This window comes from Anaerobacillus sp. ABR4_321 (genome assembly GCF_056158505.1).
Genome location: NZ_JBSWTK010000001.1, coordinates 1,379,256 through 1,436,926, shown reverse-complemented (window position 1 = coordinate 1,436,926; position 57,671 = coordinate 1,379,256). Strand labels below are relative to the sequence as shown.

Annotated in this window: 57 protein-coding genes and 3 riboswitches (1 of these 60 only partly in view); of the genes, 16 read left to right on the top strand and 41 right to left on the bottom strand. The window is 41.2% G+C overall.

Going from position 1 to position 57,671, the window contains the following annotated elements; genetic code table 11:
- Nucleotides 1–185 precede the first annotated feature (185 nt).
- The 8 genes from leuD to ilvE form a co-directional block, all read right to left on the bottom strand.
- On the bottom strand, nt 186–767 hold the full coding sequence (gene leuD / locus ACXADT_RS07465) for a 3-isopropylmalate dehydratase small subunit (protein WP_474834001.1): 582 nt from the start codon (nt 765–767) through the stop codon (nt 186–188).
- A gap of 12 nt (nt 768–779) precedes the next feature.
- Nucleotides 780–2,192: a 3-isopropylmalate dehydratase large subunit gene (leuC, locus tag ACXADT_RS07460; RefSeq protein ID WP_474833999.1), complete on the bottom strand. Its 1,413-nt coding sequence runs from the start codon at nt 2,190–2,192 to the stop codon at nt 780–782.
- A gap of 17 nt (nt 2,193–2,209) precedes the next feature.
- The gene (leuB, locus tag ACXADT_RS07455; RefSeq protein ID WP_474833997.1) at nt 2,210–3,316 is read right to left on the bottom strand and encodes a 3-isopropylmalate dehydrogenase; all 1,107 of its coding nucleotides are present in this window, start codon (nt 3,314–3,316) and stop codon (nt 2,210–2,212) included.
- A 17-nt stretch (nt 3,317–3,333) separates the two neighbouring features.
- Nucleotides 3,334–4,875, bottom strand: coding sequence for a 2-isopropylmalate synthase (locus ACXADT_RS07450; protein ID WP_270179922.1), 1,542 nt, complete (start codon nt 4,873–4,875; stop codon nt 3,334–3,336).
- Nucleotides 4,862–5,887 carry a ketol-acid reductoisomerase gene (gene ilvC, locus ACXADT_RS07445; protein WP_270179923.1) on the bottom strand — a complete coding sequence of 342 codons (1,026 nt, stop codon included), beginning with the start codon at nt 5,885–5,887 and terminating at the stop codon, nt 4,862–4,864. The genes ACXADT_RS07450 and ilvC overlap by 14 nt, the downstream gene beginning before the upstream one ends.
- A gap of 29 nt (nt 5,888–5,916) precedes the next feature.
- Complete coding sequence (gene ilvN / locus ACXADT_RS07440) at nt 5,917–6,438, bottom strand: acetolactate synthase small subunit (protein WP_270179924.1); 522 nt, start codon at nt 6,436–6,438, stop codon at nt 5,917–5,919.
- Nucleotides 6,435–8,150: an acetolactate synthase large subunit gene (ilvB, locus tag ACXADT_RS07435; RefSeq protein ID WP_474833995.1), complete on the bottom strand. Its 1,716-nt coding sequence runs from the start codon at nt 8,148–8,150 to the stop codon at nt 6,435–6,437. Before ilvB ends, ilvN begins: the two co-directional genes overlap by 4 nt.
- A 365-nt stretch (nt 8,151–8,515) precedes the next feature.
- The gene (gene ilvE / locus ACXADT_RS07430; protein ID WP_270179926.1) at nt 8,516–9,421 is read right to left on the bottom strand and encodes a branched-chain-amino-acid transaminase; all 906 of its coding nucleotides are present in this window, start codon (nt 9,419–9,421) and stop codon (nt 8,516–8,518) included.
- 563 nt (nt 9,422–9,984) lie between these two features.
- Here ilvE and ACXADT_RS07425 point away from each other — a divergent pair.
- A complete protein-coding gene (locus tag ACXADT_RS07425; protein WP_474833993.1) occupies nt 9,985–11,262 on the top strand; it encodes an IS110 family RNA-guided transposase in 1,278 nt (425 codons plus the stop codon).
- 610 nt (nt 11,263–11,872) lie between these two features.
- On the opposite strand, the gene ACXADT_RS07420 is transcribed toward ACXADT_RS07425, so the two are convergent.
- The 8 genes from ACXADT_RS07420 to metX form a co-directional block, all read right to left on the bottom strand.
- A complete protein-coding gene (locus ACXADT_RS07420; protein ID WP_474833991.1) occupies nt 11,873–13,075 on the bottom strand; it encodes a homoserine dehydrogenase in 1,203 nt (400 codons plus the stop codon).
- A 14-nt stretch (nt 13,076–13,089) separates the two neighbouring features.
- Nucleotides 13,090–14,739 (bottom strand): acetate--CoA ligase, encoded by a 1,650-nt coding sequence (acsA, locus tag ACXADT_RS07415; protein ID WP_474833989.1) that lies wholly within the window; start codon nt 14,737–14,739, stop codon nt 13,090–13,092.
- Nucleotides 14,736–15,491: an ABC transporter ATP-binding protein gene (locus ACXADT_RS07410; protein ID WP_474833987.1), complete on the bottom strand. Its 756-nt coding sequence runs from the start codon at nt 15,489–15,491 to the stop codon at nt 14,736–14,738. Before ACXADT_RS07410 ends, acsA begins: the two co-directional genes overlap by 4 nt.
- A 12-nt stretch (nt 15,492–15,503) precedes the next feature.
- A complete protein-coding gene (locus ACXADT_RS07405; RefSeq protein ID WP_474833985.1) occupies nt 15,504–16,334 on the bottom strand; it encodes an ABC transporter permease in 831 nt (276 codons plus the stop codon).
- A gap of 18 nt (nt 16,335–16,352) precedes the next feature.
- Nucleotides 16,353–17,357, bottom strand: coding sequence for an aliphatic sulfonate ABC transporter substrate-binding protein (locus ACXADT_RS07400; protein ID WP_474833983.1), 1,005 nt, complete (start codon nt 17,355–17,357; stop codon nt 16,353–16,355).
- A 21-nt stretch (nt 17,358–17,378) separates the two neighbouring features.
- Nucleotides 17,379–19,157 (bottom strand): PLP-dependent aspartate aminotransferase family protein, encoded by a 1,779-nt coding sequence (locus tag ACXADT_RS07395; protein ID WP_270179931.1) that lies wholly within the window; start codon nt 19,155–19,157, stop codon nt 17,379–17,381.
- A gap of 74 nt (nt 19,158–19,231) precedes the next feature.
- Nucleotides 19,232–19,344: riboswitch (SAM riboswitch) on the bottom strand.
- A gap of 17 nt (nt 19,345–19,361) precedes the next feature.
- Nucleotides 19,362–20,660, bottom strand: a complete 1,299-nt coding sequence (locus ACXADT_RS07390) for an O-acetylhomoserine aminocarboxypropyltransferase/cysteine synthase family protein (RefSeq protein WP_474833981.1) — start codon at nt 20,658–20,660, stop codon at nt 19,362–19,364.
- Nucleotides 20,661–20,663: 3 nt separating this feature from the next.
- Complete coding sequence (gene metX, locus ACXADT_RS07385) at nt 20,664–21,737, bottom strand: homoserine O-acetyltransferase MetX (protein ID WP_474833979.1); 1,074 nt, start codon at nt 21,735–21,737, stop codon at nt 20,664–20,666.
- A gap of 81 nt (nt 21,738–21,818) precedes the next feature.
- A riboswitch (SAM riboswitch) is annotated at nt 21,819–21,928 on the bottom strand.
- A 165-nt stretch (nt 21,929–22,093) separates the two neighbouring features.
- Between metX and ACXADT_RS07380 the strand changes: the two genes are divergently transcribed.
- Nucleotides 22,094–22,513, top strand: coding sequence for a TlpA family protein disulfide reductase (locus tag ACXADT_RS07380; RefSeq protein ID WP_270179934.1), 420 nt, complete (start codon nt 22,094–22,096; stop codon nt 22,511–22,513).
- A gap of 119 nt (nt 22,514–22,632) precedes the next feature.
- On the opposite strand, the gene ACXADT_RS07375 is transcribed toward ACXADT_RS07380, so the two are convergent.
- From ACXADT_RS07375 to ACXADT_RS07355, 5 genes are all read right to left on the bottom strand, one after another.
- Entirely contained in the window at nt 22,633–23,817 is a 1,185-nt protein-coding gene (locus tag ACXADT_RS07375) for an anti-sigma factor domain-containing protein (RefSeq protein ID WP_474833977.1), read from the bottom strand.
- Nucleotides 23,818–23,837: 20 nt separating this feature from the next.
- Nucleotides 23,838–24,593, bottom strand: a complete 756-nt coding sequence (gene sigI / locus ACXADT_RS07370; RefSeq protein ID WP_270179936.1) for an RNA polymerase sigma-I factor — start codon at nt 24,591–24,593, stop codon at nt 23,838–23,840.
- Between the two features lie 340 nt (nt 24,594–24,933).
- A complete protein-coding gene (locus ACXADT_RS07365) occupies nt 24,934–25,251 on the bottom strand; it encodes a thioredoxin family protein (protein ID WP_474833975.1) in 318 nt (105 codons plus the stop codon).
- Nucleotides 25,252–25,321: 70 nt separating this feature from the next.
- Nucleotides 25,322–25,651 carry a toprim domain-containing protein gene (locus ACXADT_RS07360; RefSeq protein ID WP_270179938.1) on the bottom strand — a complete coding sequence of 110 codons (330 nt, stop codon included), beginning with the start codon at nt 25,649–25,651 and terminating at the stop codon, nt 25,322–25,324.
- 101 nt (nt 25,652–25,752) lie between these two features.
- On the bottom strand, nt 25,753–26,271 hold the full coding sequence (locus ACXADT_RS07355; RefSeq protein ID WP_270179939.1) for a TraR/DksA C4-type zinc finger protein: 519 nt from the start codon (nt 26,269–26,271) through the stop codon (nt 25,753–25,755).
- Between the two features lie 141 nt (nt 26,272–26,412).
- On the opposite strand from ACXADT_RS07355, the gene ACXADT_RS07350 reads away from it, so the two are divergent.
- On the top strand, nt 26,413–26,919 hold the full coding sequence (locus tag ACXADT_RS07350; RefSeq protein ID WP_270179940.1) for a peroxiredoxin family protein: 507 nt from the start codon (nt 26,413–26,415) through the stop codon (nt 26,917–26,919).
- Between the two features lie 27 nt (nt 26,920–26,946).
- On the opposite strand, the gene ACXADT_RS07345 is transcribed toward ACXADT_RS07350, so the two are convergent.
- From ACXADT_RS07345 to ACXADT_RS07305, 9 genes are all read right to left on the bottom strand, one after another.
- Nucleotides 26,947–27,195: a YusG family protein gene (locus ACXADT_RS07345; RefSeq protein WP_270179941.1), complete on the bottom strand. Its 249-nt coding sequence runs from the start codon at nt 27,193–27,195 to the stop codon at nt 26,947–26,949.
- A 151-nt stretch (nt 27,196–27,346) separates the two neighbouring features.
- Nucleotides 27,347–27,733, bottom strand: a complete 387-nt coding sequence (gcvH, locus tag ACXADT_RS07340; protein ID WP_270179942.1) for a glycine cleavage system protein GcvH — start codon at nt 27,731–27,733, stop codon at nt 27,347–27,349.
- Nucleotides 27,734–27,829: 96 nt separating this feature from the next.
- The gene (locus ACXADT_RS07335) at nt 27,830–28,189 is read right to left on the bottom strand and encodes an arsenate reductase family protein (RefSeq protein ID WP_270179943.1); all 360 of its coding nucleotides are present in this window, start codon (nt 28,187–28,189) and stop codon (nt 27,830–27,832) included.
- Between the two features lie 210 nt (nt 28,190–28,399).
- Complete coding sequence (locus ACXADT_RS07330) at nt 28,400–30,184, bottom strand: acyl-CoA dehydrogenase family protein (RefSeq protein ID WP_474833972.1); 1,785 nt, start codon at nt 30,182–30,184, stop codon at nt 28,400–28,402.
- A gap of 30 nt (nt 30,185–30,214) precedes the next feature.
- A complete protein-coding gene (locus ACXADT_RS07325) occupies nt 30,215–31,390 on the bottom strand; it encodes an acetyl-CoA C-acetyltransferase (protein WP_474833970.1) in 1,176 nt (391 codons plus the stop codon).
- 21 nt (nt 31,391–31,411) lie between these two features.
- Nucleotides 31,412–33,802 carry a 3-hydroxyacyl-CoA dehydrogenase/enoyl-CoA hydratase family protein gene (locus tag ACXADT_RS07320; protein WP_474833968.1) on the bottom strand — a complete coding sequence of 797 codons (2,391 nt, stop codon included), beginning with the start codon at nt 33,800–33,802 and terminating at the stop codon, nt 31,412–31,414.
- Between the two features lie 189 nt (nt 33,803–33,991).
- Complete coding sequence (locus tag ACXADT_RS07315) at nt 33,992–34,906, bottom strand: proline dehydrogenase (RefSeq protein ID WP_270180621.1); 915 nt, start codon at nt 34,904–34,906, stop codon at nt 33,992–33,994.
- Nucleotides 34,907–35,469: 563 nt separating this feature from the next.
- A complete protein-coding gene (locus ACXADT_RS07310) occupies nt 35,470–35,733 on the bottom strand; it encodes a YusU family protein (RefSeq protein WP_270179947.1) in 264 nt (87 codons plus the stop codon).
- A gap of 57 nt (nt 35,734–35,790) precedes the next feature.
- Entirely contained in the window at nt 35,791–36,123 is a 333-nt protein-coding gene (locus ACXADT_RS07305; protein ID WP_270179948.1) for a hypothetical protein, read from the bottom strand.
- 334 nt (nt 36,124–36,457) lie between these two features.
- Here ACXADT_RS07305 and ACXADT_RS07300 point away from each other — a divergent pair, with 334 nt between their 5' ends.
- The 7 genes from ACXADT_RS07300 (at nt 36,458) to ACXADT_RS07270 (ending at nt 42,795) form a co-directional block, all read left to right on the top strand.
- Complete coding sequence (locus ACXADT_RS07300; protein WP_270179949.1) at nt 36,458–36,637, top strand: hypothetical protein; 180 nt, start codon at nt 36,458–36,460, stop codon at nt 36,635–36,637.
- A gap of 75 nt (nt 36,638–36,712) precedes the next feature.
- A complete protein-coding gene (trhA, locus tag ACXADT_RS07295) occupies nt 36,713–37,354 on the top strand; it encodes a PAQR family membrane homeostasis protein TrhA (protein WP_270179950.1) in 642 nt (213 codons plus the stop codon).
- 112 nt (nt 37,355–37,466) lie between these two features.
- Nucleotides 37,467–38,330 (top strand): ATP-binding cassette domain-containing protein, encoded by an 864-nt coding sequence (locus tag ACXADT_RS07290; RefSeq protein WP_474833966.1) that lies wholly within the window; start codon nt 37,467–37,469, stop codon nt 38,328–38,330.
- On the top strand, nt 38,327–40,573 hold the full coding sequence (locus tag ACXADT_RS07285; protein ID WP_270179952.1) for an ABC transporter permease: 2,247 nt from the start codon (nt 38,327–38,329) through the stop codon (nt 40,571–40,573). Before ACXADT_RS07290 ends, ACXADT_RS07285 begins: the two co-directional genes overlap by 4 nt.
- Nucleotides 40,574–40,586: 13 nt before the next feature.
- Nucleotides 40,587–41,153: an RNA polymerase sigma factor gene (locus ACXADT_RS07280; RefSeq protein ID WP_270179953.1), complete on the top strand. Its 567-nt coding sequence runs from the start codon at nt 40,587–40,589 to the stop codon at nt 41,151–41,153.
- Entirely contained in the window at nt 41,134–41,922 is a 789-nt protein-coding gene (locus tag ACXADT_RS07275) for a hypothetical protein (protein WP_270179954.1), read from the top strand. Before ACXADT_RS07280 ends, ACXADT_RS07275 begins: the two co-directional genes overlap by 20 nt.
- A 9-nt stretch (nt 41,923–41,931) precedes the next feature.
- Nucleotides 41,932–42,795, top strand: coding sequence for an ATP-binding cassette domain-containing protein (locus ACXADT_RS07270; RefSeq protein ID WP_270179955.1), 864 nt, complete (start codon nt 41,932–41,934; stop codon nt 42,793–42,795).
- Between the two features lie 52 nt (nt 42,796–42,847).
- Here ACXADT_RS07270 and ACXADT_RS07265 read toward each other — a convergent pair whose 3' ends face one another.
- Both ACXADT_RS07265 and ACXADT_RS07260 read right to left on the bottom strand, forming a co-directional pair.
- Nucleotides 42,848–43,831 carry a S8 family peptidase gene (locus ACXADT_RS07265; protein WP_270179956.1) on the bottom strand — a complete coding sequence of 328 codons (984 nt, stop codon included), beginning with the start codon at nt 43,829–43,831 and terminating at the stop codon, nt 42,848–42,850.
- 113 nt (nt 43,832–43,944) lie between these two features.
- Nucleotides 43,945–45,300 carry a PhoH family protein gene (locus ACXADT_RS07260; protein WP_474833964.1) on the bottom strand — a complete coding sequence of 452 codons (1,356 nt, stop codon included), beginning with the start codon at nt 45,298–45,300 and terminating at the stop codon, nt 43,945–43,947.
- A 398-nt stretch (nt 45,301–45,698) separates the two neighbouring features.
- On the opposite strand from ACXADT_RS07260, the gene ACXADT_RS07255 reads away from it, so the two are divergent.
- On the top strand, nt 45,699–46,385 hold the full coding sequence (locus ACXADT_RS07255) for a TerC family protein (protein ID WP_474810628.1): 687 nt from the start codon (nt 45,699–45,701) through the stop codon (nt 46,383–46,385).
- A 32-nt stretch (nt 46,386–46,417) separates the two neighbouring features.
- On the opposite strand, the gene ACXADT_RS07250 is transcribed toward ACXADT_RS07255, so the two are convergent.
- Together ACXADT_RS07250 and ACXADT_RS07245 are read right to left on the bottom strand one after the other, a co-directional pair.
- The gene (locus ACXADT_RS07250; RefSeq protein WP_474833962.1) at nt 46,418–47,173 is read right to left on the bottom strand and encodes a GNAT family N-acetyltransferase; all 756 of its coding nucleotides are present in this window, start codon (nt 47,171–47,173) and stop codon (nt 46,418–46,420) included.
- Between the two features lie 9 nt (nt 47,174–47,182).
- Nucleotides 47,183–47,383 carry a hypothetical protein gene (locus tag ACXADT_RS07245; protein WP_474833960.1) on the bottom strand — a complete coding sequence of 67 codons (201 nt, stop codon included), beginning with the start codon at nt 47,381–47,383 and terminating at the stop codon, nt 47,183–47,185.
- Between the two features lie 144 nt (nt 47,384–47,527).
- On the opposite strand from ACXADT_RS07245, the gene ACXADT_RS07240 reads away from it, so the two are divergent.
- Complete coding sequence (locus ACXADT_RS07240) at nt 47,528–47,683, top strand: Fur-regulated basic protein FbpA (protein ID WP_270179960.1); 156 nt, start codon at nt 47,528–47,530, stop codon at nt 47,681–47,683.
- Nucleotides 47,684–47,822: 139 nt separating this feature from the next.
- Nucleotides 47,823–48,095, top strand: coding sequence for an HU family DNA-binding protein (locus ACXADT_RS07235; RefSeq protein ID WP_270179961.1), 273 nt, complete (start codon nt 47,823–47,825; stop codon nt 48,093–48,095).
- Between the two features lie 144 nt (nt 48,096–48,239).
- Here the strand turns inward: ACXADT_RS07235 and ACXADT_RS07230 are convergent, their stop codons facing one another.
- On the bottom strand, nt 48,240–48,881 hold the full coding sequence (locus ACXADT_RS07230; protein WP_474833958.1) for an MOSC domain-containing protein: 642 nt from the start codon (nt 48,879–48,881) through the stop codon (nt 48,240–48,242).
- Between the two features lie 94 nt (nt 48,882–48,975).
- Nucleotides 48,976–49,095 (bottom strand): FbpB family small basic protein, encoded by a 120-nt coding sequence (locus tag ACXADT_RS07225; protein WP_318246487.1) that lies wholly within the window; start codon nt 49,093–49,095, stop codon nt 48,976–48,978.
- Nucleotides 49,096–49,287: 192 nt separating this feature from the next.
- Between ACXADT_RS07225 and ACXADT_RS07220 the strand changes: the two genes are divergently transcribed.
- Nucleotides 49,288–49,746: an NUDIX hydrolase gene (locus ACXADT_RS07220; RefSeq protein WP_474833956.1), complete on the top strand. Its 459-nt coding sequence runs from the start codon at nt 49,288–49,290 to the stop codon at nt 49,744–49,746.
- A gap of 39 nt (nt 49,747–49,785) precedes the next feature.
- Here ACXADT_RS07220 and ACXADT_RS07215 read toward each other — a convergent pair whose 3' ends face one another.
- Nucleotides 49,786–50,505 carry a YebC/PmpR family DNA-binding transcriptional regulator gene (locus ACXADT_RS07215; RefSeq protein WP_270179963.1) on the bottom strand — a complete coding sequence of 240 codons (720 nt, stop codon included), beginning with the start codon at nt 50,503–50,505 and terminating at the stop codon, nt 49,786–49,788.
- Nucleotides 50,506–50,707: 202 nt separating this feature from the next.
- On the opposite strand from ACXADT_RS07215, the gene ACXADT_RS07210 reads away from it, so the two are divergent.
- Nucleotides 50,708–51,766: a DmpA family aminopeptidase gene (locus ACXADT_RS07210; RefSeq protein ID WP_474833954.1), complete on the top strand. Its 1,059-nt coding sequence runs from the start codon at nt 50,708–50,710 to the stop codon at nt 51,764–51,766.
- Between the two features lie 258 nt (nt 51,767–52,024).
- Here the strand turns inward: ACXADT_RS07210 and ACXADT_RS07205 are convergent, their stop codons facing one another.
- A complete protein-coding gene (locus ACXADT_RS07205; RefSeq protein WP_474833952.1) occupies nt 52,025–53,062 on the bottom strand; it encodes a ribonucleotide-diphosphate reductase subunit beta in 1,038 nt (345 codons plus the stop codon).
- Nucleotides 53,063–53,073: 11 nt separating this feature from the next.
- On the bottom strand, nt 53,074–55,305 hold the full coding sequence (locus ACXADT_RS07200; protein ID WP_474833951.1) for a ribonucleoside-diphosphate reductase subunit alpha: 2,232 nt from the start codon (nt 55,303–55,305) through the stop codon (nt 53,074–53,076).
- 137 nt (nt 55,306–55,442) lie between these two features.
- Nucleotides 55,443–55,619: riboswitch (cobalamin riboswitch) on the bottom strand.
- Nucleotides 55,620–55,840: 221 nt separating this feature from the next.
- Here ACXADT_RS07200 and ACXADT_RS07195 point away from each other — a divergent pair.
- The gene (locus tag ACXADT_RS07195) at nt 55,841–55,966 is read left to right on the top strand and encodes a hypothetical protein (RefSeq protein ID WP_270179983.1); all 126 of its coding nucleotides are present in this window, start codon (nt 55,841–55,843) and stop codon (nt 55,964–55,966) included.
- A 37-nt stretch (nt 55,967–56,003) separates the two neighbouring features.
- Here the strand turns inward: ACXADT_RS07195 and ACXADT_RS07190 are convergent, their stop codons facing one another.
- Both ACXADT_RS07190 and ACXADT_RS07185 read right to left on the bottom strand, forming a co-directional pair.
- Nucleotides 56,004–56,537 (bottom strand): hypothetical protein, encoded by a 534-nt coding sequence (locus tag ACXADT_RS07190; protein WP_474833949.1) that lies wholly within the window; start codon nt 56,535–56,537, stop codon nt 56,004–56,006.
- 98 nt (nt 56,538–56,635) lie between these two features.
- A protein-coding gene (locus tag ACXADT_RS07185) for a mechanosensitive ion channel family protein (protein WP_474835827.1) crosses the window boundary here: on the bottom strand, nt 56,636–57,671 show its 3' portion. Its footprint extends 65 nt past the window's final position; only the last 1,036 of its 1,101 coding nucleotides appear in the window; its start codon lies off the right edge, out of view — the gene reads right to left on this strand; the stop codon is at nt 56,636–56,638.

Below are 57,671 nucleotides of genomic sequence, written 5' to 3'. Positions count from 1 at the left end.
GGACTTTTAGTGTGTCAATCGATGAGTAAAAAGTCCGAATTTTTAAATAAAACCAGCTGCCAGAGTTTCAACTACTCCTCTAAAGTCAGCCCTCTTTTCTGACAGCGTAAAAGCGCTGCAATCCATACAGCGCTCGCGCCAATGATTCAGTTGTATCTCTATACGGATCAAACATGCTCTCTTATTTACGCTCTTTGATTTTCATACTGCTCGATTTTATCCTCAAGAGAGAGGGTTCTAGATACTTCGTCCCACCCGTTCAACAACATTTCCTTCCAATAGGGATCGATTTCAAACGATACGTGCAGCCCATCATTATCACTAATAGATTGGTTTTCGAGTTGAACAGTGAGTGAATAACCTTCGCTTGCCTTTGTAAATAATTCTGCAACGGTTTCTTGAGGAAGAGCGATTGGAAGGATACCGTTTTTCACACAGTTGTTGAAAAAGATATCTGCGAAGCTTGGTGCGATGATCACTCTAAATCCGTAGTCTAATAGGGCCCATGGAGCATGTTCTCTCGATGAACCGCAGCCGAAGTTTTTACCCGCTACTAGGATTGAAGCCGACCTGTATTGCTCTTCATTTAAAGAGAAATCAGACCGTGCGATTCCATCGTCATCGAAACGCCAATGATAGAACAAGAACTGTCCAAATCCCTGTCGCTCGATCCGTTTCAGAAATTGCTTTGGTATTATTTGATCAGTGTCCACATTCACCTTTTCAAGAGGATAAACGACACCTGTATATTCATTGATAGGTTCCATGATTTCACTCCTTTACACGACAGGCTGCTTCATTTTTCTTGCATCTGTAAATTTGCCTTCCAAAGCAGCGGCGGCTGCCATGGCAGGACTGACTAGATGCGTTCTAGAACCATTTCCTTGCCGTCCCTCAAAGTTCCGGTTTGATGTAGAAGCGCATCGCTCTCCTGGTGGAACGATATCGTCATTCATCGCAAGACACATACTGCATCCTGCTTCTCTCCACTCAAAGCCAGCATCAATAAACACTTGATCTAGTCCTTCTGCTTCCGCTGTTTCTTTGACAGATTTAGAACCTGGCACGACTAGCGCTCGAACATTGCGGTGTACTTTCCTTCCACGAACAATATTTGCTGCGGCTCTAAGATCACTAATCCTTGAATTTGTACAAGATCCGATAAAGACATGTTGGATGTCGATATCCTGAATTGCCATCCCAGCTGTTAACCCCATATACGTTAAGGCCTGTGCGATTGCTTTTTGATCAGCCGGATCTTCATAGTCCTCTGGAAAAGGCACTCTACCGTAGACGGATGATCCCATAGATGGATTCGTACCCCACGTAACCTGAGGTTCTATCTCATCAGCATGGATCTCTAAAACGTCGTCATACGTTGCTCCTTCATCAGTAGCAAGGTTTCTCCATTCTGATATCGCTGCTTGGAATTCCTCGCCTCGTGGAACATGCCTTTTTCCCTTTAGGTAGTCAAACGTTACCTCATCAGGACTGATTAATCCTGCTTTAGCACCGGCTTCTATCGACATGTTACAGATTGTCATTCGCTCTTCCATCGACATCTTTCTAATCGCTTCACCTGTATATTCTAGAATAGCCCCTGTTCCTGCATTCACTCCAAACTTCGCTATGATTGCAAGAATGATATCCTTCGCCGTTACACCTGCGCCCGGCTGACCATTCACTCGAACTTCAATTGTTTTTGGAGAGGATTGCCAAAGAGTTTGAGTTGAAAGAACATGTTCGACTTCACTCGTTCCGATCCCGAATGCAAGTGCTCCAAAAGCACCGTGTGTCGAGGTATGACTATCACCGCAAACGATTGTTTTGCCTGGTTGAGTCAACCCTAGTTCTGGGCCAATCACATGGACGATACCTTGGTCTGGATGGTTAATATCGGCAATTTCGACCCCAAATTCCTTACAATTTTCTTCTAGCTTCTCCATCTGTACCTTTGAAACAGGATCATTAATGATATGCCGCGCAATCGTTGGAACATTATGATCCATAGTAGCGAAGGTCAGATCAGGACGTCTGACCTTCCGCTGATTCATACGCAAGCCTTCAAAAGCCTGCGGAGATGTTACTTCGTGCACAAGGTGTAAATCGATATAAAGTAAATCTGGACTGCCTTCTTCTCTATGCACAACGTGCTTTTCCCAGATCTTTTCTATAATTGTTTTTGGCTCCACACCCATCCTCCTCACTGTCACGCATAAGCTTCCATGATACCAGCCGTAGCATTATCTTCTGCTATTTGAAAGATAACTTGATCGACCATCTTATCAGTACTTAGACTTCGCTTTCCAACACCCGCAAGATCAGTTGTGAAATACCCTGCTTCAAGAACTTCCATCACAGCTTTATCGATCGCATCAGATTCTTCCTTCATATTGAACGAATGGTTTAACATCATCGATGCAGATAAGATCATCGCTAGTGGATTGGCAAGGTTTTTACCAGCGATATCGGGCGCTGAACCGTGTACTGGTTCATACATGCCAAACCCATCTTTTCTTAAGCTTGCAGATGGAAGCATCCCTAAAGACCCAGTGATCATCGAAGCTTCGTCACTCAAGATATCTCCAAAAAGATTCTCTGTTACGATTACGTCAAAGTGTGCAGGATTCTGAACAATTTTCATCGCTGCAGCATCCACAAGCATATGCTCAACTTCCACGTCCTGGTATGAGGCTGCTTTTTCATTTACGATTTCACGCCACATCCTGCTCGATTCTAGAACATTCGCTTTGTCGACACTCGTCAGCTTCTTCTTTCGTTTCCTAGCTGCTTTAAATCCTTGTTCTACGATGCGCTCGATTTCTTCACGCGTATAAGAAAGCGTATCGACTACGCGCTCTCCACCTTCTCTCCGTTCACTCGGTGTACCAAAGTACAAGCCACCCGTTAATTCTCTTAAAATCAGCATATCGACGCCTTTGATGCGGTCTTCCTTTAACGGTGATGCGTCTAAAAGACTGTCATACGCTTTGACCGGACGTAGATTTGCGAACAATTCAAGCTCTTTTCTAATTGTTAGAAGGCCTTTTTCAGGACGAAGTCTTCCAGGCAGATCATCCCACTTCGGTCCGCCTACAGCGCCTAAAAGTACAGCGTCAGATCGCTTACACATATCTAGTGTTTCTTTAGGCAACGGTTCGCCTGTTTCATCGATCGCTACGCCCCCGATGACGCCTTTTTGAAATTCGAACACATGGCCGAATCGATCTGCTACGGCATTGAGAACCTTGATCGTTCCCTCCATCACCTCTGTGCCAATTCCGTCTCCTGGTAATACCGCAACTGTTTTCTTCATCCTATATAACCTCCTTTTTAAACGTGAGCTTGCTTTTTCACTAAATAATTTTCACGAGCGAGCGTACGGTTCACTCCATTTAGATATGCGTTGGCCGAAGCCTCTAATACATCCTGGGCAGTACCTCTACCACTCGATTCGATTCCGTTATACAATACCCGTACATGGACTTCAGCTAGAGCATCACGCCCGCCACCGACTGAGCTTAAACGATAGTCTTGTAGTTGTAACGTACCCGGAATCATCAGCTCGATCGTGTTATAGATTGCTTCTACACTACCTGAACCCGTTCCAGCTTGTTGCAGCATCGATCCATCAGGTGAGACCATCGAAATGGTTGCCGTCGGAATGTTAGCAGTACCATACTGTACTTGAATACTATGAATCTCATATTTCTCAACTGTTTCATCGGTTTGAATATCTGTAAGAAGGGTGATCAGATCTTCCTCGGTAATGTGTTTTTTCTTATCGGCAAGGTCTTTGAAGTCTGAAAAAGCCTCAAGAATCTTCGCGTCATCCAGAACAAAACCAAGCTCTTTCACTTTATCTTTGAAAGCATGCTTACCAGAATGCTTACCTAGAACAAGACTATTCGATTGAACACCTATCAATTGAGGACTAATAATTTCATAGGTGGATTTCTCTTTAAGAACGCCATCTTGGTGGATTCCTGATTCATGGGCAAACGCATTTGCTCCAACAACCGCCTTATTTCCTGGCACCGCCATTCCAGTCAGCTTACTGACTAGCGTACTCGTTCGTTTAATTTCATCTAATTTCAAGTTCGTTTCAGCATTGTAGAAATCATTTCTTATTCGAAGTGCAACCGCTACTTCTTCGATCGCAGCATTCCCTGCACGCTCACCGATCCCATTGATCGTTCCTTCAATCTGAGTAGCACCGCATTCGATCGCAGCTAGAGAGTTTGCTACAGCCATTCCTAAATCATCATGACAATGAGCAGAAAGTGCCACTCGATCGATATTAGGAACGTTGTTTTTCAAATAAGTGAATAGTTCACCATATTCTTGCGGGCTACGATACCCTACAGTGTCAGGTATATTGATGACAGTAGCACCAGCTTCGATCACTTCAGTAATGATCTTTGCAAGGAACGCTCGGTCTGAACGACACGCATCTTCTGCAGACCATTGAACCTTCGGAAACATCGTCTTGGCATACCTCACAGCTTCAACTGCTGTTTCTACCACTTGGTCAGGCGTCTTCTTCAACTTGTGTGTCATGTGTATCGGAGATGTCGCAAGAAATACGTGAAGCCTTGGATCCGCACCGCCTTTCAAGGCTTCCCATGCTGTATCGATGTCTGTTTTATTCGCTCTAGCAAGACCAGTTACAGAAACATTTCGTACAGTATCTGCAATGTTCTTCACACCCTCGAAGTCGCCTTTGGAAGCGGCTGGGAAACCCGCTTCCATAATATCGACTCCTAGTCTCTCAAGCTGTTTCGCGATTTCGAGCTTTTCTAATGCATTCAGATTGACACCCGCTGACTGTTCTCCATCTCTAAGCGTCGTATCGAATACATTAATCTTTTGCACTTGAAACCACTTCCTTCTTGGATTTTGGCTTAACGAACGGCATCATTGCTCTTAGTTCTTTTCCAACTTGTTCGATAGGGTGCTGCTTTTCTTTCTCATTGATCGCATGGTACTCAGGTCTGTTCAGCTTGTTCTCTAGAATCCATCCTTTCGCAAACTTTCCTGTTTGGATTTCTTCTAGGATATCCTTCATACGCTGCTTTGTATCTGCATCCACAACGCGTGGTCCTGATACAAAGTCACCCCACTGAGCTGTATCTGAGATCGAGTAACGCATACCGGCAATTCCATCTTCATACATCAAATCCACGATAAGCTTCAACTCGTGTAGACATTCAAAGTAAGCGACTTCTGGCTGGTATCCTGCTTCAGTTAACGTTTCGAATCCAGCTTTAACAAGTGACGTTAGACCGCCGCAAAGGACAGCTTGCTCTCCAAATAGATCTGTTTCTGTCTCTTCTTTAAATGATGTTTCAAGTACTCCTGCACGCGCTCCGCCGATTCCTTTTGCATAAGCAAGAGCAAGTTCTTTCGCCTCTCCTGTCACGTCTTGGTAAACACCGAACAATGCAGGAACACCAGCACCATCAGCGAATGTTCTTCTTACAAGGTGCCCTGGACCTTTAGGTGCAACTAGGAAGACATCCACATTTGACGGAGGAACAACTTGATTAAAATGAACGTTGAAGCCGTGAGCAAAGACAAGTGCATTGCCTGCTTTAAGACCTGGCTCAATTTCTTGTTTATAGACATCCGGCTGATGTTCGTCCGGGAGAAGAACCATTACGACATCTGCTTCTTCACTTGCTTCTTTAACAGTTTTTACATCGAAACCGTCTTCAGCTGCTTGATCCCATGAACGTCCTTTTCGTAGGCCGATCGTTACGTCAAATCCGCTTTCTCTTAGGTTTTGTGCATGTGCATGCCCTTGTGAACCGTACCCAACTACCGCGATTTTCTTATCCTTAAGTACACCTTCGTTAATATCTCCGTTATAGTAAACTTTTGCCATGATTCTCCATCCCTTCTAATTTTGGTTGATTAATTAAGAATTGAATATTGTTTTAGATCAGTTACAGATCTTTGACTACCTCTTGGGAAAGCTGTGATTCCCGTACGAACCATCTCTTTTATTCCGTATGGTCGCAAAAGATCGATGATCGCTTCGATCTTATCTGAATCCCCCGTTACTTGAACTGTTAAGTTTTCACGGCTTACATCGATGATAGAAGCTCTAAATGGTTCGATTATTCCCGATAGTTCGCTTCTGACCTGTGCATTGCTAACGACTTTGATCAGCGCGAGTTCTCTTACAACGATGGCTTGATCTGTGATGTCAGACACTTTCAATACATCTACTTGCTTGTTTAACTGTTTGATCAGCTGTTCAATCTTTCCATCGCCTTCAACATTCACCACAAACGTCATTTTTGAAATACCTTCCGTTTCCGTATGACCAACTGTGATACTCTCGATGTTGAACTGTCTTTTCGTCATCAACCCAGTGATTCGGTTTAATACCCCGCTTTGGTTGATGACTGTAGCTGTCACAATTCGCTTCATGGTTTCACCCCGATCATTTCATGAAGACCTTTACCAGGCGCTATCATTGGATATACATTCTCAGTACCACTTACCCTGCAGTCGATCAATACAGGATCTCTATGGGCGAAAGCTTCACTGAAGACTGCTTCAGCCTCTTCCTCTGTATGCACTTGATAAGCTTTGATTCCATAAGCTTCACCTAGCTTTACGAAATCAGGTTGAACCGGTATAAGAGACTGAGAGTAACGCTGTTCATAGAAAGCTTCCTGCCATTGTCGTACCATACCTAGCGATTGATTGTTCACGATGACTATTTTTACAGGCAGGTTCAGCTCTTGAAGAACGGAAAGTTCTTGAAGCGTCATTTGAAACCCTCCATCTCCAGTGATCGAGACGACGGTTTGGTCTGGAAACGCTAGCTGGGCACCGATCGCAGCCGGAAAACCAAAGCCCATCGTTCCTAATCCCCCTGAAGTCACCCATTTGTTCGGATCAGCAAAAGAATAATATTGAGCTGCCCACATTTGGTGTTGCCCGACATCTGTCGTGATGATGGCGTCCCCTTTCGTATGCTTATGGACGAGCTCGATTACGCGCTGAGGCAAGAATTCTTCTGTGTTCGATTTGTACCAAAGTGGATAGTCTTCGTTCTTCTGGGCAAGTTGCTTGCGCCACTCCTCCGTCTCAGGGGTTCGTGTTTCTGTATCGAGTAAACTTATAAGCGCCTCCCTCGCGTCTGAAACAATCGGTATTTGGGTAGGAATGTTTTTCCCGATCTCTGCTGGATCAACATCGATATGAGCAACCGTTGCATGCCTAGCAAAATGATCCAAGTTTCCTGTTAAGCGATCATCGAATCTCGCTCCGATGCTGATGAGTAGATCGCATTCATAAAGCGCCATGTTGGCTGTATACGTACCATGCATTCCGCCCATCCCAAGAAACAGTGGATGCTTTCCTGGATAGCTTCCTAAGCCTAAGAGAGTGTTGACTACAGGTATTTCGTGCCTTTCAGAGAATGCACGCAACTCTTTCCCAGCATTCGCGTGAAGAACCCCAGCACCAGCTAAAATAACCGGTTTCTTCGCTGTTCCTATTGCATCTGCTAGTTTCTTAATTTGTAAGACATTAGGAGAAAAGGTTGGTTGATAGCCTGGCAGATTCACCTTGCACTCATCACCTGGAACCATTTTCATATTCGAAACATCTTTAGGGATGTCAACGAGGACTGGGCCTGGTCGCCCTGTGGATGCGATGTGAAAAGCTTCTTTAATGATTCTAGGAAGGTCTTTTACATCGCGCACCTGAAAATTATGCTTTGTAATCGGAGATGTGATCCCCATAACATCAGCTTCTTGGAAAGCGTCTGTGCCGATCACATTGCTCGCAACTTGACCTGTAAAAATAACGATTGGCAGCGAATCCATCATGGCGTCAGTAATGCCTGTCACGAGGTTCGTCGCACCAGGACCAGATGTAGCAATGACAACACCAGGCTTACCGCTTACTCTCGCGTATCCTTCTGCAGCATGAATCGAACCTTGTTCATGCTTTGATAGGATGTGCTTGATCGGTGAACGATAGAGTGCGTCATAAATTGATAAAACCGCACCTCCCGGATAGCCAAACAGCACTTCAACATTTTCTTTCTTCAATGAATCGATCAGAATATCCGCTCCGGTCATCTCCGTTGTAACAGCTTCGGCTTCATTTCTTGCCTTCGCCCGCATACTGTTGATCCCTCCAATGCTTATTGATGAGCTTTTTCATCCTGTATGAACTGGTTATTGCTAAAGAAAAAAAGCCTTCTCATCCCCACGCCGCTTTATACGGTCCGTAGGGGCGAAAAGACTTTCACGGTACCACCCTACATTTGTGACAAACTTCGTCACCTCAGTAACAGCTAATGCTGTTTTTTAATAACAAGTGTTGTAAAACACCTGGCTGATCCTAAGTTGCTCAATTCAGATCAACACTCAGAGGGGATGTCGGAGCAGGGAGTAATACCGGCTTCCACCTACACCGGCTCTCTGGTAACCACTCGATCCTGCACCTTTTACCTCGTCATTGATTTTGTGTATTTAATTTTGAATCCTTAACCCGCTTGAACGTCTCGCTTAGATGGGTATACGCTTACGCCATCTGTTGTCACAATATTTCTGAAAGCTTTTAGAAGGTTGTTCGTCGTTTTACCTGGTCGGCCTTCACCGATTACTCTTCCGTCTACCTTAACAACGGCAATCACTTCTGCAGCTGTTCCAGTAAGGAAAACTTCATCGGCAACATACACATCGTGTCGAGTGAACGTTTCTTCTCGCATCTCATATCCTTTTTCTCTCGCTAGTTCCATGATGGCATTTCGCGTAATGCCTTCTAGTGCGCCAACATATCCAGGTGGCGTTTTGATTACGTTCCCTTTGACAATGAATATATTATCTGCAGAACCTTCCGCAACATAGCCTTGATCATTTAGCATGAGTGCTTCGCTCACACCGGCAAGGTTCGCTTCGATTTTCACCAAAATATTGTTCAAGTAATTTAATGATTTCACTTTAGGACTAAGAACGTCGGAACGGTTTCTTCGACTTGCTACCGTTACGATCTCAATTCCTGTATCGTAAAGATGTTTAGGGAACAAGGCTAGTGATTCTGCAATAACAATCACTTGAGGCTCCTTGCATGTGAATGGATCAAGCCCAAGATTTCCCACGCCTCGTGATACAACAATACGAATGTAAGCATCTTGAAGGTCGTTTTTCTTCAATGTCTGAACGATAATGTCAGTCAGTTCCTCCATCGTATAGTTAATATTTAGCATGATTGAATGAGCTGAGTCGAAAAGTCGCTGAAGATGTTCTTTTAGTCGGAATACGTTTCCGTCATACATGCGAATTCCTTCGAACACCCCATCGCCGTATAGAAAGCCATGATCGTATACCGATACTTTGGCATCTTCTTTTTTCACAAATTCTCCGTTAAGGTAGATCCATTGTTCACTCACCTTGTTCACTCCTTTCCTTTTGGTAATAGACGCATTAAAGCGTCAAGTTTAATTTCAAGGACCAAAGCGAGTCAGGTCCTTGTTCAATGTGTGTGAATTGTTTAAATAATTTGTTTAATTGAGGACAATAATACTCCCGTTTCCACAGAAGGTCAACACCCTTTCTGAAAGTTTTTAGACTATTTAGATATATCTGTTTATTTGCAACCGCTTACAATCCCATCTAGAGTGAGATTACATGACATCAAGTTTTTTATTGTAAATTTTATTAAAGCGCTTACATGGCAAAATATAAAAAAACCCTTCTCAGTATGAGAGGGGGTGTAGGGAAACCTAAATATTCTAGTCCCAATGACGTAGGAGCTTGAATACCTCTTGCTTTCCTGTGGACGAACGCCCGAGCCTCAAAGCGGACAAAACCGGTCCACTCTGAGTCTCGTACGCCCGTTGGACCACGGGAGAATTCCTGTCAGAAAAGGAATCCTCTATTGCATACAAAAAAGCCCTCCGTTATGATGCATTCGTACCTAACCAAAGTACAATCATCAAAAGGAGGGCTCTTTTTGGATAATAAACGGAATCAACGATTAAATCAAGTGACAAATCAAACTCTCGTCATTGGCATCGACATCGCGAAACACACTCATTATGCGTGCGCAGTTGATGATCGCGGGAGGGAATTAAATCAACCTTTCAAGTTCAAACAAAGCGAGGATGGGTTTCATTCCTTGTATCATGAACTTCATAGCTTACTTCGGCAATATAAGAAAGATAAGATTTTAGTTGGATTTGAACCTACAGGTCATTACTGGCTAAATCTAGCTTCGTTCCTTTTAGATTATGATGTTCCTTTTGTGGTCGTTAATCCAATGCACGTCCACCGAACGAAAGAATTTGATGATAATCTTCAGACAAAGCATGATAAAAAAGACGCAAGAATTATAGCGAAGCTCATTACAGGTGGCCACTTTAGTTTTCCTAGAATACCTGATGGCGTTGAAGCTGAATTAAGGCAAGGATCTACGTTGAGATGGCAACTAAAAGAAGAACAAGCTAGATTAAAGAATCGAATGATTCGTTGGCAGGATCAATACTTCCCTGAATTTTCGACGGTCTTTAAAAGCTTTGGCCAGCTGGCTTGCGCCATCTTAAAACATACGCCTTTACCAGAAGATATCGTTGGAGTAAGTTCGAAAGAACTTGCGAATGTATATAAGGACAAGGCAGGTCTCTATGCGCCGTCTCAAAAGAAAATTGAGAAGCTACAGCGATTAGCTGAGCACTCTATTGGGGTTACGAATGGTATGGAGATGGGCCGATTTGAAATAAATAGCTTGATGGATCGTTTTACCTTCCTCAAAGATCAGCTCGAAGAGTTAAATCAGCGCTTATCTGTATTAGCCCAAGAAATGACCGAGTTTGAGTACCTAGTCTCTATTCCAGGAATTAGCGAAAACACGGTTGTTGATTTACTTGCCGAAACCGGATCCTTTACACAATATGAAAATCCACGCCAACTCATTAAGCTAGCGGGATTAACATTACGTGAGAACTCTTCTGGTAAGCATAGGGGGCAAAAGAGAATATCCAAACGAGGGAGGAAAAGGTTGAGGAGTCTCCTCTTCAAGGCTGTTCTTCCTTTACTTCAAAATAACCCTGTATTCTTTGATTTGTACTCGTATTATATTTCGAGAAAAGAAAATCCTCTGAAAAAGAAGGAAGCGATGGTTGTGTTATGCAGCAAGCTACTTAAAATCTTTTTCGGTCTTTCAAACCACCATGTATACTTTCAAGAAGATAGAATGAGGAATGACCTCCACTGTCTTAAAAGCGTATCTTAGCGACTACTTTTAAGCTCGATCAAACACATAGGCATGACACAGAGAAGCTGGCGCAGATCTTGACTTTCAACCTAGAGTTCATACGGGAGAATAATGCCGGCCTCTGCCTTATGAAGAGACCTAACGAAGGAATGTAGACGCATGACGTCAAGAGACATGGGAGGGTTCGTCCTCATAAGCAAGCAGAGATCAAGTGTGCACGTATATATTTCTGTAAAAAATTACATGGATCAGCAGGTTAACACGCCATCCACTTCCTTATATTCCTAAATAAGGAATTCCCTGTAGGGGTTTAGTTCCTACAGGGAAATTTAAAAAGATTTTTAATCCTATTAAACACTGGTACATCAACATTTCCGGAGGGAGTCAAGAGGTATTCCCTCCTACTAGAATACAATCAATCAAAGTTAAACTGTCCGACCTATTTAAAAAAAATCTTTCTTCACGTCATTTCAAGTTAGCTTTTTATTTGAATAAAAAAACTTAGTACAACGCTGATAGAAGAATAAAAATTCTCGACTTCAGTGGAATTAGGGTGACGGGTTCAAAAGAGTGTTGTGACGACAAAGCTCACAATTTCGTTGGTCTTGAGAGCTTAATACTCTAGTAACTAAACAACCGCTAATCTAGAAGTAGAATGATTTAGGGTCAGACCTTGGAGAGGATAGAGGCTCGCTTTACTATGTTCCAGTAATGCTTCTACTTCACTTCTTTTGCCTGTGACATAGTAAGCTCCTTTTTCTGAGGTAGGAAGTACTTCGAGTCCCCTTACTTCTGAATCGTCTCCGATCAACAAGAAGTCCTCTTCAACAGCATTCCCCTTTTCTATTTGGGAATAGTAAACCGGTTCAGTGCTGTTTCGGTCGATGCTTAATAAATCTTCTACCATTGCGCTCGCTGTAGGATCTGCTCCTGCACCCGGACCAGTTAACGTTATGTTACCTGCGAGATTACCAGCAACAGATAGAGCATTGTTAACACCTGTCACATTGAAAAAAGGATGGGCTTCAGAAACTGCAACTGACTCAACCGTAATAACTGGCTCTTCCTTTTGCAAACGAAGATTTGCGATATGTTTAATTCTAAGACCAAGTGCCTCAGCTTTCTTAATATCAAAGCTGGTCACTTCCCTAATTCCTTTTCTAGTGATACTTTCCCATTCAGGCTGTTTTCCATAAACAAGATCAGAGAGAATGAGAATCTTGTAAAATGCATCCCAGCCGTCGACGTCATTCGTAGGGTCAGCCTCCGCATATCCCTTCTCTTGTGCTAATCGGAGTGCTTCTTCAAAAGACAACCCGCTCACTTGACACTCATTGAGAATGAAATTAGAAGTTCCGTTCAGAATTCCGCTTATCTCTTTGATCTGGTTACTTCTGATTCCCTCTCGCAACGTGCTAAGAATCGGAATAGATGCTGCAACTGCCGCTTCATACCTAAGTCCTACGTTGTGCTTTTCAGCTAACTTCCTAAGTTCATTACCGGAAGTAGCAAGTAATTCTTTATTCGCCGTAATAACATGACAGCCTTTTTCTATGAATCTAGACAAATACGTATGAGCAGGTTCAACTCCTATAATCGCTTCGAATACGACATCAAGCTTTGGTAGATTTAATAACTCGTCAACATCCGTCGTCACCAACACGCGATCGTCTACTTCTCGCTTTATTTCACCGTTTTGAATCAAAATCGCTTCTATCGACACCTTTTTTCGCAGTAAAGCCTCCAATTGTTCACGCTGTTTTCCAATACTCTCATAAACCCCTTTGCCTACTGTTCCAAAACCAATTAACGCTACATGTAATGTTTCCATCATCTCCACCCCCGCTATTGTGCTGACCATTCTTTTAGTACTCTTCTTAATATTTTTCCGCTAATTTTGGTTTTAGGAAGCTCATCGAGTACTTCTATTTCTCTTGGAGCCGCATGGGCAGCCAAATTTTTTCTTACATGTTGGCGAATCTCATCTAGAAGTTGGTCGTTTTTTTCATAACCGTATCGCAAAGTAATATAGGCTTTAACGATTTCACCTCGGAGTTTATCGGGTTTACCTACCACGCCTGCTTCAGCAACAGCAGGATGGGTGATCAATTGACTCTCAACTTCGAATGGACCGATTCGTTCACCTGAAGAATTGATCATATCGTCATCTCGACCTTGGAAGAATATAAATCCTTCCTCATCTTTATAAGCTAGGTCACCTGACACATACCAACCTGGATAAGGAAAATAGCTTTCATACTTCTCCTTGTTGTTCCAGATCGTTTTCATTAATCCTGGCCACGGTGCTTGAATAGCAAGCTGTCCTGTATTTCCGACAGGAACCTCGTTTCCGTTCTCATCTAGGATCCCAACCTTTACACCTGGAAACGGCCGTCCCATCGAACCAGGCTTAATCTTCTCACCAGGGAAGTTCACGATCAGGTGTCCGCCTGTTTCTGTCATCCACCACGTATCATGAATTCGTTGCCCCCATACCAGGGATGCCCACTGAATCACTTCTGGGTTCAATGGTTCTCCTACGCTCAAAATGTGTCGTAATGATGTTAAGCGATAGTTTTCTACTATATCTTCTTTTGCCATCAACATGCGAAACGCAGTTGGTGCACTATACCAGATTGTGACTTTCAGCTCATCGATTAAGCTATACCAATCCTCAGCTTTAAAGCGGCCTCCGTTAATGACGATCGTAGCTTTATTTAACCAAGGAGCAAACAAACCATATACGCTTCCTGTTACCCACCCAGGGTGAGAGGTGCACCAATACACGTCTGTATCTTTTATATCAAGTACCCATTTACCTGACTGAAAATGGTGAACCAAGGAACGTTGAGCATGAAGAACGCCCTTTGGCTTTCCTGTTGAACCACTTGTATAGTGAAGTAAAAAACCATCCTCCGGATCTGCCCACTCTATACGTGGCTCTTCGTCTACCTGAGTTCTTTCCACCTCTTCGGTTGTGAGAATAAGACGAAGAGTAGGTATTTCATTTGCAGGCACTCTTTTCTGAAGTTCTTGATCGGTAAGGAGCGCTGTACCTCCACAATCGATGATGCGATCCTTCACAGCTTCTTCCATAAACGCTTCAAACAAAGGAGCTGCGATCGCCCCGATCTTAATCACTGCGAGTATGGCAATATAGCATTCAGGATTTTTAGGGAGGAACACAAAAACCCTTTCTCCTTTTTTTACCCCATGCTTTTTTAATACAGCGGCATAATGATCAGTCTTGATTTTCACTTCTTCAAACGTTAACGATCTTTTTTCATCTTCATTAACATAATGCAATGCAACTTTATTTCCAAATCCATTTTCAACGTGTCGGTCGATGCATTCATAAGCGACGTTCATTTTCCCAGAACGATGGAGGAAATGATCGACACTTTCCCACTGAAATGTTTCGTATGCTTCTTCATAACTTTCAAGGTTCGTATACTTCGCTTGAGATGAAATCTGTTTTGGTAGTGTAATGCTCATATGCTGGTTCCTCCACTGACGGTTGCAGGTGTGGTCAATTCCAACCTCTCTAAAATTTGTTCTTTGTATTCTGCGAGTTTTACACTTCCTCGAGATCGAGGTCGTGGTTCATCGATTATGATTTCTTCTTCTTTCCTTCCAGGCTGACCCTTAAGAATGATGAGCCTGTCACAAAGGTATAGCGCTTCTTCAATGTCATGAGTAACGAGCAGAATCGTTGTTTTGTAAGACTCCCATATTTCTAACAATAGATCTTGAAGCTTCATTTTCGTAAATGCGTCGAGTGCGCTAAAAGGCTCATCTAATAACAAATACTGCGGGGATGTTACAAGCGCCCTTGCAATCGCAACACGCTGCGCCATTCCACCAGAAAGCTGTTTTGGAAAGTCTTTTTCATTGCCTTTTAGGCCAACAAGATCAAGGTACTTCGCTGCGCTTGAGCGCTTCTCTTCTCTCGTTCCTTTTAAACCAAACGATACGTTGTCTATGACGGATAACCATGGCATAAGCCTCGGCTGCTGAAAAATGAATCCTAATTTCTCATCAACATGGTTGCACACCTCTCCATCGATGATGACATCGCCGGTATACGATGTATCTAATCCTGAAACCGCTCGTAGCAATGTACTCTTCCCACACCCACTCGTTCCAAGTATCCCGATGATTTCGCCACTTTCTGCATGAAACGAAATGTTGCTAATGGCTTTTCGACTCTCAAACTCTTTACTCACATTTCGTATTTGTAAACTCATTTTGACTCCCCCTTACCGCTGTTCCATTCGATCCTGCCAATGCAGCGATCTGTTCTCGACTACCTTCAATATCGCATCGCTCACTTTTCCAAGCAGAGCAAAGAGAACGATGCTTGCAATAATTAGCTCTGGTGAGTATGTGTTCTGCCCAAGAACCAGCAAATATCCTAATCCTTGACTTGCACCCATCAATTCAGCTGCAACGACAAACATCCATCCAAGCCCTAGACCACTTCTAAGGCCGATAAGAAATGAAGGTAGTGAAGCAGGGAGAATAATTCGTTTTACTAATTGATAACTATTTAATCCATACATTTTTCCTACTTCGATCAATTGACGATCGACGCTCAAAATTCCACTAACAACATTCAGATAGACTGGAAAAAACACGCCTACTGCAATCAGTGTCACTTTCGATGCCTCTGCGATTCCCATCCATAGGATAAAAAGAGGAACCCAGGCTAGCGATGGAATCGAGCGAAAGGCCTGGATGATCGGATCAAAAAATTGCTCAGCTTTACGGTAAATCCCTACAAAAGATCCGAGTATTAAGGCAACCCCCGCTCCTAAGAGAAAACCTAAGAAAATCCGATAAAGCGTGATGCCAATATGGCCAAAGAGAGAGCCATCAGCTCCTAGATCGACAATCGTGTTAAAGATTACTGTTGGAGCTGGAAGTAGATAGGAAGGGAGCACCCCTAACCGACTCAGAGTTTCCCAAACAACTAACAATATGAAAGGGAGAATACTTCCTATAAGAATCGGATGTAAATTGAACGGTTTAGGCGAGGCTTTACCCGTAACCCCCTTTAAGGGGATTGCTTCCGTATGGTTTTTTGCCATGGATCTCTTATCCCCTTTCTATTTCTGGATGACTTCTTCCGCAAACGATGGATCGATCAATTCATCCGTTAACTTTTCAATATCAGCATCTGGCTCAATAATCTCCCCTTTTTGTAGTACGTTTCCTGCTTCAACAATCGCTTTCTTCTGTTCTTCACCAGGAACGGGACTTGAAAAATCATTTCTTTCAAGCTGCTTTTTTGCTACGTCAAGTTGGATATCAGCTTCTTCTGCTAATAGCTCAGCTGCCTCTTCCGGGTGTTCGATCACCCATTTTCTAGCTTTCTCGTAAACGCTAATCACTCGTTTCACGTGTTCAGGATATTTTTCAGCAAACTCTGTCCGTGTGTTCAAGAAACCATACGTATTCAAATCTGCATTTCGATAGAAAAGTTCTGCTCCTGTTTCTAGTTCAAGACGCGCCATATGAGGGTCCAGTCCTGCCCAAGCATCTACCTGACCAGTACTTAAGGCAGATGCCCCGTCTCCATGTTGAAGATTCACAAGTTCGATATCATCTTGAGTTAACCCCACTTCATTCAAAGAACGAAGCAAGAAGATGTAAGGATCCGTTCCGAGCGTTGCAGCTACCTTTTTACCTTTTAAATCTTCTACACTACGAATACTTGAATCTTTTCCAGTAACGAGTGCTGTCCATTCTGGCTTTGAATAAATATACACGTTTTTAATCGGTGCGCCTTTTGCTTTTGCCATCAGTGCCGCTGCACCTGCCGTTGAACCAAAATCAATACTGTTACTATTTAAGAATTCAAGCGCTTTGTTACTTCCTTGACTCAAGACGTATTCGATGTTGATGTCCTCGTCCTCAAACTCCTCTTCCAGAAGCCCTTGCTTCTTCACGACAAGACTAGTAGGAGAATAGTAAGCGTAATCCACTCTGATTTCATCAGGCCCTTCTTTTGAAGAAGCGTCTGAAGAAGAACAGCCTGCACTAATAATCAAAGCCGCGATCAGAGCGAGTGCAACGAAACTTCTTACATCAATCCATGGAATTCTCTTCATAATGGTTTCTCCCTCTCTTTTTTAAAGTTCACATGCATATGTTGAAATCGTGCCTCTTAGCCTCTGGGCTTCTTTATATGTGCATCGATTATGAACAACTTGTAAACCAGCGTCTGCTGCTATTTGTGCAGCTTCTTCAGATACCACGCCTTCTTGCAGCCAGAATATGCGTGGCTTGATCTCCCCTGCTTCTCTTGCGATTTCAACAGCTGCCTCAGGACTTCTAAACACCTGCACGACATCAATTGAATGTGGGACACTTTTTAAATCGGGATACGCTTTTTCACCTAGGATTGTATCTGCCTTCGGATTCACAGGGATTATCTTGTATCCTAATCTTTGCATCTTCCTTGCTAATCGGTGACTCGGTCGCGATTCGTTCCCACTTAGACCAACGACGGCAAGTGTTTTCTGTCTTTGCGTTTCAACACCATCGATCACTTCTTTTTCATAAGGACTTTGAAGTGCCCATTGAATTTCACCTTCATCATTAATGACGATACGAGTATCCGTTTCTAGACCTGCCGCTTTACGAAGCGATTGATCCAAGTCGAAGATTAAATCGTCTGCACCTTCTACACCGACAGATAGGCGAATCAGTTCTTCTTTTACTCCTGCTTTCTCTAGCTGCTCTCTACTCAACTGTTGATGAGTCGTACTCGCTGGATGAATGATCAAGCTTTTCGCATCCCCCACATTTGCAAGGTGAGACCAAAGTGAAACATGATCAATGAGCTTACGCCCTGCTTCCTTTCCTCCTTTTATTCCAAAGTTCACAACTGCACCAAAGCCATTCGTTAAAATTTCTTTCGCATCATGATAGGAAGGATGACTTGGGAGACCAGGATAGCTCACCCACTCTACTGCAGGGTGATCTTGTAAATAGGTTGCTAGCTTAAGTGCATTCTCATTATGTTTTTCCGCTCTGAGATGAAGCGTCTCAAGTCCTTGTAAAAGAAGAAAGGCATTGAATGGACTCAAACAAGACCCAAAGTCTCGAAGGAGCTGGACACGTAATTTTGTACTGAACGCAAGAGTCGCAAAATCAATCGCATAGCGAATGCCGTTGTAGCTATCGTCAGGTTCAGTGAACGTTGGAAACTTCGGAGAGTTCCAATTAAAACGACCTCCGTCGATGACTACTCCTCCAATCGATGTACCGTGGCCACCGATCCACTTCGTCGCAGAATGTACAACGATATCTGCTCCTAAAGTGAGTGGCTTACATGCGTATGGAGTGGCAAACGTATTATCGACGATCAATGGAATGCCTGCTCCATGTGCGATTGCTGAGACTTTTTCTACATTTAGTACAGACAAGCTTGGGTTCCCGATGATTTCAGCGAAAACGCCTTTTGTTTTATCAGTTATCGCTTTTCTAAAGTTTTCTGGATCTGTTGGATCGACAAACTTTACGTTGATCCCATATCTCGGGAGGGTTACCGCAAATAAGTTATAAGTACCGCCGTATAAGTTAGAAGCCGCTACGATCTCGTCACCCGCACTTGCGATATTCAGAATAGAAAGTGCGATTGCTGCCTGACCTGATGAAGTTGCAACCGCTGCGACCCCGTCTTCAAGCAGAGCCATTCGTTTCTCAAAAACATCCACCGTGGGATTTCCAATCCGGGAGTAAATATTTCCTGGTTCATCAAGGGAAAATAATCGCTCGGCATGTTCACTATCATGAAAAACGTACGAGCTCGTTTGATAAATCGGTACTGCTCTCGAGCCAGTCGTTGGATCTGGGGATTGACCCCCGTGTAGGGAAAGTGTGTCGAACTGATATTGTTGTGTCATCGTAATTCCTCCAGTAATTGTGTTGTAGTAAATATAAAAAAAGCCCACTTCAATAAGAAGAGGGCTTTTGCCTCCTCTTATCTCTCAGAATAGTAGCTATTCTGCAGGAAGTAGCACCTTTTTAAGCTTCTTGCTTAAAGGTTGCCGGGCATCATCGGGCCAGTCCCTCTGCCTCTCTGGATAAGAGTAATTTATTTAGTTTTGCTATACACTTGCTGCTATTCTTGCTTTTGAAATTGCCTGATCCAAATCGTCGACAAGATCATCGATATGTTCGATGCCTACCGACAAGCGAATCAGGTCATCTCGAACACCCGCAGCGGTTAGTTCTTCTGCACTTAACTGCTGGTGAGTTGTGCTTGCAGGATGAATGATCAAGCTTTTTGCATCCCCAACGTTTGCCACATGTGACCACAGGTTTACTGAGTTAATAATTCCTGCTCCGGTTTCGCGGCCGCCTTTTATTCCGAAGACGACTACGGCTCCCGCACCTTTTGGTAAATATTTTGCAGCTAAGGTCTTTGACGGATGATTTTCTTCTTCAGGATAACTCACCCACTCAACTGCCGGGTTTTCTTTCAAATAGGTAACGATTTTACGCGTGTTTGCAACATGTTCCTTCATTCTAACGTGAAGTGTCTCAATTCCTAATGCGATTTGGAAAGCGTTAAAAGGACTCAATGAGGCGCCTGTGTCTCGTAATAGTTGAACACGAGCTTTTATGATGAAAGCTGCTTCAGGCAGGGCCTCTGCATAAACGATGTTGTGATAGGAAGGATCTGGTTCGATAAAGCCTGGGAATTTAGATGAATTCCAATCGAACTTTCCACTATCGACGATCAAACCTCCCATCGTTGAACCGTTACCACCAAGCCACTTCGTCGCAGAATGAATAACAATATCAGCACCATGCTCGATCGGTCTACATAAATACGGTGTTGCGAAGGTATTGTCGATGATAAGCGGAATGCCAGCTTCATGAGCGATTTCAGCCACTTTCTCGATATCGAGTACGTGAAGGCCTGGATTACCAATCGTTTCTGCAAAGATTGCTTTTGTATTAGGAGTAATCGCACTTCTAAACGATTCCGGATCTTTCGGATCAACAAAGTTGGTTTTTATTCCGTATTTAGGAAGCGTCGTTGAAAAAAGGTTATATGTGCCGCCATATAAAGTAGAAGCAGAAACAATTTCATCACCGCTATTCGCAATATTTAAAATCGCGTTTGTGATGGCTGCCATACCACTTGCAAGACCGAGGGCTCCAATTCCGCCTTCAAGCTCCGCAACCCGTTCTTCAAGCGTTCCTACCGTCGGATTACCAATTCTAGAATAAATAAACCCTTCTTCTTTTAAACCAAACAAATCAGCTGCATGTTCCGTGCTGTTAAATTTGTATGCGTTGGATTGATAAATCGGTAGTGCTCTCGCTCCTGTAGCTGGATCTGCCTGTAAACCACCATGAATGCCAATCGTTTCTAAGTTATAACGCTTCTCTGCCATCTCTTATCCACTCCTTTGTATTTTTGACGGTTCTTGTAATTGTTCTTTGATTAATTGCCCCCATCTATCAAATTCAACGAGGAATCCATCATGACCATACTTTGTATCAACGATCGTAAAACGCGCCTTAAGCGAAAATAAAGCTTCAAGATCTTTAGGAGGATAAATTAAATCACCTTTAAAACTAATTGCTAAAACATTTGCCTTCACTTCTTCAATCGGTGCGTCCCTTCCCCTGGTAATATCATGGTTATCCATTGCTTTTAATAAGTACAAATAGCTATTGGCATCAAAACGACCAACTAGCTTTTTACCCTGGTAATGAAGGTAAGATTCGACGTCGTAAAGAGCCTTTTCATGGTGATCTTCAGGTTTTGCAATGACCCTTCTTCCAAATTTCTTCTGAAACATCTCATCTGTTCGGTACGAAATCATTCCGATCATACGTGCTGTTGCTAACCCCGATGCGGGAGGATGTGTTTGATCATAATACCCTCCCTTCCATTCAGGGTCAGTCGTTATGGCATGTCTTGAAATGGCATTATATGCAATTCCGTAAGCACTCAAAGATGGTGTCACAGCTAATGGAACAAGATGCTCCATCGCATCAGGGTAGAGAATTCCCCACTCAAGCACCTGCATGCCTCCAAGCGACCCACCGATCACGGCATGAAGTCGATCGATACCGAGTGCTTCAAGTGCTCGCTTTTGAGAATGAACCATATCCCTCACGCTTATGAATGGAAAATCCGCCTGATATGGTCGGTTTGTAAACGGATTACGAGATAATGGTCCCGTCGAACCATTACAACCGCCTAATACGTTGAATGTGATTACTTGAAATTCAGAGGTATCTACATACTTACCGTGACCAATCAGACCTTCCCACCAACCATCTTGTTTCCTTCCAACCGTATACTGATTGCCCGTTAGTGCATGACAGACTAGAATGACTGGTGCTTCCTTCGGTCCTACTCGTTCATATGCAAGTTCAACCTCGTCAAGTTCTTTTCCTGATTCGAGAACGAACGAGCCAATGGATATCCGTTGGTCCTCGTATACCGTCTCTCTTCTCAACTCCGATCACTCCCATCACGCTCATTGAATATAAAAAAGCCTCTCTGAAAGACAGAGAGGCTGGATTATAGAAATCAGCTCCGCTTATCTTCCAGGCATTATACCTGCAGGAATTGGCACCTTTTCAAACCAAATGGTTTGACGGTTGCCGGGCTTCATAGGGCCAGTCCCTCCGCCTCTCTAGATAAGAACGAATATTCAATTACTTTGATTGAGTATTATTTTAGCAAGGCAATGCATTAGTGTCAAACATTTTCTGAAAGTTTATACAAATCCACTCTACGCATCAAATATTTTGATTAGAACCAGATTTTTGATAAGGTTACCATAAAACTATATGCGAAAGGAGACTTTTTGTGAAAGCCCCTACGTTTTCTTTACAAGAGGTCAGAGGTGATCAAACGTATTCATTAACCGACTATGAAGGGAAGCCGGTTATGCTTACGTTTTGGGCTTCATGGTGTCCTGATTGTATGAAGGACCTACCTATGAAAGAACAATTTTATGAACATGCAGACTTAAACAAACTTGCATTCTTAACAATAAATGTGACTGGACGTGAAAGAACAGAAGAGGCAGGCAAAGATTTTGCTATCAAGAACGATCTGCCTTTTCCAGTATTAAAAGATAATGGTAGAGATACGTACGATAAGTATGGGTGCACTGGTGTACCAACGACTGTCCTTTTAGACAGGAACCACGAAGTTGTACAAACATTCGGGGACAGGGCATCTTTCCTGGATATTGTTAAAGTCCTCCCTTCTATCATGCTTTGAATGAAGTTATAACTAAAACAAAGCTAGGGAAATTTCCCTAGCTTTGTTAAAAATAATATAAAATAATGGCGTTAATCTAAGTTATTCGTGGCGAACTGTCAATCTCACTGTTCACTTACTTAATCATCATTGTCTTCTTTTGAGCGATTGTCTTCACGCTCGTCTTGTTCATCCTCTTCATCTTCATCTTCATCATCTTTTTCTCTATCTTCTTTATCTTCTCTGACTTCTTTATCGTCTTTTGGTTTATCATTTATTGAGGATCCACTATTTTTCTCGTTGTTTTCCCCATTTTGTTCAGAGTCTTTATCCACACGACCAGAATCGTTATTTCCGGTTGGTTGAGATGAAGACTTTTCGTTCTTATTTGATAGTTGACCGATCGGATCTTTTTCTTCTTTTACCACCGCTTCAGAATTTTGGTTACTCTGTCCTTTTTTATTCTCTGAGCTGTCAACCGCTTTATTTGATTTATCATTAAGCTGAGTAATTTTATTATCTAGATCGTTCCTGTCTTCAACAGGTTCTGTATTACCCTCTGATGCAGTTGCGCGATTTTCGAGCGAATCTAATTTCTTAATAGATAGGTCGCGGGCATCTTCAAGAGAAATCGTTACTCCACGATCTTGTGCCGCCAGATAAGTTATATACTTTCCAGGAGACACACCCTTTTCCACTGCCAACTTACGGGTATGATGATCCGCATGTAAAATCGTAGTGATTGCAACAGCCTGTTCTGTAAGGACCTCATTGTTTTTTAAACCATTAATCGTTTCTTCGAGCTTACTTTTCACCTTCTGATAACGACTGTTTTCTTCAACATTACTCGCTACGATAAGCAGCTTTCCCTGATCAGTTAAAAAGCCATTCTCTTCGAGCTTAGAAATTAGTACATTTGCAAACTCAGCAAGTGGCATATTTTTTGTATCCTGGTCTAAACTCAGCCCTTCGCCGTCTGAATTCCAAGCCTGATACTGTACTACTTCCAGGTCAGAATTAACACCTACTTCGATACTCGGATTGATATCAAAGCTAACATATGCAGCAACTGCATCATTGTTCGGAACAGGAATCACGCTAGCAACGATAACAAACAACATGATGATCGTTGCCATTCCTGCCATCGTAGGCATAGAGGGGATAAAGAAACCTTTTTTATTTTTCTCAGGTTTCTTTGCTAGTTTAATTTCAGAGCCAATTGATAAGTTATGATTTCGTTTAAGAAAAATTGTTGTAAATTCACCTTCGGGTGTCAGGACTACGGCTTTTCTGCCTCGTATCTCCATAATAACCCCGTTTTTCATCCCCTGGCCCCCTCATTCTGTTACTGTATATAAGATTTCAGCGCATTAAAACCTCCTAGATAAATTAATGCAACTGCTATTATATACTTTCGATTACGTTCAATCGTTTTCCGACTGCATGAGACAAGAGACAGCAAATCTTTTATAGGCAGCTGTTTCTTTTCAAGAAGATAGCTTGAAAGAGTAGAATCCTCTGCAATAAGTTTTGCTATCATTTTCGCATTATCCCTCGCATCGATATGCTTCGGACAATTCTTACTCAATACCTTAAACGTAATACTGAATCTTTGCAGGAGTTGCTCGTATTCTTCAATTTCGTACATTCTAACTTCTCGCTGCTTGTCCATCTCATATACGTCAAGAGCTGCTTTCTGCTCAGCAAAACTATCTTCTAATCTACCTTCTTCATCCACTTCTTCTGGTTCGAGATAGATATACTTATTTTGACGTGCTTCTTTACGGATATAATCGATTACCCTACGACGGATAACCATATCTGCGAATGTAAGGAAACGGCTTCCCTGACCTCTTTGATACTGATCCATCGCTTCATTGAAAGCAGATAATCCGATACTAAATTCGTCCATCATCTGATTAATGTATCGATTGCAGACTTTTGACGTTATTTTCTTAATAAATGGTTGATAATCTTCTAGTAGCTTATTGCGTAGAAACTCATCGCCGTTTTGGATACGATCGATTTTATCTTCTAATGTAACATTGTCATTTTTACTTTTATATTTTCCTATTCTTGTGCTGATTGAAATGGTTGTCATGTCATACACCTCTCATCTTGCAGTCAATTTAAATTGATCGCTTATTAGGTTTCTTCTTAGATGTTTGTTATTTGAATATTAAAAAGAATGCAAAATAAAATTCGCCCCCATACGACAAAATCGAATGGCGACTCTCTATTCATTTATACCACTCAATCAGCTGCAACGAAAATACAATTTAATGACAATGTTACTGTTTCTTTACTGTCTGTTATATTAATTTATCATTATTAATATTGCACAATTTTCAACAAATTTCTACACTGCTAAATGCCTGCTGAGACACGCTTTTTGCTTTGAGAAACTTATGGTGCATTTGGTCAAAATTCATCAAATAAATTTAACGCTTCTTGTATTTTAGGAGTAAAGTATTAAGGCGGACGACTGATTCAAATGCAAAGATCGTTTCTTTCGCTTGTCCATTTTCAAAAATCGTAAGTGCTGGGACACTTTGAATCGTTAGCTTTTCCGCTAAATCAGGAAAGTAGTTTAAGTTCACTTTATACGTTTGCTCCTTCATTCCATTAGCTGCACTAGCAATGCTCAACATTCTTTCGGCAATTTTGCACGTTGAACAAAAAGGCGTATAAAAAAAGAGCATCGAAAGTGATTCCTGTTGGGCTCTTTCAATCTCAACCTCTTTGTCTAATTCTATCATATCTATAGACTCCTTCATTTATAAACCGAAGAGGGAACTCCTCCCTCTTCGGGAAATAGCCCTATCGTATTTATACCGTCATCACTTTAAATTTTGCTGCTCGCAAAATACGTTTTAAATAATTTAATGGTGTTTCTGCCACCTCACGATGCAACATCGTAATATACAAATGTTCAGCGTGAGGGATTTCCTGCTTCAATTGTTTTCGAAGCTTTTCCCCTGCATCGTCTGCATCGACGAGCACGTATACATCCTTTTCAACCAGCTCTTCACTTAATTCTTCGAGTCGATCGAAGCTAATCGTACCGTACGTGCAGATAATATCCACAGGCTCATCTAAGATTCTAAGAAGCTGATCTCTATCCGTCTTACCTTCTACAATAATCACTTTATCATGCATGGCGCAACTCTCCATTCAAGCTGTCGTCTCTACTGCGTTTACTATAGTATATGGATAAGAAGGCATATCGTTTCACTTTCTATAAAGTAATCTTATTGAATCTAATCGTTAGAACGCTCTTCTTCTAATGACGGAACATTTGTTGAATTTCCGTGTTCTTCTTCTAGATCATCTACAGTTCGTAATCGGTCATCTTCTCTTTCGCTACCTGTAGCAAAAGTAGCTTCAGTATCTGTTCTATTTCCTTCTTTACGATCTTCAAGTCGATCTTGCGCTTCCTTCGTTCGTATCGCATATGGAATCGCTTCTAGACGTTCTTTTTCAATTTCTTCTCCAGTATCGACACAAATCCCATAATTTCCTTCACGGATGCGATCAAGGGCAGTATTGATTAATTCTAATCGTTCTCGCGCAGCATCCTCGATGGTAATCTCTTTTTCCCGTTCATCCAATTCTGTTGCAAGGTCTGCAAAATGATTGTCATATGAAGTTAAGTCCCCCGTTTCTTCAGCCAGTCCATTACTCTCATTATGCTCGGCTGCACCTCTCTCTAATATTTCCTTTTTCTGGATGAGAAGGGTTTTTTTAAATCCCTGTAGTTCTTGATTCGACAAAGTCATAATTTTTCCCTCCAAAGGTTCTTTTTCTTTTCCATATTTTATTTTCCCTCACCTTTGAGCACGTTAAACCATCTCAAGAGGTTTTAAGAGAACAGGAAGGTGGAAACCCATACATAAGACATTGATATAGGAGTGAGTATAGTGGCTAAATTATCTTTAGGTCAGAGTGTACCAACATTTTCTCTCGTTGATACTGAGGGAGGACTTTTTCAACTAGACAAACATTTAGAGGAAGACAATAAGAGATGGCATATGCTCGTGTTCTTTAGAGGCGAATGGTGCCCAGTATGTAACGAGCAAATGGAAGAGTTACAAGAAAACATCTCATCTTTTGACGATTTAGATGTACACGTAATCGCAATCGCAAGTGACGAGTTAGATTCACTTCGAAGCATGAAGAAAAAACATGGTCTTGATTTTCCAGTGCTACAAGATCATGAACGTGCAGCGATCGATTCCTTTGGAGTATTCATGCATACTGAAGAAGATCCTTATGAAGATCATGGCGAGCATGGTGAGCCTGCTATTTTTATTATCGATGATGAAGGAAAATTGATGGCGCAATATCTACAATCCAGTCCATTCGGCCGTCCTTCAGCAGATGGATTATTAACTACGATAAAATATATTCGAAAAAACAAAGCATAAAAAAGCCGGCCCTTTTGGGCCGGTTTTTTAACACCATCCGAGGTCACAGTCTTCGACGTACTTTCCGTTTTTCTCCATTGCTCGCTGATACTGAAAAATCTTATCTTGGTCAAACTCAAAGCCCTCGGCAAACTCATACTGATTGCCTTGATTCGTGAAGAGTATACGACCAATTTTTTCCTTGTTCAAATACAAGTTCATCGAACTTTGATCAAGCTTACCATGGACTCTGCTTGTAACGTCGATCTTTTCCATAGGACGAGACTGATCATTCATCGTATTCATCCCCTTTTTATAGTGTCTTTCCTTATACCTAACACCAGATTTGCAAGTACAGGCAATCTTTAAATGGAAACACAAGCATTCAATAGGGTTCGCGATGATGAAAAAACTATTCCCTCGAAAAGCTGGAATTATTTAGTGTTGATTAGTCTTCACTTACCATATCTTCGTATGCTTGAGCTGTCATAAGCTCATCAAGCTCAGAAGTATTAGATGGCTCAACTACAACCATCCAAGCTTTTTCATATGGAGACTCATTTACAAATTCAGGACTATCTTCTAGGTCTTCATTAATAGAAATGACTTTTCCTGAAATAGGTGCGTAAAGCTCAGATACCGTTTTTACTGATTCAACGCTGCCAAAAGGTTCGTCAGCTTCAAGGCTGTCGCCTTCTTCAGGAAGTTCTACGAAAACAATGTCTCCTAGTTCTGACTGTGCAAAATCAGTGATCCCAATGCGGACATTGCCATCTTCTTGTACTTGTACCCATTCGTGCTCTTCTGAGTAACGGAAATCTTTTGGTAAATTCATTAGTAATTCCTCCCTGAACTATCCCTAAACTAAGGTAAGTATTTATTATTATTTACAATAACTATCCTATAATAGTTATTATTAATTAATCAACTATTAGTGTCCCCAAGTTTCGTCAAAAACTTCTTCTTTAAACCCAACCGTTACGTGTTTTCCATCTGTAACGATCGGTCTTTTGATCAACATACCATCTGAGGCTAACAGTTCCAACAATTCGTCTTCAGAGGATGAAGCAATCTTATCCTTTACTCCAAGCTCGCGATATTTCTTTCCACTCGTGTTAAAGAACTTCTTGATAGGAAGTTCACTGTTTTCCACTAAGACTGCGAGTTCCTCTTTTGTGGGGGGATTTTCAACGATGTGAACTTCATCTACAGAAATTTCATTACTTTGAAACCATTTCTTTGCTTTCTGGCACGTTCCGCATTTAGGATAAGCATAAAAAGTAAGTGACAATCCTTTTCCTCCTCGTAAACCTGTTCAATAGTACAAACTAAGTGTACCATACGAGTTCCCTACAACAAATTATGACGTGCCTAAAACATCTTTCGTCATATAAGGTGTAAATCCTCTTTTTCGCCTTAAGTTTTATCTTGCCAATTCAGTCAAAAAAAATCCCTCTTTTTCAAGAGGGAATCTAAGAGAATAGGGTTTGAAAAATATTAGTTAAACAGCATAACGCTGTTGTTCCAAAATGTTAGCAGCAATCTCACGTTTTTTTGCAATAACGTTGATTGGCGTGTGACGTGTTAGTTTTCTTAAAGCAGAAATCATCATTCTTAACGTATCTCCACTTTCAACAGCAACAAGCGTCTCTTTCGCATGTGCTTCGATTCGATTGAACGCTTCTTGACAGAAAACTTCTGTTAATAGAAGTTTTTGCTGCTGTTTGTCACTACTTGTTTGATCGATCGCTTTCTCAGTTCGAAGTACTGCAGACTCCATCGAGTAAATTTCACTGATGATGTCAGCAACATTAGACAGCACTTCTTGTTCTTTTTCAAGACTCTTTCCATACTTCTGAACTGCTGTTCCAGCAACCATCAGCATAATTTTCTTAGCCATGGCAACAAGATGCTTTTCCTGCTCAAGTGGGGCATCCCCAATTTCTTGCGGCATGAGCATCATCAGTTCTTCTTGAAGGGCAGTAGCTTTCTCCATCAATGGAAGTTCACCTTTCATCGCTTTTCTTATAAGCGTTCCAGGTACAAGAAGGCGGTTAATTTCATTTGTTCCTTCAAAGATTCGGTTGATGCGTGAATCTCGATACATATTTTCCACTTCATACTCAGACATGAATCCATATCCACCGTGAATCTGAACGGCTTCATCTACGACATAATCTAACGCCTCTGAAGCAAATACTTTATTTAGTGAACATTCGATCGCATATTCAGCAATGGCTTTTGCCACTTTTGCTCCATCTTTCTGTTCTTCATCAGATAGGTTTCCTAGTTTGTTCTCAAAAAGACCACCCGTACGGTATGTTGAGCTCTCGCTTGCATAAGTGGATACGGCCATATTTGCAAGTTTTTCTTGAATAAGAGTAAATTTCGCAATAGGCGTCTTAAACTGCTTACGATCTGTTGCGTATTTTGAAGAAAGCTCAATCGCGCGCTTCATAGCCCCGATCGTTCCAACCGCTAGCTTATAACGACCTACATTAAGAATATTAAATGCGATAACGTGGCCTTTACCAGCTTCACCGAGCAGGTTTTCTTTTGGTACCGCTACTTCATCAAGGATTAATGTTCTCGTTGAGGAACCTTTGATCCCCATTTTCTTTTCCTCTGGACCAGTCGATACACCTTCAAGCTCACTGTCTACAATAAATGCTGAGAACTGTTCACCATCAATCTTCGCATAGACGATAAAGACGTCAGCGAAAGCTGAGTTTGTAATCCACTGTTTTTCACCATTCAAAATGTAGTGCGTGCCGTCATCATTTAACTTAGCCGTCGTCTTCGCACCGAGTGCATCAGAACCAGAACCTGGTTCTGTCAATGCGTATGCAGCTATTTTAGCTCCTGAAGCTAGATCAGGAAGATACTTCTTTTTCTGATCTTCATCACCGAAGAACACGATAGGAAGCGATCCGATCCCTACATGAGCCCCATAGCTTAGTGAAAACGAGCGTGCTCGTGCGAACTTCTCTGTTATAACAGATGAGCTGATTTTATCAAGGCCTAGTCCACCGTATTCTTCTGGAACATCTGCTCCAAGAAGTCCAATCTCACCAGCTCTTTCTAACAACTTACGGGAGATATCAAATTGATGGTTTTCGATTTTTTCTAATTCTGGAACGACTTCCTTCACAATAAAGTCTTCCGTTGTTTTCCCCATCATCGTATGCTCTGAAGAAAAATCCTCCGGTGTAAAAATATCTTCTGCAAGATGATCCTCTACTAGAAAGCTTCCGCCTTTGACTGTTTTGTTCATTGTATTAGACATGCAGGTGTTCCTCCTTTAATTGATCATGTATTATAGTAGTTCAAATACTCCGGCAGCTCCCATTCCGCCACCAATACACATCGTTACGACACCAAACTGCTCACCGCGCCTTTTCATTTCATGAACAAGACTTAGTGTGAGCTTTGTACCTGTACAGCCTAGCGGATGCCCAAGCGCAATCGCTCCACCATTTACATTTACTTTGTCTTCATCGAGACCTAACTTTCGAATTACTTGAATGGACTGTGAAGCAAATGCCTCATTCAGCTCAAACATTCCGATATCTGAAAGCTCCAGCCCAGCTAGCTTCAAAGCTTTTGGAATCGCTTCGATTGGACCTACTCCCATAATTTCAGGTGCAACACCCGCTACGGCAAATGAACGAAACTTCGCCATCGGTTTTAGCCCTTCACTCTCAGCTTTTTCTCTATCCATCACAAGAACACTGGCTGCACCATCGCTAGTTTGAGAGGAGTTCCCGGCAGTAACTGAGCCTCTTACGTTAAAGACTGGGCGAAGCTTTGCAAGTGCTTCAAGGGAAGTATCCTCACGAACGCCTTCGTCTTGAGAGAATAAAACCTTATTTTCTTGAAGCTTGTTATTGCCGTCGATCCAGCGTTTCGTTACTTCAACAGGGACGATTTCGTCTCTGAACTTGCCTTCCTTAATCGCTTTGGCTGCTCGCTGATGGCTTCTCAATGCGAACGCATCTTGTTCTTCTCGACTGATTTCGAACCTTCTAGCAACTTCTTCAGCGGTATGTCCCATGCCCATAATGTATTCTGGCTTTTCTTCAACAAGAGAAGGGTTTGGTTTGATCACATGCCCCCCCATCGGGATGAGGCTCATCGATTCAACGCCTCCTGCCAAAATAGATGAAGATTGACCGAGCATGATACGTTCTGAGGCATATGCAATTGTTTGTAATCCTGAAGAACAATAGCGATTTATCGTAATAGCGGGGACGGTTTCTTTTAGACCCGCTCGAGCACCGATCATACGTGCCACGTTTAATCCTTGTTCTGCTTCTGGTATCGCACATCCGATAATGACATCATCTATATCCCCATCATAATTACCAGCTCGTTTTAAGGTTTCAGCAACTGTTATTGCTCCTAAATCATCTGGACGCATTTCTGCAAGTGTTCCACGATTTGCTTTTCCTACAGGTGTCCTTGCACCAGACACGATCACTGCTTCTTTCATTCGTGCTTCCCTCCTCCAAAACTAGTTACGTAGCGGCTTTCCTTTCATCAACATATGCTGCATTCTAGCTTGCGTTTTCGGTTCGCCCAATAGGCTTAGGAATGCTTCCCTTTCAATATCGAGAAGATATTGTTCATCGACAAGCGTTCCTTCTTTCACTTTACCGCCTGCGATTACATGTGCGAGTTTAGAGGCAATCTTTAGGTCGTGTTCAGAAATATAGCCACTCCACTGCATTGTTTTCGCACCCATCAACATTGCAGCATACCCTGCTTCACCTGACACTGGTATCTTCTTTGAAACAGGCGGCTGATAGCCTTGTTCAGCTAGAAAGAGAACTTTTTTCTTTGCATCATGGAGAACATGGTCAGCATTTACACTGATGCCATCCTTATTTCTGATATAACCCAGATCCGTTGCCTCATGAGCTGAAGTTGATACTTTTGCCATCGCAATGGTCTCAAATACATCAGCAGCAACATCGATTAAGTTTGGTTTTCCACCAGCCTGCTCAAGTTTTCTGAGATAAAGCTCTTTGTTTCCGCCTCCGCCTGGGATTAATCCAACTCCCACTTCAACTAAGCCAAGATAAGTTTCAAATGATGCCTGAATCGAAGCAGCAGGCATCACAACCTCTGCACCTCCACCTAATGTCATTTGAAATGGTGCTGCTACAACAGGTTTCTTGGAATACCGGATTCGACCCATCGATTGTTGGAATTTGCGTGCGATCAATTCGATTTCAAAGAAGTTATCATCCTGCGCTTCCATCAACATCAACGCAACATTTGCTCCAACACAGAAGTTCTTGCCCTGGTTTCCAATCACGAGACCTTCAAAGTTCTTCTCGGTCTCATCGATCGCTTCATTGATCATTTGGAGGATATCCATTCCGATCGCGTTGTTCGGAGAATGAAATTCCAGTCCAGCAACACCATCACCAAGATCTAAAAGAGTTGCGCCAGTGTTTTTCTTAATCACACGGTTTTGTTCTTTTAGTCCTTTGAGGTGGATTACTTTTTCATTTTCATCAACCTTTTTATACTCACCGTTATGATAGAAGAAGGTTTTCCCGCCTTCTCGCTTATAAAAATTCGTTTTGCCTGAGGAAAGCATCTCTTCAATCCATGATGGGATCTCTTCACCTTGCTCTTTCATTTTTGAAATCGACTTTTCAACACCAAGGGCGTCCCACGTTTCAAACGGCCCCATCTCCCAGCCAAATCCCCATTTCATCGCACGATCGATCGCTAGAATATCGTCAGCAATTTCATAGGTTTTCTCTGCAGAATAGAGCAGTACCGGCTTTAATATATTCCATACCAATTCACCAGCACGATCCTCGGAATAAGCAACCGTTTTCAATTTATCGGATTTAGATTTTGCTTGTTTACTAGCTTCTACTGAGCCAGTTCTAAGCTTCTTCCTCGGTTCATATTCAAGCGTTTCAGGATTTAATTCTAGAATTTCGCTTCCCTTTTCGCCTTTTTTCTTTAGGAAAAACCCTTGGCCTGCTTTTGATCCGATCCAACCTTTATGATTCATCTTTTCCATAAAGTCTGGCGTTCTGAACACATCTTTCTCTTCACCTGATACTTGATCATACACATTTTTTGCTACATGGATAAACGTGTCTAATCCAACAACATCAAGTGTTCTAAACGTCGCACTTTTTGGACGACCGATCAGTGGACCTGTCACTGAATCGACTTCACCGACCGAAAAGCCTCTATTGAGCATTTCACGAACAGTTACTAATAAACCGTAAGTTCCAATGCGGTTTGCGATAAAGTTTGGTGTGTCTTTCGCTTCTACAACCCCTTTACCAAGGGTCTCTTCTCCAAATGTCTTCATATAAGACAGAACGGCTGGATCTGTATCTTTTGTTGGTATCACCTCTAATAACTTCAAATATCTTGGTGGGTTAAAGAAATGAGTACCAAGGAAATGGCTTCTGAAATCATCTGAGCGACCTTCAGCCATAGCTTCTACAGAAATTCCAGAAGTGTTCGAGCTGACGATCGTACCTGGACGTCTATAGTGATCTACTTTTTCATAGACTTTCTTTTTAATATCAAGATTTTCAATGACTACTTCTATGATCCAATCGACTTCATTCAATCGCTCCATATCGTCTTCCATATTTCCTGGCTCGATCAATTGAATATTTTCTTTCTTAGAAAGCGGGGCTGGCTTTTGTTTTTTTAGCTTAGCGATCGCATCAATTGAAAGCCTGTTACGTACCGATCGATCTTCTAACGAGAGCCCTTTAGCTTTTTCTTTTTCGTTTGGTTCTTTCGGGACTACGTCTAGTAAAATACTTGGGATACCAACATTCGCAAGGTGTGCAGCGATACCTGATCCCATTACTCCTGCTCCTAATACGGCAACTTTATGAATGCTGCGTGACATAATGAACCTCCCTATTGAATGAATGCTCATTCATTTTTGTTTCAAAAAAAGAAGCGAATTCACTTTTCAATTCCTCTGTCTTTACTATAAAGTATTTTCTGAAATTTAGCAATATAATGTTTGTTGATTTCTACTCTCTTTTTTATCGAAACATTGTGAAAAAGGAAGGCAAAAAATTTCGCCTTCCTCTTACTTCATCATTCCTTTGAGTACAAACGCTACGTTTGCCGGACGTTCAGCAAGACGTCTCATGAAATAGCCATACCAATCTTGTCCATATGGTACATATACACGCATCTTGTAGCCTTCTTTTAATAATTGCTCCTGACGTTCTACACAGATGCCATACAGCATTTGGAATTCAAACTGGTCACGACTAATATTATGTTCTTCGACTAGTTGTTTTGTATACTCGATGATGGCATCATCATGCGTAGCAACCGCAGTATAATTTCCATTTAACAGGTGCATTTTTATGATCTTCTTAAAGTTAATATCAACGTCCCGCTTAGCAGGAAAAGCTACTGTCGGCGCTTCTTTATAGGCACCCTTTACTAATCTAAGGTTTGGAGATAACTCATTTAATTTCTCGAGGTCATCAGAAACACGATACAAGTAAGCTTGTAAAACCGTCCCGATATTCTCGAATTCTTTCTTTAATTCTGTGAAAATATTTAACGTTCTTTCACAGCGCTCATAATCTTCCATATCGATCGTTACAAATACATCGTGCTTATCAGCAGCTTTCAGAATCTCACGCATGTTCTTGAGCGTCATATGGTAATCAATATCAAGCCCCATTGAAGTGAGCTTGAGAGAGAGTTGAGAATCAAGTCCTTCGGCAGCAATACGTTCAATCGCTTCAATACAGTGCTTCGTCATCTCGGCTGCTTCAGCTTCAGTATCAACGAATTCTCCAAGATGATCGATCGTTACGGATAAACCCTTCGCATTTAACTGTTTTATTGCATTAACAGAGCTATCAAGAGATGCACCAGCTACAAACTTACCTGCGCCAAATCGCATGCCATATTTCTTAGCAACTTTTGTCGCAACTTTATTCTTTCCCATGTGTAGAAAGAAATTACGCATTACTTGTTCCATCATAACCCCTCCATGAAAACGCATTCATAGCGTGTTAAAAAATATATGTTAGTGAAAATCGGCAAATACTCTCAAAAAGCGCCATATTCTCCCTTTACTGTTATTCTACCACGAAATCCTATGAATACGACGTTTTTTGTAAGAAATTCTCTCAAATAATATTTGTTAATTTTTTCTATTGTTATCCCTGTGTCTTTAACCTTACCCAACATAAAGGGGTCGAAAAACATATTTTACCTATTATATTGCTAGCTCTGTTATTTGGATACTCTAACAAGCTATCAATTTTGTAAAACCATAAAAAAACTAGGGCGAATATGCCCTAGTTATAGACTGTCGAGAAACTCGTTCAAGCCTTGTTCAAATGATGTTGTGGGATTTCCGCTCCAGGATACTCGCTTTCCGCGGGGCGGGCGGTGTGCCTCCTCGGCGCTCTGGCGCCTGCGGGGTCACACTTGTCCCGCTCATCCCGCAGGAGTCGAGCATCCTTCCGCTCCAATCAACGTTATGGAGAGGTTTTAATTGAAAGCGAGACTAAAGAAAACTAGTTATACCCTAGCTTCTCATTCATCGTCTTTTTTCTGGGATTTGCGGTTTTCTTCATTTAGCATCTTAATTTCCGCTACGAGTTCTTTCATGGCATCTTTTGCATCTGGATAGGTTTGGTTCCAATGCTTTGCAAGTGGGGGCATGGTTTTTGAAAGGTGCGTATACATCGCCCAAATTTTCACTTTTTCCTTTAGTTCTGGTGTGCTCTCACCCACTAATAGCTCTGTATACTTTTCCATTAATCCATCGACTTGTTCTTGCAAGGTTTCTAGACTCATGCTATCACTCCGATCAATGTAATCTTCATCGATTATAGCATAAAGACCCGTCCATCTTTAAGGTGAGACCCGTCCGTTCACCTGTAAGTCCCTTAACCTTGCATAATCTATTCGCTGCTGGTTTTCTCTAATGACTTTAATTAGTTCATCGATCAGCACTGTTTCATCCGTAATGATAAAGAACCTGCAAGAAATCATTGCAAAATCTCCAAAGAACGCCCGACATCCTTGATATCGTTTCGCATCGCGAACCGGTTTGTAAGGAAAGATAAAGTTACCATTCTGTTCATAAGCAGGATCGAGAGAATGTTCTTCTATTAATTTGATGAGTTCTCTGATCGTGAACTCTCTACCATTCTGATTTTGACCCATTTCTACAATTTCAAGCAAAGTACATACCTCCTCTTCATACCATTCGAAAGGAGCAAGTATCTTGTTAGAGGTCCAAAAGACATAAAAGGCATATGTAATAAAAAAACCAGAGGCTAGCTCTGGTTCAAATATGGGTCACATAAGAGTGAGTTTTACGAAGGGGGGGACCACTACTCACTCTCAACATATCTTATGTATGAAATGCAGGAATGGTTGGACAAGTACCACGGTACAAACATGTATTTTTTCTCAATTCAACAAAATTGGACATTCCATCTCTCCTAAAGAGAATAAATTTCAGAGGCAATGGGAGACTGATACTATCATTATTTACCAAAAGGAGAGCGAGCTTATGAATGAAAGAAAAAAACTGATTACCCATGATAGTGAGAAGTTACTGTCATCCGTCCGAGAGGAGATCGCTGAAGAATTTTTGGTTATGGAGGCGGTTCAAGAAAACGTTCAAGAAAAAGATTTCTATACCTATCACTTGTTAAAACAGGCAGAAGAAGAAAGAAGTAAAAAGAATTAACTACAATGACCTATATGATGATGCGTACAAATCATGTATACTTCCTATAACTGATAAAAAGGAATGATGGAATTCATGACTACCCATACATTTACAGTAGGTGAAGAACGAGCAAACTATATCACTCATGGTATCGGTGTATTGATTAGCCTTGCTGCTCTCGTCATCTTGATTGTATTCGCATCACTTCAGGGAACGGCATGGCACATTGTAAGCTTCACGTTATTTGGAGCAACGATGTTGCTTCTATACACAGCGTCTACATTGGTTCATAGTTTTCCACCCGGTAAAGCAAAAGATTTCTTCGAGTTTCTAGATCATTCTGCGATTTATTTTTTTATCGCAGGAACATATACACCTTTTTTATTCATCGTTATTCAAGGATGGCTCGGTTGGACTTTATTCGGAATAGTCTGGGGCCTTGCTATCGGAGGAACAGTTTTTAAAGCTTTCTTTGTAAAGAAATTCTTGTTCATCTCTACAATTGTCTATGTCATTATGGGATGGCTGATCGTCTTAGCATGGAACCCTCTACTTCAAAACCTTCATCCGAACGGAATGACGCTACTGATCATCGGTGGCTTACTCTACACGATCGGTGCTGTCTTTTATGTATGGAGAGCTTTTAAGTATCACCATGCAGTTTGGCACATCTTTGTTATAGGAGGAACGGTGGCTCATTTCTTCTGTGTTTTATTTTACGTCCTTCCCCTTTAATCAAGCACTTCTGTACACTAAGAGTACAGGAGTGTTTTTTTATTTTTACTTGAACAAAAAATAGTAGTATCTCGTTATAAGAGTAGAACTACATCATAAAGGGATGGAAGCTGTGATCGAGATAACAAACCTATCAAAAAAAATTAAAAACAAGTCAATTTTAGATAACTTAACTATCTCAATTGATGGAGGAGTAATTGGACTCATTGGACCAAACGGTGCTGGAAAATCTACTTTGTTAAAGATTCTATCTACCGTTACTCGCCCTTCTTCAGGTGAGGTGAAGATTAAAGGATTCTCTGTCAAAAAAGAAACCACGAAAGTACGAAAGCAAATTGGGTACTTGCCTCAACATTTTCAACTCTATCCTCAGCTTACTGGGGCATCGTTTCTCGACTATGCAGGAAACCTAAAGCGCTATACGAACGTCGATCATAATGAAGAAAAAAACAGGCTACTACAAGAGTTGAATTTAACGGACCAAAAAGAATCCAAAGTTAAAACGTATTCGAATGGAATGAGGCAGCGACTAGGGATTGCACAGGCCATGTATGGAAATCCAAATGTCCTTATTTTTGATGAACCTTCTTCCGGTTTAGATCCTGATGAAAGGTTAAGGTTCCGACAACTGATTGCAAATTATCCACATCATAAGACGGTTTTGCTTTCCACCCATATTGTCGAGGATATCGAGGCTAGTTGTGATACGTTATTGGTTCTAAAGAAAGGAAAATTGATCTTTCACGGAACGTCCGAAGAGCTACAACGTAAGGGAGAAGGTTTTGTGTGGGAATTCGAATTGTCGGAAGGAAATTCAAACATCCTACACGGCCTTCAGATCACATTTACAAAACAAACAAAAAACGGGCATTTATATAGAGCGATCTCTCCAGTCGCACCGATTGAATCTGCAGAAGCCGTCGATCCTACGTTAGAAGAAGGCTATATGACGATGGTGGAGTGGGATACAAGATGATGAAATGGCTAATTCAATGGAAATTTGAACTTTCGTTTCTATATAGAAGTTGGTTTTTACTTCCGATGCCTTTTTTATTCCTCATCTGGTTGATTGTGAGCATGACCGTTGAGAATGTTAGTAGTTCAGATAGCCTGTACGTTTCTGCTTATCGAACGACACATTCTACGATCTTTATTCTCGTTATCGGCCTCAGTATTTTAATCGGTGTCTACTTGATGCGTCGTGATATTGGGAATGAATCCTTCGAATGGCACCGAGCATTACCTGTTTCCAACTTTGTCTTTCTATCTGCAAAATTTATTGCAGGTATCACTTACATGTCCTTTTTCACTTTTTTAATGGCTCTTACTTTTAGCGCTATATCAATAAGACAACAGCTTCCATTTGCTGAAACGATAGAAGTCTTACGATTTTTTATCATTCAATATGAAGTTTCGTTAATCATTAGCTTAGCTCTAGGTATGATACTATCCGTCATCATTCAAAATCGTTTCGTCTACTTGATCGCATTTTGCGCGTGGATTTTCGGTACTCTTTTCATGGAGGTTTACATTCTTAACGGAATTGGAAACTTTAACGATACTGGAAATTTCTACTTAAAGCCTTTCCATTTATCTTATCTATTCTTGGATTCTATTTTGGTAAATGGCGTGTGGGGAATTGAACTCATGAAGGAAGAAATAAAGTTACAAAGGCTCTTTGTCCTTTCATTCTCTCTCATGCTACTGATGGGAACACTATTCTTCCTAAATCGTAAGCGGCCAAATGAACACGATAAACTTTGGAGTATTGTCTGCTCGTTTAGTTTACTTGGCGCAATCCTTGCATATATCCCATATAATCAATTTTGGGATGTACGAATATCTGCTTTTAATAACGTGGCAAAAGGTTCACCCACTTTCTCACAAACGAGTGATAATAGTTCGATCTATATGTGGGATCCGAATCTAAAGCAAGATACCGCTACTCAAGAAAGTAGCATATACAAGCGAGAGCTTTTTGAAATCCTATCCTATCGAATTGATATCGATCAAACACCAAACTCTACCCTTGATCTAAAAGCAGCTGTGTCTCTTCAACATGACCAGTTTGATAACGATGAAATAAAATTTACGCTGAACCGCGTGTTCTCCTTAAATGATGTGAAGGTTGATCAAGAATCCATTGCATTTGAACAAGATGGTGATTTTGTTACGATTACACTTCCAAACGAGGTGAATAACCCAACGATTCATTTCAACTACGGAGGGGTTTATGAATTATGGACGCATCGAGGCAGTCAAGAGTATTACCCCGGTTTTGCCATGGACAACCAGATCGTTATGCCATCACACACGGCCTGGTACCCTTTACCAGCACATCAATATTTGGTTGATTCAGATGGTGAATCTCGCACTGACGTTGGTTTACTTCAACCTACTGATTTCCACGTGAATGTGACCGGGGTCGATAACACCGTCTATGGCTCTATTAAACATGTAGAGTCTTCCGGTGAAACGCACACCCTCTCTGGTAAAACTGCTCGACTCGATCTCTTCAGTGGCTTTTTAACAAAGATTGAAGCAGATCATTACCACACTAGCTTAGTAACTGCGCCTTATCGTAAGGATGCTTCTAAGGAGTTTATGAAAGAGGTAGACACTCGTCTCACCTACTTTGACGAATTTTTAGATGATGAGATCGATCCTGTACACCACTTCTTCTTTTTGCCGTTGGATCAATTAAGGTGGAGCGGTTACTTTCGTCAGGATGGTTTTATCGATCAAAACTACATCATGAATGACTACAACAGCTTAAATCATCATGCAACGATCAATGATTTTGTTATCGTCAACTTATTTCATGAAGATAACTTTGTTTCTGGAAACTATAGACCTGAAGATGCTTTACTAACGAGTACGATTAAAGCTGCTTTCAATTATGTGTATGAACTTGAACACGGAAAAGAGGAAGAGGCTTTTGAAACAAGATCTGCTTTCGCCAATATTACAGATGAACAGGATGAGCGCAATTACAGCAAAGAAATCATTCAAACAGACAAATTGTTAGATATGATTGAAACTGCAATGCATGAAGGAAAAGAGGAAGAAGTAAAAGAGGTGCTCAATCGAATTTACCATGCCAACTGGAGTGGAAATGGCTATCCAACCGGCTATGATCTGTATATTGAGCCAGCATCGACCATCAGCTTTGAAGAATGGATGGAAGTTTGGAACGATGTGATGAACACTAAACGATGAAAGGAGAAAGGGCATGACTGATGAAGAATTAGTTATTGGAATGTCCAAAGGAAATCAAGCTGCTTTTGAAGCATTGATCCACAGGTATCATGCCCCTTTGCTAGGCTATTTAGAGCGAATGCTTCGGGACCGTAAAAAAGCAGAAGATGTTGTACAAGAAACGTTCCTGAAGTTACTAACCCAATTAAAAACAAAAAAAATACCAGAAAAGATTAAACCGTGGCTTTATCAAGTTGCTACGAATCAATGTCGAGACTACTGGAAAAGTTCTAGTTTCAAATCAGAAAAACAGGTGATCGATAAACTTCCTGATCAAGAAAGCGGAGATCCTTCAGTAGTAGAGTTATTCGAACGACAAGAATCGAGAAAAGAATTTCTCGAAAAGCTTGATGAACTGTCAAACACTCAAAGAGAAATCGTGTACTTAAGATTTTATCAAGATTTAAAATACCAGGAAATTGCAGAGACACTCGAACTACCTTTAGGAACGGTTAAATCAAACCTTTATCATGCATTAAAAAAATTAAAGGCATCCATTATGCGAAAGGAGGAAATTAGCCATGCGCGATCTCGATCATGAACTAGAAGAACTTGAACAAGAAATGAAGCAGCCGCTTCAAACGTATATGGCAACATCACCACGTTCAGAAGATACGCAAAAGCTGATTCTTTCCCTTCAGGATTCTTTCGATGAACTAAAGCAACATGACATGGAATTTGACTTTGATACAGAGCCTGAAAAACCGTCGCTCTTCAAACAATGCTTAAATCAATTTCGCTCATACCACTGGCTTTATTGGATGATCAGCCTCGGTATCTTTGCAATGTTAACATTGATAACAGCGGGAAGCGGTGACCCAGACGGTTTCTTTCCACTGCTTGTTCCTATTTACTTATTGTTTGGGATACTTTATAGCTACAAGTCTTGGAACAAGGAAATGAGAATGATTGAATCCGTCACTCCATTCCCACCTGCACTATTACTACTCAGTAAATTACTCGTTGTTCTGTGTGTGAACTTCAGCTTTGCCTTTGTCTCGACCGTAGTGATTATATCTGAGAATATTTACGTTGAACCAAGAATGTTCTTACTTCAATGGGTCGCACCTTTGTTCTTTTTGACTGGCTTACTAGCCTATATTATGTTTCATAAAGGCGTTATAGCTGGTTTTGTCTCTGCACTTGCAGGATGGGTGTTTACATTCATTGCCTTGCCCTATTCGATTTATCAAATAAATGATGGATTTTCTAATTTCCTACTAGGAGTTGCCTACCTTGCCCTCTTTGTAATAGGAGGACTCTTACTATTTTTATCGTATCGCAAAAGCTTACACCTTCAATACATGTGAGGTCATTCGATGATATTAATTGATCAACTAACATACGCTAGGAAAAGTTTCACTTTAAACGTTCACCATTTACAACTTAATTCTGGTATCACCATCTTAGTAGGAAAGAACGGAGCTGGAAAATCTACTTTCCTTCAACTCCTCGCCACAGCTCTAAAGCCACATCGAGGCACCATTTCGTATGGAAGAAAAACGGTAAGTGAAGCATTACCTTATATTCGTAAACAAATCGGCTTTCTTCCAACAGGTGTAGAATTGTATGAAGAAATGAAGACGAAGCAGTTCTTGAATTACATGAGCGAATTAAAAGGGATATCAAATACGAAAGCAGTAGAAGCATCGATTCAAGCTATGAACCTTGCGGATGTAAAAAAGAACAAGATAAAATCTCTTTCTCAAGGCATGAAGCAACGAGTAGGGATCGCACAAGCACTTCTAGATTCGCCTTCCTTTCTACTACTCGATGAACCTTTAAATTACTTGGACAGTCAAGAAAGGAAGAACGTAGTCTCTCTCTTGTCACGGTATGGAACAAATAAGATCGTTCTCGTCGCAACGCATGATCTAAATGAATGGGAAGAAATTGCTGATAACATTATTTGGCTTAGTGAAGGACAGGTTCTTTTCGATGGTACAGTGAATTGTTGGAAGAGCAATGCGATTCGAGTTTGGCAAGGTAAAGTGAAGCACACCGAAGTCCATGGCCTGGATACGAATCGAATCACGTATATGAAGCGAGTTGAAGATGGTATCATCGTAAAGTATCTATCAGAATCAAAGCCATTCAAATCCTTCACGTTGGTTTCAACCAGCATTGAAGATGCGTATTTTATTCGAAAATATAATGCGTTACTTGAACATAACCAGTTCTAACGAATACATTCATCATTAAAAAACCTCCTAACAATTAGGAGGTTTTTTACATTTATCTTTTTGAATTCCAAGCAGTTGTGTAAATGTTAAACAGCTCTTCAAGCTGTTTAACAAGGTTTAGCGCAAGAAGACCATTTCCTTCTGCACTATTCCGATATCCGATCGGAACGGTCCGCTTGATGAGCTGGGCATAGATTTCAGGTTCCGTTAGCGTTCTGTTAAATTCTTTCTCAGATAAATTCATTAACAGTGCTAACGCTCCAGATACATGCGGTGCTGACATTGAGGTACCAGACAACACTGCGTATTTGCTTTCAGGGAAAGTAGAGAGAATATCGACACCAGGTGCAATAAGGTCGATCTCATCGTTCGTATTTGAAAATGGTGCTAGCGTACGACTAAAAGATGAAGCACCTACCTCGATCACTTCGTTATAAGCTCCAGGATAAGCATATTCTGGTGTGTCAGCTCTTGCATCTCCTTCATTCCCTGCCGCACATACAACCGATATGTTTTGATCGATCGCGTCTTTTATCGCTTCATGAAGCTCTGGTAAGTCAGATGGGCCACCTAACGACATCGAAATAACATTCACCTTTTCACCGTTAGGGCCCTCCCAATCGATCGCATAACGAATTCCGCTTATGATGGATTCGTACGTGCCACTTCCCTCACCATTCAATACCTTCACGATTAGAAGCTTTGCTTCTGGAGCAACCCCTACGATTCCGTCCGCACCCTTCTCAGCGGCGATCGTTCCAGCCACATGAGTGCCATGCCCATTGTTATCATCATAGTTATCCGGGTCCGCATTATAATCTTTCGTAAAGTTCTTTCCACCAATAATTCTAGACTTGAGGTTAGGATGATCAACTTGGCATCCCGTGTCGACTACAGCCACTATTCTGTTTCTTCCACGATCAGATTCCTCCCAAATTTCAGGAGCCTGAATCATCTCTACACCGTCTGGATAAGCCTCATCAGCTTTACTGACTACTTCATTTACTTCAAATGGTATTAGTTTTACCTCGTTCATAAGTACCCCCTTCACGAGACGTTAACAGAATTATCTGATAAAAAGGGCGTTTTTGTCCAGTCCTATATGTGCTAATTCTTTCCTTTTTTCGAGATGCGACTGATTCCTTAGACCTATAAGAGGCGGGCTGTTTTCTCAGCAAGGCTGCTGCGCTCTGTATTTGAAAGCTGTGCGATGCCTACTTCGTCTTCTTGTTTCAACCGTTCTACAGCGTACGTCAGTCCATTGTTAACTGAGTCAAGGTAAGGATGATCGATTTGATCCGGATCACCGATCAACACGATTTTTGTCCCTTCGCCGACCCTGGTCAAGATCGTTTTCACTTCATGAGGAGATAAATTCTGTGCTTCATCTATAATGATGAATTGATTTGGAATGCTTCTGCCTCGAATGTATGTTAACCCTTCTATTTTCAGAGTATGAAGGCCTGATAAAATATTCTCTAGTTCAGCTTCCGTTCGTGTATCAAAAAGAAATTCTAGATTATCGAAGATCGGCTGCATCCACGGTCGCAATTTATCTTCCTTTTCACCAGGAAGGAAGCCAATATCGTTTCCAACGGGTACGACCGGCTTCGAAATTAAGATCTTCTGATAAAATTGCTCATCCTCTGTTTGACTGAGACCTGCAGCGAGTGCAAGGAGCGTTTTTCCTGTTCCTGCCCTTCCAGTGACACAGACCAATGATACAGTCTTATCAAATAACAAATTCATCAACATGCGCTGTTGCACATTCTTCGGCGAAATTCCCCAGGCATTATAAGAATCCTTTTGGATTCCCTTCACAACCAAGCCATGATCTCCCATAACGACTTTTCCAATTCCTGAATGCTTGCTACCGAACAGATCCTTCATGATGATAAAGTCTTGAGGATAGACCTCGCCCTCTACGTAATCACGTAAACTTTCAAGAAGTAGCTCTTCTTCATAAAGTGCATTGATGAGATCTGGTGGAACGCTTATTTCTACATATCCTTTATGTAATCGATCGATGTCTTGAATTAAACGGTCACTTTCATATAGTTCCGGGAAGAACGTAGAAAGATCAAGCGATTTCTTTAGCGCATCAGCTTTCGCAATCATAAGCATGTCGTTTGAAACTAACGTAACTTCTCTTGACGGTTCGTAGCTTAAGTTAATCGCAACTGCAATGATTCGGTTATCATTGGAATCCTCTCTGAACTCACTTTGAAGCTTTTCAAAAGAACGATGGTTAAGCTCTATTCTAAATGATCCTCCTGAATCAAGAGCGATCGGCTGATCTAGTCTACCTTTATTTTCATTTCGAAGTTCTTTGTATATTCTTCCAAATTCACGTGCGTTTCTGCCCACTTCATTCATAAGTCGCTTCTTGGAATCGATTTCCTCGAGAACGATCGCAGGAATAACCACTTCATTCTCTCCAAATTGAAAGATGGAATGAGCATCGTGCAAAAGAATATTGGTGTCTAGAACAAAGGTTTTCAACAACAGAACAGCTCCTTTTTCAAGTGAAATAGAAAGACTGAAAGGATACGTTATCCTCTCAAGTTCATTATTCCAGATAAGAGGGAGCACAACCTAGCACCTTTACATAACTCAAATGAAGTTTACTATATTTTCACATTAGGAAACTTCACATTGCGCATTCATAGAAAGGATTGTATAATGAAACGGTGCTAAACATTATATCGTTCAAAGGGGAGTAGCTAGCTACAGTATGGTCGTCATGACGAGAAACGATGTTTCTCCGGCCACACTGGCAGTCTATCAGACTGTTAGCGAGACCTTTGCCCGCATGCCGGACAAAGGACCCTTCTTTATCATCCTGTCCGTCGTCATGGCAGGATTTTTTTATTTGCTATCATTTTTATGAGGAAGGTGTATTCATGGATTTATTTTCAGCAGAATTTTTTATGGCGTTGCTGAGCATCATTATGATCGATATCGTACTTGCTGGTGACAACGCCGTTCTTATCGGTATGGCTGCTCGTAACTTACCAGAGCAACAGCAGAAGAAAGTCATTTGGTTAGGCGCACTTGGTGCAATTGTTATTCGTTCAGTTGCAACACTCCTAGTCGTTTGGTTGCTAAAAATACCTGGTCTCCTTCTTATCGGAGGAGTCGTATTACTCTGGATTGCATATAAACTATTGAATGAGGAAGAAGAAGATGAAGAAGTAAAATCAGCAAGTAACTTGTGGGCGGCTGTCCGTACGATCATCATTGCTGATGCTGCTATGGGCCTTGATAATGTGATCGCAGTTGCAGGTGCGGCAAACGGAGATTTCCTACTTGTTGTCATCGGATTGATCATCAGTATTCCAATCGTCGTTTGGGGAAGCACACTTATTCTTAAGCTCATGGAGAAATATCCAGTTATCATCTTCATCGGAGCGGGAGTTCTTGCATGGACAGCTTCTAAGATGATTCTACACGAGCCTTTTATCGGTGACTTTATCAATCACAATGCGTTCATCGAGTGGACCTTTATGATACTAGTAACAGCTTTAGTGCTTCTTGCAGGCAAACTGAAGTCAGCTTCGTCAAACCACGAGATTGCTCGTGAACATTAATGAAGAGCTCTGGGCGGACCAGAGCTCTTTTCTTATGTTTTCTCTTCACTAATATACTGCTTAAATATGCCATGTTCTTGAAACCCTAGCTTTCTCAAAACAGGTTCTGAGGTTCCAAGTCTCGCTTGCGTAACGGCAAAACGGCTCCCTTTCTCTCTAGCTTCCACTAGTCTATCTTCCACCATCTTTCGGTAAATCCCTCTTCCTCTGTATGACGGCAACACACCAGCACCAGTCATATAAAGAGTAAGACCGTCATGACTATAGCGATAGCTTGAGTAGCCTACCGGCTTCTCATCATCGAATGCTACTATAAATCCTCCTCGACGATCAGGAAGGTTTAAGTAGCTCACTCTCTCTTTATACGCTGCTTCTAAACTATTTTGGTCATAACCCCATACTTCACTGCTTAGTTTAGCGTGTAAGAACACATCTTCTTTTGTTTCTACATTTTTAATAAGAAAATGTGACGGTCTTTCTACAACATCTTCTATTAGCTTTGCTAAACCAACATATGTATCATAGTGGCTCATTCCAAGCTCTTTCAGCTTCGTTTCAAGGTCTGGATTATCTATGACCCACCAAGAAAAGGGCCGTCCCTCAAAATACTGAAATACAGAGGCAACATCATCAACAGACTGCTTGTACCTAACCACTCTGTTCGCATGAAGACTCGTAGAATTCAAGTTTTTTATCATAATTAGGTCTTCTTTTAAAACAAAGCGAATACATTCAGGTACAAACGATGGTTCATAGTCCCATTGAAGCGCTTCAATCTTTTCTAACATTTCGTACACCTACTTTTTTAACAGTCGATCATGATCTGTTTCAATGTCTTCTGGTTTGAGCCCGGTGGTTGCTGAGGCTTCCATCCGAAGGTTTCGGTTGCAGTTTTCGCATGTGAATGAAGACGACTTATTTCTTAGCAGTTTACGGTATTGGGGATGGCCAGGTTTAATTTCATATTCTTTTTTACAGAATAAACACGTCTTTATCATTAGATCTCCCCCTTTACTTATGTATTCTTCATGCCACCCATAATAAACCTGTAAAATGTCCAAATTGTCACATTCAGTTTTTGATTAGAATACATTATTCAAGGACATACTGGGAATAAAAGAACCATTAAGGGAGGTGTACTCTTGGAAGCGAATCAGCTAAGAAAAGCCATTGAACAACGGAAACACTTTTACATTTCAAAGCTGGTTGAAGCAGGTGCATACTCCACTTCTGATCAACACCTTTACCAGTGCACTTTGACAGACCTTGAGAAAGAGTACAAACAGCTAAATTACTAATTCGAAGAGATTCTAACTGAATCTCTTTTTTTATGTTAATCACGAAATAAATTAAAAATATATGTATAGAATAAACGTGAAATGTCCAAGCTTAAGACATAGATAGATAAACTAGTAATGTTAGAAAGGATGATTTACTATGAATAAAGCAGAACTACTACACACCGTTGCTGAGAGAGCTGAGATGTCAAAGAAGGATACTGCAAGAGTGATAGACACATTGATGGATACGATTGCTGAGGCACTCGCAAAAGGTGAAAAAGTTCAACTCGTTGGCTTTGGGAACTTCGAAGTAAGAGAACGTTCCGCTCGTAAAGGTCGTAACCCGCAAACTGGAGAAGAAATCTTCATCCAAGCTTCAAAAACACCTGCTTTCAAACCAGGTAAAGCACTAAAAGAAAAAGTAGTCTAAACCTACAAAAGCTGGAATCATTTGATTCCAGCCTTTTCTATTAAGGAGTCCATATGGATATCGTAAAGTATGTAGTAACTGCGGCAACAATCGTGATGCTATGTTATTTTTATTATCGGATGGCAAAAAAATAACGAGCGCGCCCTAGAGCGCGCTTAACTGTTTATTAAGCTTGTTATACCAATCCCCTGAAAGCTCTTTCGCTAGCATCGCCTGCTCAAGACCCTTCCGATCTTTTCTGTCATGGTATGTTAGACGATTTACCATCGCAACACTCACATCATGATCTGGCCTTTTGTGAATGCTTACCTTTTCACCAGCAGATACATAACCTTCCTGAAGAACTCTTAGATAATATCCGCTAAATCCATTGTCAGTTACTTGTTTTACCATGTCGTCAACACGGAACTTACTTGCGAGTTTATAACACGGTTTCCTTGGTAAGCTTACTTGTACTAAGATTTCTCCTATACAGTAGATATCACCAATTCTCGCCTCATTTTCATCTAAACCGGAGATGGTAAAATTCTCGCCAAATGCTCCAGGAGATAGTTTACGACTCAACCTCTCTTCCCAGTAAGGATAATGCTCATAAGGGTATACACAGATCGCTTTCTCAGGTCCACCATGATGAACACGATCAGCCTGTCCATCCCCTTCTACCTGCACTGTAGATACATAAACCGGCTCATGAGTAGATGCTTTTATAATACCTGATTCCATCACATTTCCTTTGTAACTCATTTCAACTGGCTTCCCAACATTTACGCTGATTAGATTTTTCATAGTCTTACCTCCCTCCTCTCTAATCGTAGCATAAATTTCCATTTCTAGAATGTTTGAAAATGAAAAAGCAGTCCCGAAAAAGGACTGCTTTTCACTATGAATGCTTATCATCTAGACGCTTTTCTATTTCTGCTAACTCCTTCTCATTTTTAAGAAGCTCTGCTTTATTTTGCTCGACAAGCTGTTTAAACGTTAATTTCTTGTGCTTTTTCACAATAACCCACCAACTTTCTGTCTGTATGCTAATGATTATACATCAGCAATACATAAGATAAGTTTACTAATTGTTAAAATTTTATGAAAATTAACACATAATTTAGTTTATTCATCTTTTTTTCTAATATAACCTTGTTCTTTTAAGGTTCTTTTTTTCATTTATAATGATGAGAGAAAGGGGTTTTTTATGATGGGATACGTTGAGGAATTACGAAGCCTCGTTGGTAAACGCCCTCTTATCCTAGTGGGGTCAGTCGTGATCATTCGTAATAAAGAAGGGGCTATTCTATTGCAAAAAAGGAATGAAAAGAAAAAACGTTGGGGGTTACCTGGTGGGTTGATGGAGCCTGGAGAATCTACAGAAGAAACCGCTATTCGTGAAGCGAAGGAGGAAACAGGATTACGAATACGTTCACTCACTCTTTTTCAAATGTACTCTGGTTCAGAGTTTTTTACTGTAGCTGATAATGGAGATGAGTTTTACTCTGTCACAGCTGCCTATCATACGGATCATTACACTGGTCAATTGACTTCAAAACAAGATGAAAGCTTGTCCTATGCGTTTTTTGACCCAACCTCTCTACCTGATAATATGGTCGGTAGTCATCGAAGAATGATTTCTGATTACGTATCCATCTCTACAAAATAAACAAACAGCCTGGCAATTCGCCAGGCTGTTTGTCTACAGTTACTCTCCTAAATTAACGTTGTGGTATACCTGCTGTACATCTTCAAGATCTTCGAGCACGTCTACTAGTTTTTCAAATTGTTCCTGTGACTCTGCTGGAAGGTCGACCTCATTTTGAGGGAGCATTGTTAATTCTGCAACAGTAAATTCAGTGATTCCTTCGTTTTTCAGCGCTTCCTGAACTGCATGAAACTGATCAGGTTCAGCATAGATGATCACAGCATCCTCTTCTTCTAGTAAATCTCTAACGTCGATGTCTGCCTCCATCAATAGCTCAAGCAGTTCGTCAGCCGTTTTTCCTTCGATACCAAATACAGCTGTCGGATCAAACATATAAGCTACAGAACCATTCACACCCATGTTTCCACCGTTTTTTCCAAAAGCTGCTCTCACATCTGAAGCAGTACGGTTCACGTTGTTTGTTAGTGTCTCTACGATCAACATCGAACCGTCTGGGCCAAATCCTTCATAACGAAGGTTGTCATAGTTTTCTTCAGATCCGCCTTTTGCTTTCTCAATCGCACGATCGATGATTGCTTTTGGAACATTGTATGTTTTCGCACGTTCTAGTACTAGTCGTAGTGCCTGGTTTGCTACTGGGTCTGGCTCACCCTGCTTAGCTGCTACATATATTTCACGACCGAACTTGGCATATATTCTACTCGTATTTGCATCTTTTGAAGCTTTTTTTTCTTTAATGTTATTCCATTTTCGTCCCATTACGTTCCACTCTCTTTCGACTTAATCTTACCCACTATTTCATGGTTATGAACACTTTCATGAAAATACACTAACACTTCTCTATTAATTATAGCACATCGTAGTGGCCGCTTATTGAGATTCACCTTTAGAAATGGCAGCAGGATAACCGTTTCCTTTTTGTACAAGAAGAGTATGATGGTAATTAGAAAGGTGGGGTAAAATGCAGAATCAAAGAGTAAGAGATTATGGTATTTCTATAGGAGAATTAAAAACGGGACCGCTAAATTCTATAACCGACGTGACAGGGGTTACAGTTGGACATGCTACGTTAAGTAACGGTGACATGCAAACTGGCGTAACAGCTATCCTTCCCCATCAAGGGAATACATTTAGAGAAAAATGCATGGCTTCTACTCATGTGATCAATGGTTTTGGAAAGACCATGGGTACGATTCAAATGACCGAACTTGGAACATTGGAAACGCCAATTCTGTTAACAAACACACTTGGCATTGGAACAGCATCAGATGCACTCATCGAATACATGCTCGATCGATGCCCTGAAATCGGTCATTCAACAGGAACGGTCAATCCTGTCATTGGAGAATGCAATGACATGTTTCTTAACAATATCCGAGCAAAATACGTGAAGAAAGAACATGTTTTTGAAGCAATTTCTAACGCTTCTACACATGTAGAAGAAGGCGCAGTTGGAGCAGGTACTGGTATGCTTTGTTACTCGTTAAAAGGTGGGGTTGGAACTTCATCTAGAATGATGGAAATGGCGCATGGCACCTATACACTAGGTGTTCTTGTCGTAACCAATTTCGGTATATTACGAGACCTGCGTATCGATGGAAAAGCAATCGGTGAAGAGCTCAAAGCAAATCTATTACATAAATGGGAAGAAAAAGACAAGGGTTCAATTATGGTGATCGTTGCCACAGACCTTCCTGTTTCGGAGCGACAGCTAAATCGGATCATCAAACGATCCGTAACGGGCTTATCGAGGACAGGTTCCATCATTACTACTGGAAGCGGCGAAATCATCATTGGATTTTCTACAGCAAACAAGATTCCACACGAGAGATCTTCAGAACCGTTACAACTTCAAACGATCCACGAAGAAGACATCGACCTAGCATTCCGAGCGGTAGGTGAAGCTACTGAAGAAGCGGTGCTAAATTCACTAACACAGGCAACACATGTTGTAGGTAGAGACGGAAACGAGCGCCCAGCATTAAAGGATTTGTTGGAGGAGTTTGATATTAAGCTATAAAAAAGAACCTACTAGGTAAGTAGGTTCACAGCTTGATCTCAGCTTGTCGAGAAACCTATGTCATTATTCGGTGCTCCCGATGCCGTAGTCGATTGCACGCTTTCCGCGGACGAACGTCCAAGCCCGAGGTGAAATTCACTCCCCGGTCTCGGCCGCTTGTTCTACCACAGGAGTCCGCGATCGTCTCTCCTACTCAACACTAATCCAAAACCTTACTTTCTCTACATGCTAAGAACCTACTAAGATAAGTAGGTTCTTCTACAACTCATCAAAGCCATTATCATCCGATACTTTTGTATACTGCCTGGATTTCTGTTCGAAGAAATCGCTCTTTCCAGAATTAACATCTGCATACGCCTTAATCCAACGCATCGGATTTTCTCGATAGCCTTCAAATGGCCGGTCGATTCCAAGTTGGTTGACACGTTTATTCGTCATAAACTTAATGTAATCATTAAGCTCATTTTGTGATATCCCAATAAATTTATTTCCTATGATCGCTTCCCCCCACTTCATCTCTAACTCCGCCGCTTTCTTAAATGTGTCCTTAATGAATCGATGGTTTTCCTCCGTGTTCAGTTGAGGTTGCTCATTGAACAGTTCTTTTACAATGTTCGCAAATAATGTGACATGTAGCTGCTCATCACGATTAATATAATTGATCATAGTCGAGGTCGATACCATCTTTTGATTGCGGGCAAGGTTATAGAAGAACGCGAATCCAGCATAGAAAAACAAGCCTTCTAAAATAACGTCATATACGATCGACTCAAAAAACGTTTGAGGCGTCGGGTCTTCTACAAACCTCTCGTAACCAGAAGCAATGAACTCATTTCTCTCAAGTAAGATCTCGTCATGCTTCCAATATTCAAAGATTCGATCCTGCTCCTGTTTTGAAACTAGTGATGAAAGCACATAGCTGTAAGATTGATTATGGATAACTTCTTGGAAAGAAAGAACCTGCATTAAGGCAGATAAACTAGAATCTGTTAAATAATCAGCTACTTTACTCGAATAATCGGTTTGAATGGAATCAAGAAACGCTAGTAGACCAATAATTTTCTTGAACGTATCCTGTTCATCGTTGGATAAGAAGTCCCACTGTTTAACGTCTGAAGACATGTTGATTTCAAACGGCGTCCAAAAATTACCCAACATGTTTTTATACATTGGATACGTCCAATTGAATCTTGTATCGTCCCAGTTTAAAACGTTCGAACTTTTGCCATTAATAATCCCACTCGAGCGATTGGGAGCTGAAATATCATAGATTTTTCTTTTTTGGATTGTATTCATACTTCTTCCTCCTAACTTGAGCAGCTTTCGCAATCTTCGATATCTACTGATGTACTTCTCACGTAATAAGTGGTTTTTAGTCCTTTTTTCCATGCTGTCATGTGTATGTTCAACAACTCTTTGGCTTTAATCGTGTTTTGAACATAGATGTTAAACGAAATAGACTGATCGACATGGCGTTGACGCGCAGCATTTTGTTCAATGCTCCATAATTGATCGATATAATAAGCCGACTTATAATACCAGGTCGTTTCAGGTGATAAATCAGGTGCTGTGACAGGAATCTTGTAATCTTTCTTTTCCTCTGAATACTCTTTGCGAAAAATTGGATCGATCGATGCTGTGGAACCAGCTATTAAACTTGTAGAGCTATTCGGTGCAACAGCTAGTAGATTAGCATTGCGTAGACCTTGCTTCTTCACTTTTTCTCTCAGTGCTTTCCACTTTTCATCGTGATAGTTTCTATGATCAAAATAAGCGCCAGTATGCCAGTCCGATTTCACGAACATCGAGTAACTACCTTTTTCACGAGCTAATTCCGAACTCGCTTCAATCGCTAAATAATTGATCGTTTCATAAAGATGATCCGCAAACTCAACAGCTTCATCCGACTCCCAAACGAGCTTCTTCTTCGCTAAGAGGTGGTGCCAACCGAAAGTCCCAAGTCCGATCCCTCTATATTTTTCATTTGTAAGTTGAGCCTGTGGGACTTCAATCGTGTTGCAATCGATCACATTATCAAGCATTCGAACTTGAATTGGGATTAGCCTTTCAAGAACACCTGCTGGAACTGCTCGACCTAAATTAATACTCGATAGATTACATACCACATAATCGCCAGGATTTTTGGTAATTACGATCTTTCCGTCGTTTGTTATTTCTTCTTCCACAGTCGTCGCGCTCATGTTCTGCATAATTTCAGTACATAAGTTCGAGCTGTAGATCATACCTGCATGCTTATTCGGATTCGCTCGATTCACAGCATCTCGATAGAACATAAATGGCGTACCTGTTTCTAACTGCGATTTCATAACGCGTTTCATAATATCGATGGCTGGTATAGTTTTACGAGATAATGTATCACTGTTTACACACTGCGCGTATTTTCTCCTAAAATCTCCATCGCCTTCACGTTCATCGTACGCATCTTCAAGTGAAAAGCCCATCACTTTCCGAACTTCATGAGGATCAAACAAATGCCAGTCACCACGTTCTTCAACGGTTTCCATAAATACATCCGGTATACACACCCCCGTAAAAAGGTCATGTGTTCTCATCCGCTCATCACCGTTGTTCAGCTTTGCATCAAGAAATTCAATGATGTCTCGATGCCAAACATCGAGATAAACGGCGACGGCACCTTGTCGCTGTCCTAGCTGATCCACACTTACTGCAGTGTTATTCAGTTGCTTCATCCATGGAAGTACACCAGAAGAGTTACCTTTGTATCCTTTTATGTCACTGCCTCTAGCTCGAATCTTCCCGAGGTATGCACCGATTCCACCTCCGTTTTTTGACACTGTCGCAATGTCAGTGTTGCTGTCATAGATGCCTCGCAAGCTATCATCTACCGTATCGATAAAACATGAACTAAGTTGACCATATGTTTTCCCTGCATTCGCGAGAGTAGGTGTAGCAACTGTCATATACAGATTTGAAATGGCCCAGTAGGCTTCCTTCACTCGTTCCAAACGTTTATCTTCCGACTCCTTCATCATCAGCATCATCGCGATAATGAGAAAGCGCTCCTGAGGAAGTTCCAGAGTGTTTTTTTCATAATCTTTTGTGAGATATCGATCTGCAAGCGTTCTTAAGCCGATATAGGTAAAAAGATGATCACGATCTGGAGCTATGTTTGCTGCAAGGTGTTCAATTTCTTGTTCGCTATAGTTTTTAAGGAGATCCGCGTTGTAGATTCCTTGGCCCGTAAGTCGTTTCAATAGGCGATGAAATGTCCCTTTACCATACACCTGTTCTTCTCCACGAATTTCCAAAGCTCTGTCATAAAGTGACTGAAGATGAAAAGATGATGCTACATATGTCCAATCTGGTTCTTCGGCTGAAATGCGCTCGAGCGCATTTAAAATCAACATGTGTTCAACATCGCCGTCCGACACTTCTCCAGATATACCGCTTCCTAATTTGTTAAAAAACCCTTCACTATCAAGATTTGAAAAACGCTTAAGAATGTTTTTGGCTTCTATTATGATCTCATGTTCCTCTAGAGCAATCGTTAAACTCATCTAACCCTCTCCTTTTTTAGCAAAATAAAAAAGCTCACTCTTCTATGAGTGAGCTTTTGAGAATACGACAAGGGTAGAATCCAGGGATAACCCTGCATCCTTTCTGCCACTTCTCATCCTCAATCCCCGAAGAATAGAAACGTTTCTGAGCATCGGCAGGTCTACTGGCTACGTGCTTCTTCCTCAGCAAGCCTTCCCGGATCATCATCCAGTGGCATTTGCTTCGTCCACACGACAGTTGCGGGGACAGCTCCGGATTAAAACCGGATTCCCTATTAAGTCGTTTCACGACACCGCATACTCAATCACTATTTAATTAACTACCATGAAATCAATATATAGTATCTAAAATAAAAACAAACACTAAATATCGATGTATTTATCTTACCGCACATTCTGTAATCTAACAAGAAGAAAGAATCAATCAATGTGTGATTAGGTATAAAGTCTTTCTATAGCCTAACACTATCTTTCTTTTTCAGCATATATTGTTTATACCTAAAAATGTTTCCTTAAGGAAAAAGGAGATAAGCTTATGAGTAAAAAGCAGCACACATGCTTAAAGAAACTAGCCGGATATACACAGTTGTGTTATAAAATGGGATTGCTCAGTGAAGAAGAAAGTAAGGAGATCATGAATCACTTATCACAAAAATCATGAGAATAAAAAAAGAGATAGGAAACCCTATCTCTTTACGTTAGCTTACCTTTTCAATTAATGCAGTAAGTAATTCATCTTTCTTTTTCGCTAATGCCATTGCTTCTTCACGTTTCTCTTTCATTTCACTGAACTTTGCTTTCATTTCTTCTTTCTCTTCATCTGTAAGCTCAGGTCTTTCGCCACTATCTTTCCATTCTTGTTTTTGTGCTTTCAATTTCTCATGAGCAGCCTTTGCTTCTTCATGAAGTGCATTTAACTGCTCATTTACGTCGGCTAACTCAGTTTGTAATTCTTCAACGCCATCAATTGCTGAGGCATTTTTATCGAGCAATAAATCGATTAGCTTTTCTTGTTTCTCAAAAATCGATCCCATTAATTCATGATTTTCATTTCCTTTTTCTTCTTTATGAAAACCTCGCTTATGGTGATGCCCTTTCACCTGTCCTTGTTCCTGAACTACCTCAGTACCGTCTACTTGTGCACCCTCTTCAGATGCCGCGTTTGCACTCACACCAGCTATTCCACCTGCAAGTACAACTGAACCTGCAATACCTAGTAACCACTTTTTCATTTTTTTCGTTCTCCCTTCAAATTATTATCCTTACACACTTAATTATGGACAATAATTGTGGAAGAAATTGCGAAAAAAGTGTGTGAAATTGTGTGATTTTATTTCCTTAGCTTTTCAATGACGTTGTCATCCATACTCCTCACGTGCAAATCACGTTGAGGAAAGGGAATTTCAACATGATGATCTGCAAGCACCTTATTTATTCGGAAATTAAGATTACTCTTTGTCACGACCGCCGCTTTTGGAGAAGAAATCCAAACGAACAACTGAAAGTCCAAGGATGAGTCACCGAACCCGATGAAATTTACAAACGGTTCTGGTTTTTCAAGTACATACATTGAATCTTCTTTCTCATCTTTTGCAACTTGATGGAGCAGTTCTCTTACAAGTTCAACATCTGAACCGTAAGCAACGCCGATCGGTACGACGAGACGCAATCGATTATCTCCGTAGGAGTGGTTAACGACCTGTTCTTCTATAAAGTAAGAGTTAGGCATGATGATTCGTTCATTATCAAGCGTCCGTATAATTGTTGCTCGCATTTTAATTTGCTCAACATCTCCGATAATGTCATTTATAATGACCCGATCGCCTACTTTGATGGGACGCTCGAATAATATAATAAGACCTGAAATGAAATTGTTAGCAATGTTTTGCATACCAAAGCCGATTCCTACACCTAATACACCTGCGAAGATGGTCAATGCGCTTAAATCGATTCCAACAGTAGTCAAACTAATAATCACTGCTATTACCATCAAGGTATAATGGAACACTCGATTAAATGTAAATTGCAACCCCGTATCTAATCGATAGTGGTCATACAAAGGGGGCATCAGTAGTGAGGTGAATATCTTTGACAGCCTGTTCGCAAGCGTAATGATAAACAATGCGATGAGAAGAAGCAGCAAAGATATTTCAACATCGCCAATCGTGAACAGTTCACGGCTCATCCAAGCATACTCAGAAAAGTAGAGAAGCAAGAAAACGATGATGGCATATAGCGTCACCCAATTCATAAATGAAAGGACAGCATGTTTACTCTCCTTTTTTTCTAAACCTTTTCTTTTAAAAAGCAGCGCTTTAACGATGAATCTAAACAAGAGTATACCTACGATAACACCAATCGTAATG

Coding starts and splice junctions, on each gene's coding strand:
- ACXADT_RS07400 (WP_474833983.1), bottom strand. CDS start 17,357: ATGAAGAGAATTCCATGGATTGATGTAAGAAGTTTCGTTGCACTCGCT.
- ACXADT_RS07205 (WP_474833952.1), bottom strand. CDS start 53,062: ATGAATACAATCCAAAAAAGAAAAATCTATGATATTTCAGCTCCCAAT.
- acsA (WP_474833989.1), bottom strand. CDS start 14,739: ATGAGCATTACACTACCAAAACAGATTTCATCTCAAGCGAAGTATACG.
- ACXADT_RS07325 (WP_474833970.1), bottom strand. CDS start 31,390: ATGAAAGAAGCAGTGATCGTGTCTGGTGCAAGGACACCTGTAGGAAAA.
- ACXADT_RS07190 (WP_474833949.1), bottom strand. CDS start 56,537: ATGAAAAAGTGGTTACTAGGTATTGCAGGTTCAGTTGTACTTGCAGGT.
- ACXADT_RS07375 (WP_474833977.1), bottom strand. CDS start 23,817: ATGAAAAACGGGGTTATTATGGAGATACGAGGCAGAAAAGCCGTAGTC.
- gcvH (WP_270179942.1), bottom strand. CDS start 27,733: ATGAATTTACCAAAAGATTTCCGTTACTCAGAAGAGCACGAATGGGTA.
- ACXADT_RS07230 (WP_474833958.1), bottom strand. CDS start 48,881: ATGAAAAATCTAATCAGCGTAAATGTTGGGAAGCCAGTTGAAATGAGT.
- ilvN (WP_270179924.1), bottom strand. CDS start 6,438: ATGAAGCGAATTGTGACAGCTACAGTCATCAACCAAAGCGGGGTATTA.
- ACXADT_RS07210 (WP_474833954.1), top strand. CDS start 50,708: ATGCAGAATCAAAGAGTAAGAGATTATGGTATTTCTATAGGAGAATTA.
- trhA (WP_270179950.1), top strand. CDS start 36,713: ATGACTACCCATACATTTACAGTAGGTGAAGAACGAGCAAACTATATC.
- leuD (WP_474834001.1), bottom strand. CDS start 767: ATGGAACCTATCAATGAATATACAGGTGTCGTTTATCCTCTTGAAAAG.
- ACXADT_RS07315 (WP_270180621.1), bottom strand. CDS start 34,906: ATGGAACAAGTAATGCGTAATTTCTTTCTACACATGGGAAAGAATAAA.
- ACXADT_RS07250 (WP_474833962.1), bottom strand. CDS start 47,173: ATGTTAGAAAAGATTGAAGCGCTTCAATGGGACTATGAACCATCGTTT.
- ilvB (WP_474833995.1), bottom strand. CDS start 8,150: ATGCGGGCGAAGGCAAGAAATGAAGCCGAAGCTGTTACAACGGAGATG.
- sigI (WP_270179936.1), bottom strand. CDS start 24,593: ATGACAACCATTTCAATCAGCACAAGAATAGGAAAATATAAAAGTAAA.
- ACXADT_RS07345 (WP_270179941.1), bottom strand. CDS start 27,195: ATGAATGATCAGTCTCGTCCTATGGAAAAGATCGACGTTACAAGCAGA.
- ACXADT_RS07215 (WP_270179963.1), bottom strand. CDS start 50,505: ATGGGACGAAAATGGAATAACATTAAAGAAAAAAAAGCTTCAAAAGAT.
- ACXADT_RS07365 (WP_474833975.1), bottom strand. CDS start 25,251: ATGATAGAATTAGACAAAGAGGTTGAGATTGAAAGAGCCCAACAGGAA.
- ACXADT_RS07420 (WP_474833991.1), bottom strand. CDS start 13,075: ATGGAAACATTACATGTAGCGTTAATTGGTTTTGGAACAGTAGGCAAA.
- ACXADT_RS07395 (WP_270179931.1), bottom strand. CDS start 19,157: ATGACACAACAATATCAGTTCGACACACTTTCCCTACACGGGGGTCAA.
- leuB (WP_474833997.1), bottom strand. CDS start 3,316: ATGAAGAAAACAGTTGCGGTATTACCAGGAGACGGAATTGGCACAGAG.
- ACXADT_RS07310 (WP_270179947.1), bottom strand. CDS start 35,733: ATGAGTCTAGAAACCTTGCAAGAACAAGTCGATGGATTAATGGAAAAG.
- ACXADT_RS07200 (WP_474833951.1), bottom strand. CDS start 55,305: ATGAGTTTAACGATTGCTCTAGAGGAACATGAGATCATAATAGAAGCC.
- ACXADT_RS07320 (WP_474833968.1), bottom strand. CDS start 33,802: ATGTCACGCAGCATTCATAAAGTTGCCGTATTAGGAGCAGGAGTAATG.
- ACXADT_RS07245 (WP_474833960.1), bottom strand. CDS start 47,383: ATGATAAAGACGTGTTTATTCTGTAAAAAAGAATATGAAATTAAACCT.
- ACXADT_RS07300 (WP_270179949.1), top strand. CDS start 36,458: ATGAATGAAAGAAAAAAACTGATTACCCATGATAGTGAGAAGTTACTG.
- ACXADT_RS07265 (WP_270179956.1), bottom strand. CDS start 43,831: ATGAACGAGGTAAAACTAATACCATTTGAAGTAAATGAAGTAGTCAGT.
- ACXADT_RS07255 (WP_474810628.1), top strand. CDS start 45,699: ATGGATTTATTTTCAGCAGAATTTTTTATGGCGTTGCTGAGCATCATT.
- ACXADT_RS07360 (WP_270179938.1), bottom strand. CDS start 25,651: ATGCATGATAAAGTGATTATTGTAGAAGGTAAGACGGATAGAGATCAG.
- ACXADT_RS07330 (WP_474833972.1), bottom strand. CDS start 30,184: ATGTCTAATACAATGAACAAAACAGTCAAAGGCGGAAGCTTTCTAGTA.
- ACXADT_RS07405 (WP_474833985.1), bottom strand. CDS start 16,334: ATGGCAAAAAACCATACGGAAGCAATCCCCTTAAAGGGGGTTACGGGT.
- ACXADT_RS07275 (WP_270179954.1), top strand. CDS start 41,134: ATGCGCGATCTCGATCATGAACTAGAAGAACTTGAACAAGAAATGAAG.
- ilvC (WP_270179923.1), bottom strand. CDS start 5,887: ATGGCAAAAGTTTACTATAACGGAGATATTAACGAAGGTGTACTTAAG.
- ACXADT_RS07270 (WP_270179955.1), top strand. CDS start 41,932: ATGATATTAATTGATCAACTAACATACGCTAGGAAAAGTTTCACTTTA.
- ACXADT_RS07220 (WP_474833956.1), top strand. CDS start 49,288: ATGGGATACGTTGAGGAATTACGAAGCCTCGTTGGTAAACGCCCTCTT.
- ACXADT_RS07235 (WP_270179961.1), top strand. CDS start 47,823: ATGAATAAAGCAGAACTACTACACACCGTTGCTGAGAGAGCTGAGATG.
- ACXADT_RS07410 (WP_474833987.1), bottom strand. CDS start 15,491: ATGAGTTTACAAATACGAAATGTGAGTAAAGAGTTTGAGAGTCGAAAA.
- ACXADT_RS07390 (WP_474833981.1), bottom strand. CDS start 20,660: ATGGCAGAGAAGCGTTATAACTTAGAAACGATTGGCATTCATGGTGGT.
- ACXADT_RS07195 (WP_270179983.1), top strand. CDS start 55,841: ATGAGTAAAAAGCAGCACACATGCTTAAAGAAACTAGCCGGATATACA.
- ACXADT_RS07280 (WP_270179953.1), top strand. CDS start 40,587: ATGACTGATGAAGAATTAGTTATTGGAATGTCCAAAGGAAATCAAGCT.
- ACXADT_RS07285 (WP_270179952.1), top strand. CDS start 38,327: ATGATGAAATGGCTAATTCAATGGAAATTTGAACTTTCGTTTCTATAT.
- ACXADT_RS07355 (WP_270179939.1), bottom strand. CDS start 26,271: ATGACTTTGTCGAATCAAGAACTACAGGGATTTAAAAAAACCCTTCTC.